42 protein-coding genes and 1 tRNA gene (2 of these 43 only partly in view) are annotated in these 57,671 nt (G+C 45.1%); 25 read left to right on the top strand and 18 right to left on the bottom strand.

Annotation, left to right across the window (positions count from 1 at the left end; all coding sequences use genetic code 11):
• The 3 genes from Q1A18_RS10150 to Q1A18_RS10140 form a co-directional block, all read right to left on the bottom strand.
• Window positions 1-754: the 5' portion of a hypothetical protein gene (locus tag Q1A18_RS10150; protein WP_299579122.1), read on the bottom strand. Its footprint begins 83 nt before the window's first position; only the first 754 of its 837 coding nucleotides appear in the window; it begins with the start codon at window positions 752-754; its stop codon lies beyond the left edge, outside the window.
• Complete coding sequence (locus Q1A18_RS10145) at window positions 741-1,493, bottom strand: hypothetical protein (RefSeq protein ID WP_299579120.1); 753 nt, start codon at window positions 1,491-1,493, stop codon at window positions 741-743. Before Q1A18_RS10145 ends, Q1A18_RS10150 begins: the two co-directional genes overlap by 14 nt.
• Before the next feature lie 89 nt (window positions 1,494-1,582).
• Window positions 1,583-2,011 carry a hypothetical protein gene (locus Q1A18_RS10140; protein ID WP_299579118.1) on the bottom strand — a complete coding sequence of 143 codons (429 nt, stop codon included), beginning with the start codon at window positions 2,009-2,011 and terminating at the stop codon, window positions 1,583-1,585.
• A gap of 396 nt (window positions 2,012-2,407) precedes the next feature.
• Here Q1A18_RS10140 and Q1A18_RS10135 point away from each other — a divergent pair, with 396 nt between their 5' ends.
• The 8 genes from Q1A18_RS10135 (at window position 2,408) to Q1A18_RS10100 (ending at window position 13,775) form a co-directional block, all read left to right on the top strand.
• On the top strand, window positions 2,408-3,961 hold the full coding sequence (locus Q1A18_RS10135) for a HAMP domain-containing sensor histidine kinase (RefSeq protein WP_299579116.1): 1,554 nt from the start codon (window positions 2,408-2,410) through the stop codon (window positions 3,959-3,961).
• A complete protein-coding gene (locus Q1A18_RS10130; protein ID WP_299579114.1) occupies window positions 3,939-4,619 on the top strand; it encodes a response regulator transcription factor in 681 nt (226 codons plus the stop codon). Before Q1A18_RS10135 ends, Q1A18_RS10130 begins: the two co-directional genes overlap by 23 nt.
• A 323-nt stretch (window positions 4,620-4,942) precedes the next feature.
• Window positions 4,943-5,320, top strand: a complete 378-nt coding sequence (locus Q1A18_RS10125; protein WP_299579112.1) for a hypothetical protein — start codon at window positions 4,943-4,945, stop codon at window positions 5,318-5,320.
• 66 nt (window positions 5,321-5,386) lie between these two features.
• On the top strand, window positions 5,387-6,451 hold the full coding sequence (locus Q1A18_RS10120) for a sugar-binding domain-containing protein (RefSeq protein WP_299579110.1): 1,065 nt from the start codon (window positions 5,387-5,389) through the stop codon (window positions 6,449-6,451).
• A gap of 11 nt (window positions 6,452-6,462) precedes the next feature.
• Window positions 6,463-7,446 carry a glycoside hydrolase gene (locus tag Q1A18_RS10115; protein WP_299579108.1) on the top strand — a complete coding sequence of 328 codons (984 nt, stop codon included), beginning with the start codon at window positions 6,463-6,465 and terminating at the stop codon, window positions 7,444-7,446.
• 255 nt (window positions 7,447-7,701) lie between these two features.
• Complete coding sequence (locus Q1A18_RS10110; protein ID WP_299579106.1) at window positions 7,702-8,613, top strand: sugar phosphate isomerase/epimerase; 912 nt, start codon at window positions 7,702-7,704, stop codon at window positions 8,611-8,613.
• Window positions 8,614-8,850: 237 nt separating this feature from the next.
• The gene (locus Q1A18_RS10105; RefSeq protein ID WP_299579104.1) at window positions 8,851-11,166 is read left to right on the top strand and encodes a glycoside hydrolase family 95 protein; all 2,316 of its coding nucleotides are present in this window, start codon (window positions 8,851-8,853) and stop codon (window positions 11,164-11,166) included.
• Window positions 11,167-11,372: 206 nt separating this feature from the next.
• Entirely contained in the window at window positions 11,373-13,775 is a 2,403-nt protein-coding gene (locus Q1A18_RS10100; RefSeq protein ID WP_299579102.1) for a GH92 family glycosyl hydrolase, read from the top strand.
• 126 nt (window positions 13,776-13,901) lie between these two features.
• Here Q1A18_RS10100 and Q1A18_RS10095 read toward each other — a convergent pair.
• Window positions 13,902-13,976 (bottom strand) — tRNA-Val (locus tag Q1A18_RS10095).
• A 343-nt stretch (window positions 13,977-14,319) separates the two neighbouring features.
• Here Q1A18_RS10095 and Q1A18_RS10090 point away from each other — a divergent pair.
• The 7 genes from Q1A18_RS10090 to Q1A18_RS10060 all read left to right on the top strand — a co-directional run bounded on the left by Q1A18_RS10090 (window position 14,320) and on the right by Q1A18_RS10060 (window position 24,284).
• A complete protein-coding gene (locus tag Q1A18_RS10090) occupies window positions 14,320-16,701 on the top strand; it encodes a LamG-like jellyroll fold domain-containing protein (RefSeq protein ID WP_299579100.1) in 2,382 nt (793 codons plus the stop codon).
• A gap of 216 nt (window positions 16,702-16,917) precedes the next feature.
• Complete coding sequence (locus Q1A18_RS10085) at window positions 16,918-18,450, top strand: SUMF1/EgtB/PvdO family nonheme iron enzyme (protein ID WP_299579098.1); 1,533 nt, start codon at window positions 16,918-16,920, stop codon at window positions 18,448-18,450.
• Between the two features lie 15 nt (window positions 18,451-18,465).
• Window positions 18,466-19,815 carry a Gfo/Idh/MocA family oxidoreductase gene (locus tag Q1A18_RS10080; RefSeq protein ID WP_299579096.1) on the top strand — a complete coding sequence of 450 codons (1,350 nt, stop codon included), beginning with the start codon at window positions 18,466-18,468 and terminating at the stop codon, window positions 19,813-19,815.
• 110 nt (window positions 19,816-19,925) lie between these two features.
• Window positions 19,926-20,852: a glycosyltransferase family 2 protein gene (locus tag Q1A18_RS10075; protein WP_299579094.1), complete on the top strand. Its 927-nt coding sequence runs from the start codon at window positions 19,926-19,928 to the stop codon at window positions 20,850-20,852.
• Window positions 20,853-20,854: 2 nt separating this feature from the next.
• Window positions 20,855-22,924 (top strand): tetratricopeptide repeat protein, encoded by a 2,070-nt coding sequence (locus Q1A18_RS10070; protein ID WP_299579092.1) that lies wholly within the window; start codon window positions 20,855-20,857, stop codon window positions 22,922-22,924.
• 110 nt (window positions 22,925-23,034) lie between these two features.
• On the top strand, window positions 23,035-23,286 hold the full coding sequence (locus Q1A18_RS10065; RefSeq protein ID WP_299579090.1) for an LPXTG cell wall anchor domain-containing protein: 252 nt from the start codon (window positions 23,035-23,037) through the stop codon (window positions 23,284-23,286).
• Between the two features lie 524 nt (window positions 23,287-23,810).
• Window positions 23,811-24,284 (top strand): hypothetical protein, encoded by a 474-nt coding sequence (locus Q1A18_RS10060; protein ID WP_299579088.1) that lies wholly within the window; start codon window positions 23,811-23,813, stop codon window positions 24,282-24,284.
• Window positions 24,285-24,345: 61 nt separating this feature from the next.
• On the opposite strand, the gene Q1A18_RS10055 is transcribed toward Q1A18_RS10060, so the two are convergent.
• The 3 genes from Q1A18_RS10055 to Q1A18_RS10045 are packed head-to-tail and all read right to left on the bottom strand — an operon-like array spanning window position 24,346 to window position 26,978.
• Window positions 24,346-25,302: a Gfo/Idh/MocA family oxidoreductase gene (locus tag Q1A18_RS10055; RefSeq protein ID WP_299579085.1), complete on the bottom strand. Its 957-nt coding sequence runs from the start codon at window positions 25,300-25,302 to the stop codon at window positions 24,346-24,348.
• Window positions 25,302-25,874: an acyltransferase gene (locus Q1A18_RS10050; protein WP_299579083.1), complete on the bottom strand. Its 573-nt coding sequence runs from the start codon at window positions 25,872-25,874 to the stop codon at window positions 25,302-25,304. Before Q1A18_RS10050 ends, Q1A18_RS10055 begins: the two co-directional genes overlap by 1 nt.
• Window positions 25,875-25,877: 3 nt before the next feature.
• A complete protein-coding gene (locus tag Q1A18_RS10045) occupies window positions 25,878-26,978 on the bottom strand; it encodes a DegT/DnrJ/EryC1/StrS family aminotransferase (protein WP_299579081.1) in 1,101 nt (366 codons plus the stop codon).
• Window positions 26,979-27,050: 72 nt separating this feature from the next.
• On the opposite strand from Q1A18_RS10045, the gene Q1A18_RS10040 reads away from it, so the two are divergent.
• The 3 genes from Q1A18_RS10040 to Q1A18_RS10030 are packed head-to-tail and all read left to right on the top strand — an operon-like array spanning window position 27,051 to window position 29,990.
• Complete coding sequence (locus tag Q1A18_RS10040) at window positions 27,051-28,328, top strand: glycosyltransferase family 4 protein (RefSeq protein WP_299579079.1); 1,278 nt, start codon at window positions 27,051-27,053, stop codon at window positions 28,326-28,328.
• The gene (locus tag Q1A18_RS10035) at window positions 28,325-29,479 is read left to right on the top strand and encodes a glycosyltransferase (RefSeq protein ID WP_299579077.1); all 1,155 of its coding nucleotides are present in this window, start codon (window positions 28,325-28,327) and stop codon (window positions 29,477-29,479) included. The genes Q1A18_RS10040 and Q1A18_RS10035 overlap by 4 nt, the downstream gene beginning before the upstream one ends.
• The gene (locus Q1A18_RS10030) at window positions 29,472-29,990 is read left to right on the top strand and encodes a methyltransferase domain-containing protein (protein ID WP_299579075.1); all 519 of its coding nucleotides are present in this window, start codon (window positions 29,472-29,474) and stop codon (window positions 29,988-29,990) included. The genes Q1A18_RS10035 and Q1A18_RS10030 overlap by 8 nt, the downstream gene beginning before the upstream one ends.
• A 25-nt stretch (window positions 29,991-30,015) precedes the next feature.
• On the opposite strand, the gene Q1A18_RS10025 is transcribed toward Q1A18_RS10030, so the two are convergent.
• Window positions 30,016-31,491, bottom strand: coding sequence for a polysaccharide biosynthesis C-terminal domain-containing protein (locus Q1A18_RS10025; RefSeq protein ID WP_299579073.1), 1,476 nt, complete (start codon window positions 31,489-31,491; stop codon window positions 30,016-30,018).
• A gap of 66 nt (window positions 31,492-31,557) precedes the next feature.
• Here Q1A18_RS10025 and Q1A18_RS10020 point away from each other — a divergent pair, with 66 nt between their 5' ends.
• The 7 genes from Q1A18_RS10020 (at window position 31,558) to Q1A18_RS09990 (ending at window position 39,439) form a co-directional block, all read left to right on the top strand.
• A complete protein-coding gene (locus Q1A18_RS10020) occupies window positions 31,558-34,074 on the top strand; it encodes a YfhO family protein (protein ID WP_299579071.1) in 2,517 nt (838 codons plus the stop codon).
• The gene (locus tag Q1A18_RS10015) at window positions 34,046-34,927 is read left to right on the top strand and encodes an ABC transporter permease (protein ID WP_299579069.1); all 882 of its coding nucleotides are present in this window, start codon (window positions 34,046-34,048) and stop codon (window positions 34,925-34,927) included. Before Q1A18_RS10020 ends, Q1A18_RS10015 begins: the two co-directional genes overlap by 29 nt.
• Window positions 34,928-35,046: 119 nt before the next feature.
• Window positions 35,047-35,301 carry a DUF3098 domain-containing protein gene (locus Q1A18_RS10010; RefSeq protein ID WP_299579066.1) on the top strand — a complete coding sequence of 85 codons (255 nt, stop codon included), beginning with the start codon at window positions 35,047-35,049 and terminating at the stop codon, window positions 35,299-35,301.
• A gap of 3 nt (window positions 35,302-35,304) precedes the next feature.
• Complete coding sequence (locus tag Q1A18_RS10005) at window positions 35,305-36,087, top strand: undecaprenyl-diphosphate phosphatase (protein ID WP_299579064.1); 783 nt, start codon at window positions 35,305-35,307, stop codon at window positions 36,085-36,087.
• A 46-nt stretch (window positions 36,088-36,133) separates the two neighbouring features.
• On the top strand, window positions 36,134-36,847 hold the full coding sequence (gene truB, locus Q1A18_RS10000) for a tRNA pseudouridine(55) synthase TruB (RefSeq protein ID WP_299579062.1): 714 nt from the start codon (window positions 36,134-36,136) through the stop codon (window positions 36,845-36,847).
• Window positions 36,848-36,897: 50 nt separating this feature from the next.
• Window positions 36,898-37,947 carry a tRNA preQ1(34) S-adenosylmethionine ribosyltransferase-isomerase QueA gene (queA, locus tag Q1A18_RS09995; RefSeq protein WP_299579060.1) on the top strand — a complete coding sequence of 350 codons (1,050 nt, stop codon included), beginning with the start codon at window positions 36,898-36,900 and terminating at the stop codon, window positions 37,945-37,947.
• A 151-nt stretch (window positions 37,948-38,098) separates the two neighbouring features.
• Window positions 38,099-39,439 (top strand): serine hydrolase, encoded by a 1,341-nt coding sequence (locus Q1A18_RS09990; protein ID WP_299579058.1) that lies wholly within the window; start codon window positions 38,099-38,101, stop codon window positions 39,437-39,439.
• A gap of 142 nt (window positions 39,440-39,581) precedes the next feature.
• Here the strand turns inward: Q1A18_RS09990 and Q1A18_RS09985 are convergent, their stop codons facing one another.
• From Q1A18_RS09985 to Q1A18_RS09940, 10 genes are all read right to left on the bottom strand, one after another.
• Window positions 39,582-42,335 (bottom strand): hypothetical protein, encoded by a 2,754-nt coding sequence (locus Q1A18_RS09985; RefSeq protein WP_299579056.1) that lies wholly within the window; start codon window positions 42,333-42,335, stop codon window positions 39,582-39,584.
• A 115-nt stretch (window positions 42,336-42,450) separates the two neighbouring features.
• Complete coding sequence (locus tag Q1A18_RS09980) at window positions 42,451-43,710, bottom strand: peptidase U32 family protein (RefSeq protein WP_299579054.1); 1,260 nt, start codon at window positions 43,708-43,710, stop codon at window positions 42,451-42,453.
• A gap of 128 nt (window positions 43,711-43,838) precedes the next feature.
• Window positions 43,839-51,374, bottom strand: a complete 7,536-nt coding sequence (gene sprA, locus Q1A18_RS09975) for a cell surface protein SprA (RefSeq protein ID WP_299579052.1) — start codon at window positions 51,372-51,374, stop codon at window positions 43,839-43,841.
• An 18-nt stretch (window positions 51,375-51,392) separates the two neighbouring features.
• On the bottom strand, window positions 51,393-51,977 hold the full coding sequence (ruvA, locus tag Q1A18_RS09970) for a Holliday junction branch migration protein RuvA (protein ID WP_299579051.1): 585 nt from the start codon (window positions 51,975-51,977) through the stop codon (window positions 51,393-51,395).
• Window positions 51,978-51,988: 11 nt separating this feature from the next.
• A complete protein-coding gene (pdxA, locus tag Q1A18_RS09965) occupies window positions 51,989-53,089 on the bottom strand; it encodes a 4-hydroxythreonine-4-phosphate dehydrogenase PdxA (RefSeq protein WP_299579050.1) in 1,101 nt (366 codons plus the stop codon).
• A gap of 104 nt (window positions 53,090-53,193) precedes the next feature.
• Window positions 53,194-53,727: a nitroreductase family protein gene (locus Q1A18_RS09960; protein WP_299579048.1), complete on the bottom strand. Its 534-nt coding sequence runs from the start codon at window positions 53,725-53,727 to the stop codon at window positions 53,194-53,196.
• A gap of 96 nt (window positions 53,728-53,823) precedes the next feature.
• On the bottom strand, window positions 53,824-54,324 hold the full coding sequence (locus Q1A18_RS09955; protein WP_299579046.1) for a hypothetical protein: 501 nt from the start codon (window positions 54,322-54,324) through the stop codon (window positions 53,824-53,826).
• A gap of 185 nt (window positions 54,325-54,509) precedes the next feature.
• A complete protein-coding gene (locus tag Q1A18_RS09950; RefSeq protein WP_299579044.1) occupies window positions 54,510-55,106 on the bottom strand; it encodes an outer membrane beta-barrel protein in 597 nt (198 codons plus the stop codon).
• A 70-nt stretch (window positions 55,107-55,176) separates the two neighbouring features.
• Window positions 55,177-55,749 (bottom strand): TetR/AcrR family transcriptional regulator, encoded by a 573-nt coding sequence (locus tag Q1A18_RS09945; RefSeq protein WP_299579042.1) that lies wholly within the window; start codon window positions 55,747-55,749, stop codon window positions 55,177-55,179.
• Window positions 55,750-55,862: 113 nt separating this feature from the next.
• Window positions 55,863-57,671, bottom strand: partial view of a PAS domain S-box protein gene (locus Q1A18_RS09940; RefSeq protein ID WP_299579040.1) — the 3' portion only. It continues 51 nt past the right edge of the window; only the last 1,809 of its 1,860 coding nucleotides appear in the window; its start codon lies beyond the right edge, outside the window; its stop codon occupies window positions 55,863-55,865.

Here is a 57,671-nt window from a genome sequence, read left to right as displayed (position 1 = left end):
CTTTGTCATCGTAGGTGTATTCATAAACATACACTTCGGTGGTGTTGTCGCGTGCGCTGTATACTTCCTGCGATTGAAAGAACCCATGATCATTGGTCACAAAATTCATTTGTACCTGTAGGGTATCGGAGTTACTTGCGGTGTAATTGTCCAGTTGGCCTGCCATGTTGTAGTTAAACCGGACATAGCCCCGGGGTTGTTCCCGGGAGTTGTACCATTGCATGGCTGTCTTTTGCCCCAGTTGATTGAGGGTGACCACGGCATAGTTGATTAAGGTATCGGTTTGGCCATGAAAGCGTTCCATTTTAAGCTCGGTTTCCGAAGGATGGCTGATCAGGACATAGTTCCGAACGGTATCCTTGCTGATCCAGCTGGCTTTGCTGACTTTTCCGTTGGTGCTTTCCACCGACCAATGTCCAAAGGAATGATCGTTTTCATCCAGGAAAACACTTTGTTTGACGTTGCCGTTCTCATCAAAATGGACTTCGATGTCATTGGTCCACTGAATCAGGCTGTCCCGGTCAGCCAGGCTGATGCGCTTTCCGGCGATGATACCACCATTTTCTTTTTGAGCCCAATAGTTTACTTCCCGGAACATCTGAACATGGCCATTCAGGGTTTCAGGAAAATAGAAATAGGGTGTAAAAATGCCAACAACTGTTTTTTCAGCCGGCTTCATTTCCTGCCTGGCGCAGGAAAATAACAGCATTACGATTAAGCTTAAACTGAGCAGTTGAAGTTTACTCCTTTTCATAGCTAAAGGCTTTTTTGTAATACACTTCACCCGATTTAACACTGGCAAGGCAGGCAATAAAACGCTTGTTTAGCGGCTTAAACACTTCGCCCAATTCATCCTGAAATTTCTTGTCCTGTTTATAGAAATCCTGCACATCTTTGCCATACGACCAGGCGATCAGGCTTGGCATTTCCATGCCAATACCGGGCTTGGCAATGTACCAAGGATCATCGTAGTTGTGTTCGGCAAGCAGTTTGTTGGCATCCCGAATAACAGCTTCAACCTCTTCCTGCTTCCCGGGAATGATCCGGAATTCCTGGAATTGCAGGTAGCCGGCTTCGGCTATTTCAGGTCTTGGATTTTCGGGTCGGAACGAAAGTTCGTATTGAGTGATCATTGTAAACGAGTTGTTTTTGGTTTTCGTTTTTCCAAAAGCAACGGCTTTTTCTTCGCCCCACTCGTCCATAATCATATCCCAGTGCTCTTCAATGACCGTAATGTCATCGAGTGAGTTGATGGGGTACCAGACTTCAAAGTCCAGGTCGCGTGTTGACCAAACATAAAAGTTAAAGGGAAAATCATGTTCTTTGGCTAAGGCAGCCAGTTCAATACTCATTTCCTGATACTCAAATAGGGCATCAGGCGTTACGGTTTCTACATAGCAGTACCAGAGTTGTTCTTTCTTGTTTTCCTGTGCGTAGGTAAGTAAGGAAACGAGCATCAAGGCAAGTAGCGGAAGGAAATAAATTTTTTTCATGAATGTTGAGATTTTTAAATAAGAATCAAGTCAAACGTTTTGTAAAGCAAGATTGAAGGTCTTTGCAGTTGTTTCAAGTGGACGATCGGTCAGAGCTCTTTGTAGGTGATGTAGCTGGTTGTCTTTAACACCAGGCTGGTGTATTCCTTCTGAAGTGCTTCGGCGGCTTCTTTGGAGCCTTGCTGGCTGATAAATTCTTTCCACCATTTTACTCCATCCGGCGAACGTCGCCATTCCATGTCGGCAGGCCCGTTTTTCATGGTCCAAATCAGCATCATGTTGTATTCTCCGGTCATAAACCAGTGCATTTCAGGTCCCGGAACCTGGGCGGCTGCTCCTGCAGCTTTGTATAGCGTGATGATTTCTTTGGCACGTTCGATGGTGCCGGGCTTAAAGTCGACAAGTACCACTTCTTGCCAGCTTACATTTTCAAACTTGACCGGTTTAACCTCTTCCTGAGCGAATAAACCGGAGGCGGTAACGAGTACCAAAACGAATAATAAATGAACTTTTTTCATACACCTTGTTTTTGTTATCATTATGTTTAAACTTTCCAGAGCGTAGGTTTACTTCGGGTTGATTTTGGTGTATGTAAAGGCAGCAGAAGATCTGCTTGGAAGTTGCTTTGCTTTTAGTAATAAGCAAGTTACGCCTTATTTAGACTAATTCAAAATAACTATGTTTAGCTAGCTGAGATGAATTGTTTTTGATGGTCTAAACGCTTGTTAATAAGGGAAAAACAGCTGCGAGTTTTTTTGAAATTATCAAGCATTCGTGCGTTATCGGTTTGTTGTTATGCGTTTCATGGAAGGCTGAGGATGTGAGACTTATTTAAAAGTCGGTGAAAAAGAAGGCTCGAAAACTGGTATTGATTTAATATCTTTATTGAGTTGCACGAAAAGCAAATGGTTATTATGGGTCGAACGCTTGCGAAAATAAGCCTTGTTTTGCTGCTGATTGTTGCCTTGCCAATGGGATTCTTTCTGGTTCGCGAGTTTTCAGCCTTGACCAAAAACGAACAGATGGTGGAGCGGGTTTTCAGCACCCAGCTCGAATCGATTTTATACTCTATTAACCAATATTCGGAAAACATTGTGGTGCAGTGGAGCCAGAGTCTGGATCAACCGATAGCTCCTGAAGATGAGCTGATGCAGGAGATAGTGGACAACCTTTTCCAGAACAATGCGGCGATTCGTGCGGTGCGTTTCCTGGATTTGAAAGCATCGCAAGAAGAGGCTGTTTACTTTAGCGATTCCGTTTTCAGCCTCAATGTTTGGCCCGAAAAGGCGGAGGTGGAGCAGCTTCAGACTTACCTTGAAGCCAATTACCAGCGCATTAAGGAAGCCCAGTGGCAGGATAATCTGTTGCTTTATTTTCTGCCTAAAAACAGAAGTGGGGAGCAGCTGTGCCAGCTGGTGGTTGATCCCCGGACTTTTATGGAGCAAAACCTGGGGCCCATGATTCAACAGGTGGCGCAGGACCTTTTTTATATTGCTATTTCCGATTCGCTGACGGGCTATGTGGTTTATGCCAATGAAGCAGAAATCGGGAACAGTCAGTCTTTGAAACAGGCAGCCATGTGGTACTTGCCTGAATATAAGCTTGGGATAAGGCTGAAGTCGAAGACCCTGGATGAATTGGCCTCCGAACGCAGCCAGCGTGATAATTATACCATGATGGCTATGGGGCTGTTGGTGGTGCTTGGTTTTGTATTTGTGCTGGTTAATATCCGGAAAGAGATGAAACTGGCAGCGATTAAAGCTGAGTTTGTGGCCAATGTGTCGCACGAAATACGAACCCCTTTGGCCTTAATTAGCATGTATGCCGAAACGCTTTTGCTGAAACGGGTAAAAACGGAAGAAAAGCAGGTAGAATACCTGACCACCATTCAACAGGAAAGCGTTCGCCTGACAGATATTGTCAATCGTATACTGAATTTTTCCCGCATTGAAAGGAACCGGATCAAATATCGTTTTGAAAGGGTTGATCTGAAGCAGGTGATTCCTGAAATGATTGCCTCGTTTGAATCTCACCTCTCTGCTGCCCAGGTGAATTGTTGTTTTGAAGCGTCGGATGATGATGCCTGGGTTGAAGCCGACCGGGAAGCGCTGAAAACGATGATGAACAACCTGCTGGACAATGCCATTAAATACAGCGATAAGGCTGAAAAAGAAGTTCGTGTTCGAGTGGTGAAAAGAGCCAAACAGGTTTGGGTGGAGGTTCAGGACAATGGGATTGGCATTTCATCCAAAAATCAAAAACACATTTTTGATCAGTTTTACCGGGTTACTGAAGGCGACCTGGCGCACCGGGCCAAAGGGTCGGGCTTGGGACTCAACTTGGTAAAACGGATGATGAAGGTGCATGGAGGCCAGGTTACGGTGCGCAGTAAGCTGGGAGAGGGGAGTACATTTATTTTAAAATTTCCGCTAAAAACAGAAAAGGATGTCCAAAATTCTAATCGTTGAAGATGAGCAGGCCATGTTGGTTGGCTTGCGCGATAATCTCGAGTTTGAGGGTTATGAGGTAGATACCGCCAACCGGGGCGACGATGGCCTGAAAAAACTGCAATCCGGCGCTTTCGATTTGGTCTTGCTGGATGTGATGCTGCCGGGGATGTCGGGCTTTGATGTGTGTAAAAAGGCGCGTGCCGCCGGCATGGATACGCCAATCATTCTGCTGACTGCCCGTGGTGAAGAGCTGGACAAGGTTCTGGGATTAGAACTGGGTGCCGACGATTATGTAACCAAGCCGTTTAGCCTGCGCGAATTACTGGCCCGTATCAAGGTGATCCTGCGGAGGGCAAACCCGGGGAATGCGTCAACAGCCGAATTTTTGGTTATCGGTAGTTTGCGGGTTTCTTTTGAGGCCTACGAAGCTTTTAATGGCAGCAACCAGCCTGTGAAAATGTCGCACAAAGAGTTTGAGATTCTGCATCACCTTCATCGTCATGCCGGCAAGATTGTAAGTCGGGATGAAATTCTCGATCATGTGTGGGGTATGGATTACCAACCTACTGCACGCACGGTGGATAATTTTATTGTTCGGCTTCGGAATAAGATTGATTCTCCGGACAGCCAACACATTATTACGGTACACGGCGTGGGTTATAAACTGGTGCTGTGAATGATGCAATCGTCTTTTTGACTATCCGATATTCGGATTGCTTGATTCTTAGAAAGTTCGTGCCTTCTCAGTCTTCTGTCTTTCAGTTTGATTCCTGATTCTTTGTTCTAGATTCTCGAGACTCATTACTCCCTTTGTTCTTTTCTCCTCAAATGGTCCATTGCAGCTAGCTCGATGGTCCACTCCCTGTGTTTTTTCTTGTTGGTGACATTTCTGTGACATCTTGTGGCATCGTATGACGCGTGTTTGACAGGCGGGTTACATCCGTGCACTTACTTTGTATCAGAAACAATTACAAGTAGTAACACTTAAAGCCCAAAGCAATGAAAACAAGAAGAACAATTCCGATGATGGTTGTCGCCTTGATGATGATGACCGGCCTGGCTTTTGCCGGGGAAACCGCAACAAACATGGCCAAAAAAGACCTGTACAATGAAATCTCTGATTGTTTTAAAGAAGAAATTAAGGACTGGAACAATTACTTCTACCAAAACAACATCAACCAGCTGGATGAAAAAGTTCAGGTGTGTTTTATCGTCAATGGCGATCAATCCTTGAGTCTGGTTCGGCTTCGAAGCGATGATGAAGCAGCGAAGGATTACGTGAAACACATTTTTAAAACCAGTGAACTGAAAGCGGACAAAGTGCTTGTGGGGAAAGCCTATGTCTTTAATCTTGCGGTGCGCTACAACACGAAGTAGCGAAAAGTATGCAGCATTTCGAATTGATTTTGTTTTTAAATATCTTGTACGCAACTTCACTCAATCATGGCTAACAAAACGTATATAATTTATCTGTTTATCCTGCTGGCTTTTAGTTCTTCGGAGCTGAAAGCTTCGGATTGGAAGATGCTGGTGGATTTAAAAGGGCGCTGGCAGTTTACGGTAGGCGATGATCCGGAGTGGGCCCGCCCGGAAACCGATACGCATGATTGGGATTTTATTGATGCCCCCAAAGCTTGGGAGCATTATTACGAAGGGTATAATGGATATGCCTGGTACCGGAAAAAGTTTGGATTGACCGAACTTCCAAAAACGAAAATGGTCCACCTGTTTTTAGGGTTTATTGATGATGTGGATGAAGTCTTTATAAACGGGCAAAAGGTTGGTCAAACCGGAGGCTTTTTCCCCAATTATGAAACGGCTTACGATAAAGAACGGCACTACCTGGTTCCGGTCTCCCTTTTGAGTAATTCTGAAAATACCATTGTCATTCGCGTGTATGATGAAGGGCGTGAAGGTGGAATATTGCGGGCCGATAAGTTTGGACTTTACTCTGATCTCGATCAGGATCGTATGGTTGTTGATTTGAGTGGGATGTGGAAGTTCAGCACGGATAACTTTGGCCAAATGAACAGTCCGCAAACCAGCGATGAGCAATGGAATGAAATTTATGTCCCTATGAACTGGGAAAGCCAGGGGTATGCTGATTATAACGGAACGGCTTGGTATCGAAAACGATTTGCCCTTCCTGAATCTCTGAAAGGAGAGGAGCTTTACCTAGTGTTGGGGAAGATTGATGATTATGATGAAGTTTATTTGAATGGGCATGAAATTGGGAGTGTCGAGGAGCTGGATGGCTATTCGCGCTTCCAGCGAAACAATGCCTGGTCGCTTTACCGCATTTATAAAATTCCTTCAAACTATTTAAGGAGTAAAAACCTGCTTTCGGTTCAGGTGGAGGATGTCTTCGAGTTTGGCGGGATTTACGAAGGGCCCGTTGGAATCATGAAAGCTGAGGATATTCAGGGGTTCCGTGAGCGAACGCGATGGCAGGAACAAAACAGTGGATGGAATTCTTTTTTTCAGGAATTGATTCGTTTATTTGATTAGCGATGAGGAAAATGCATTTCATACGGTGGTTGGGAAGCCTGATCCTGATTTTGGTGATGACTCCGTTGTGCTTGGCTTTTGAGCCAGACGAGATGAGCTTGCGTGGTTTGTGGAAATTCCGCATTGGCGACCAACGCGAGTGGGCTTCGTTGGACTATGATGATTCAGCCTGGGACAAAATCAGGGTGCCTGCCCGATGGGAAAATGAAGGTTTCCGAGGATACGATGGCTATGCCTGGTACCGAACCTCGGTGTTGATTGATCAATCGTTGGCGGATAAAAAAATGGTATTGGAGCTGGGCTACATCGACGATGTGGATGAAGTGTTTATCAACGGGGTTCGGGTGGGACAGACAGGCTCGTTTCCTCCTCATTTTTCAACAGCCTACAATGCCTTGCGTAAGTATCAGATTCCTGCTCATCTCATTCGTTTCGGCGAAGAAAACCTGATTGCCGTTCGGGTTTACGACAGTCAGCTTGAAGGAGGAATTGTTTCAGGAAACGTGCGAATTTACACCTCAGGTGTGCTTCCTCCATTTTTGATTGACTTGACGGGAAACTGGTTATTCAACAAAGGAAAAGCATTCAACGCAAACAATCATACCGATATTCTGGTCCCGGGAGCCTGGGAAAATCAGGGTTACAATAACTACAATGGCTATGCAGTTTACACGCGTAAAATTAAACTGCCGGCTGATGTTGTTGGGCAGCGTTTGGTATTGCTTGCCGGTAAAATTGACGATGCCGATCAGCTTTATTTGAATGGCCGGCTGATGGGACAAACAGGAGATTATGAACGTTGGTCGAACCGAGATTTCGATGGTGACTTCCGGAACTATTTTTTTCCGCCAGGAGCTTTTAAGTCCGACAAAGAAAACATTCTGGAAATCCGCGTTTACGATCGCACCGGCTTAGGCGGAATTTATGAAGGCCCGGTTGGGATTATGACCCAGGACCAGTTTCGAAAATACTGGAAATCAAAACGACGAAATTAGGCTTTACAATTCGTTTTTGACGATTGGATTTATCATTCAGAGAGCAGCCGGCTGTTGACAGCTTCCTGCTCTTTTTTGTGTCCAAGGATTCTGCTTGTGTGGGAAGCTGCGAAAGCTGGTCGAAATCCGGCATAACTGACGATCTTATTTGTGTCAGTTTATGGCGAGTTGTCGTGTATATAAATGATTTATTGTATATTTAGCCTTCGAGTAAAAAGACAACATTTAACCTATATCCAAACAAAAGAATAGATCATGACAAAGTTTAACAACAGAAGAGAATTTTTAAAGATTTCAGCGGCTGGAGCCCTTGGATTGACTGTTTTAGGACCACTCGCATGTGCTCCAAAAGCTGTTGACCGAAAAAGCTTCGGAGTGGGGCTGCAATTGTACACCATCCGTGATGCCATGGCTGCCGATGTGTTGGGTTCGCTGAAAAAAGTATCGGACCTGGGCTACAAGAATCTTGAGTTGGCCAGTTATTCTGATGGCAAGTTTTACGGCTATGCTCCGAAAGAATTCAAGAAAATCGTGAGCGACTTGGGAATGACAATTTTAAGTAGTCACACTCAGGTTGAGGCCGCCGGAATTACCGTTGATAATGCTCAAAAGATGGCTGATGACCATGCCGAGTTAGGCGTGAAATATTGTGTTCAGCCTTGGGTGAACGAAGAGGACCGCAACATTGAGACCTATAAGAAAATGGTAGGCGATTGGAATGAAGTTGGTAAAATCATGAAAGGCGTTGGTATCCAGTTTGGTTACCACAATCATAACTTCGAGTTTAAAAACATTGATGGTGTCGTGCCTTATTTCGATATTTTTATGCCTGAAATGGATCCGGAGTACATTACCATGGAGCTTGATTTGTTTTGGACCAACAAAGCCGGATACGATCCAGTGGACTTGTTTAACAAATATCCCGGAAGATTCCAGTTATTCCACATGAAAGACATGGGCAAGAAAGAAGCTCCGTTCTTTGATGTAAACAAAGACGATGTTACATCGGTTGGTGCCGGGGTTATTGATTTCAAATCGATTTTGGCAGCCAAAGATGTTGCCGGCATGAAATATATGTTTGTTGAAGATGATAATCAGGGGAACGGAAGGCCTTTTGAAGAGCTGGAAGTAAGTATCAAGAACCTGACAACAGATATTCTGGTGTAGCTAGCACAACAATTTTAAATAAGAATGAAACCCGGGGCTTTTTTGCTTCGGGTTTTTTTATGCTTGTTGGCAATCTTTACAAGGCTTCTCAGAATTCGAATTATTGGGATTGTTTGATTTTCAAAATGATGGGAATGAGCCTCGGAGAATAAACAAAATAATTAACTTTACGAAACAGGTATCCCAAATTGTGTTTGACACGCTTTCGAACCTGAATTGACCTAAACGAAATAAACTATGACTAATCGACTACGCTTAACAAGTTTCCTGCTTTTATTGCTGCTTGGCGCTTCCGTTTGGGCAGGCAACAATTCGTCACTCAAATTATGGTATAGCACTCCTGCTGAAAAATGGACCGATGCCTTACCTATTGGAAACGGTGGACTGGGTGCTATGATTTTTGGTGGTGTGGCACATGATCGCATTCAATTCAACGAAGAAACGCTTTGGCAAGGAGCCCCGCATAGTTATGCTCATCAGGGTGCCTGGAAGCATTTGGAAGAAATACGGCAATTGCTTTTTGACGGTAAGCAGAAAGAAGCCGAAGAGTTGGCGATGGCTGAATTTATGAGCGTGCCGCTCGGACAAATGGCCTACCAGGCTTTTGGTGATTTGTACCTGCACTTTCCGGAGCACACGGATTTTACGAATTATCATCGCGAGTTGGATTTGGAGCAGGCTGTACATCGGGTGACTTATCAAGCTGATGGCGTAAATTACACCCGGGAGTACCTGGCTTCCTATCCTGATCAAGCTATTGCCATTCAGCTTACGGCTGATCAGCCCAAGGCCTTGAATTTTGATTTGTCATTTGATGCCCTTCACGAGTCCAAAGAAATCAAAGCCGATGGAAACGAGCTTTCGCTGAAAGTACAGGTGAAAGATGGTGCTTTATATGGAATAGCCGGCTTGCGTGTTTTTTCCGATGGCTTGGTTGCTGCCGAAGGCAGTCAACTTCGAGTGGAAGATGCCAGTACGGCCACCATTTATCTGACTGCTGCAACAAATTATGTCAACTATAATGATGTCAGTGGAAAGCCGGTGCTAGATGTCCGGGAAAGGCTTTCCTGGTTGTCGAATCAAAAAATGGGAGACGTTCGTCAGGCACATCAGGCCGATTATCAGAAACTTTTTCAGCGGTTTAAGGTGAGCTTTGGAGCGAATGAGCGACAGCTTCTGCCTATAAACGAACGTATTGTCGCATTTAATAAGAATTCGGATGATCCTCAGTTGCTGGCTTTATACATTCAGTATGGGCGTTACCTGCTTATTGCGAGCAGTCGGCCGGGAACACAGCCAGCCAATTTGCAGGGGATCTGGAATCATCAGCTTGATCCGGCATGGGATAGCAAATGGACGGTCAACATCAATACGGAGATGAACTACTGGCCGGCCGAGCTGACCAACCTGGCCGAATGTCATCAGCCACTTTTCGATATGATTGCTGATTGCGCCGAAACAGGGAAGGAGGTTGCATGGGAGCATTACCAGGCACCGGGCTGGGTACTCCATCACAATACGGATATTTGGCGGGGCACAGCACCCATTAATCACTCGAACCATGGTATTTGGGTAACCGGAGGAGCCTGGCTGAGCAGGCATTTGTGGGAGCACTTCCTGTTCTCTCAGGATCGCGAGTTTTTAGCTCGTAAGGCTTATCCTATCATGAAAGGGGCTGCTGAGTTTTTTACTGATTTTCTGATTGAAGATCCTGTTACAGGCTATTTGATCAGTACGCCATCCAACTCACCGGAGATAGGTGGTTTGGTTGCTGGTCCGTCGATGGATCATCAAATCATCCGCGCCTTATTCCGTTCGTGCATCGAAGCTTCTTCTATTTTAGATACCGATCCGGATTTTGCCCGGAAATTAACTGACCTGCTGCCGAAAATTGCCCCCAATCAGATTGGACAATACGGTCAGCTGCAGGAATGGTTGACTGACCTGGATGATCCTAATAATAAACACCGGCATGTGTCTCATTTGTGGGCGGTTCATCCGGGCAATGAAATTAACTGGAAGGAAACTCCGGAGCTGATGCGAGCTGCGCGGCAATCGCTCATCTTCCGGGGAGATGAAGGAACCGGCTGGAGTTTGGCTTGGAAGATTAACTTTTGGGCTCGCTTTCTGGATGGAAACCATGCTTACGACATGGTGAAACTGCTTTTTCGTCCGGTAGACATTGATGGGGTGGCTTACTCGGGCGGTGGCGGTTCGTATGCTAACTTATTCGATGCCCATCCGCCCTTCCAGATTGATGGCAATTTTGGAGCCCCTGCAGGCATGATCGAGCTGTTGGTACAGAGCCATCTGGATGAAATATCGATTCTTCCGGCTTTGCCCGCTGCTTTGCCGGAAGGAAGCATCTCGGGTGTTTGCGCCCGCGGCGGTTTTGAGCTGGCTTTTAGCTGGCGTAAGGGTAAGCTGGAGAAATTGGAAGTTTGGTCAAAAGCCGGTAAGCCCTGCAAGTTGAAGTCAGGAGAATTGGAAGTGGAGTTACAAACCGACGTGGGGCAGAAATATACCTTCGATGGGAAATTGAACCAATTGTAGGCTGATAAGCCGCAGGCAGTTTCAAAATCAATCTGAAGAAGAGCTTGTTACTAGTTGTTTATTGCTTTGTTCGGGTTGGAACTGTTGAAGGAATTGCGATTTGGGTTAAGAAATCATCTGTTTTCATTGATATTTTGGTGGTACTTCTCAATAAATGAGGGCATTTTTAGGAAGATTGATTTCTCTGAAAATGATGAACATTTGAAATGAAGAATAAACTTATGACACTAAAAATGCGGCTAAATTTAAAATTGTTTCTTGTCTTTCTGGGAGTATCGGTTTTTACCTGTTTTGGGCAGGCAAAGGAGGACGAGTTGATTAAATACGTTGATCCCTTTATAGGCACACAGTTTTTTGGACACACGTTTCCGGGGCCATCGCTACCCTATGCCATGGTTCACCTTGGCCCGGATACCGGTACAGAAGGGTGGACGTATTGTGGCGGATATGTTTACGCTGACAACTCAATTATTGGTTTTAGCCATACCCATTGGAGTGGCGTAGGCATGGTTGATGGAGGTGATGTTCTGTTAATGCCTACCGTTGGGAATAAGCTTCAGCTGGTTCCGGGAACGGCAGAGGAGCCAGACGCGGGCTATCGTTCCCGCTTCGATCATTCGGATGAAAAGGCTTCCCCGGGCTATTATGCTGTTTTGTTAAAAGATTATGGAATAAAGGCCGAGTTAACCACGACCCGGCGGGTGGGTTTTCATCGATACCGCTTTCCGAAAGCTGATGATGCACGGGTAATTCTTGACTTGGGGCATCAAATTGGCGGGAATCAGGAAACGGATGTTTCTGAACTTCGAATCCTCGATAACCAGCGGATTGAAGGGGTGAAAGGATCAGGTGCTGGTAAGGTTTATTTTGTTGCTGAATTTAGTAAGCCATTTCAATATTATGGAACTTTTGATGCAAGCTATTCGACTCCTGAGTCAGGTGCTGGTTATTTCCCCTATAAAAGTGGGGAGCGGGGAGTAGATATAGGTGCTTTTGTCACATTTCAAACCAAAGATCAGGAGCAAGTTTTGGTGAAAGTTGCTCTTTCATATGTGAGTATTGACGGTGCCCGGAAAAATATGGAGGCAGAATTGCCCCACTGGGATTTCGATCTTGTAAAACAACAGGCAGAGGATGTGTGGAACAGTGAACTGTCGCGTGTTCAGCTTGAGGGAGCAACAGATGACCAGAAAACCATCTTTTATACGGCGATGTATCGTTCGTTGCTTGCCCAGTATATTTCGCAGGACGCGGACGGTAAATACATGGGGGCCTCCGGAGCGATAAAGGAGGCTAAAGGTTTTGATTTTTATGGCTCATTTTCCTGCTGGGATACGTATCGTTCGCAACACCCTCTTTTGACCTTAATTGCACCTGACCATGTCAATGATTTTATCAAATCCATTGAGGCAAAAATCCGTGATTATGGATGGCTGCCGGCTCAGCATTTTCAAAATGTTTTTGGACAGGGTATGGTAGGTGACCATTTGGTGCCGGTTATTGTTGATGCTTATCGGAAAGGATACCGGGATTATGATGTGGATTTCATTTACAATGCGATGCGTAAGAAGGCCCGTGAGTTTCCAGCTCCACCTGCCTTACGCGAGGACGCCCGATCCGGCCTCGAATACTTATTGAAGTTGGGCTATGTCCCGGTGGATAAAATTGAAGAGTCTGTACCCAAAACGCTGGAGTTTGCCTATGATGATTGGTGCATTGCTCAAATGGCAAAAGATTTGGGAAAGCTGGATGATTATCAGGATTTCATGAAAAGTGCAGCCAATTACAAGAACGTTTGGGATGAAAGCACACAATTTATGCGTCCACGAAAAAGCGACGGTTCCTGGCTGGAAGCGCTAAATGGTCGAGACCAGCATGTTGTATCTGAAGGGGACCACTCCTATTATGCCTACTTTGATCCCTTACTGGTTGGCCGACGTCCTAACCGTTATTACACCGAATCAAATGCCTGGCAATATCTCTGGTCGGTACAGCATGATGTCAATGGCTTGATTCAACTTTTTAGAGGGAAGGAAAATTTTGTAGATAAGCTGGATACCTTTTTTGAAATGAGTCCACTGATTAGTTTACCTAAATATGTTGGAGTGGTGGGTACCATTGGGCAGTATGTGCATGGCAACCAACCATCCCATCATGTTGCTTACTTGTATAATTACGCAGGACAGCCCTGGAAAACGCAGAAACGGGTTCGGCAGGTTGTGGAGCAATTGTACCGCACTGGCCCGGGAGGACTTTGCGGAAATGAGGACATGGGATCATTGTCGTCGTGGTACGTGTTAAGTTCACTTGGTTTTTATGCTGTAACTCCGGGGTCGCCAACTTACGTTATTGGAAGTCCGTTGTTTGGAGAAGTCCGGCTGAAGGTAGAGAACGGGAAAACCTTCACGGTAAAAGCAGTGAATAATTCGACTCAGAATAAATATATTCAATCGGCAATGCTGAATGGGAAGCCATTTTCTCGCACATGGATTTCACATGCGGAGATTATGGAGGGAGGAGTGCTTGAGTTTCAGATGGGACCAAAGCCTCAGCGAGGTTGGGGAACGGGCATTAGCGATGTGCCTCCCTCATTAAACGATAATCTGTAAGTGCAGCTTTTATTGTTTTTGGTTTGGTAAGGAAGAACAGGTGTTGATAGCTTGAGTTTCTGATTGCACAGCTATTGAATAAGGAATAAAAAAGACCAGCAAGTGATAAACTTACTGGTCTTTTTGTGGGCTGTACTGGATTCGAACCAGTGACCCCTACCCTGTCAAGGTAATGCTCTAAACCAACTGAGCTAACAGCCCTTTCGAATCACAAAAATAGAAAAATTATCATTCCGTTTTTAAATTATCAAAAAAATGGATTGATTTATGATACTTTACAATCCAATGCGATACCTATCGTGATGAATCAAGCCTTTTTATATCTTTGTTTGATTAAATTTGAATCGTACTTGTTTCTAAATTTATGAAAAGACAGCAACTGATAAGATATATCTTCCTATTCTATTCATTTTGGCTCGCCTCATGGCCTGTTAAGGCTGCTGAAGACGTTGTCTTTAAGCATTATGATGAAAGCATTTTTGTTATTTCTAACTTTTCTGGAACTGATGCTACTTTAAAAGAAACAAAATCTGTTCAACAGTTATTGAATTCAAACATTGGCGGATTTCGGTTTTACCTCGAATGGGAGCGACAGCAAAACCAGTTGATGCTTCGTAATTCGCGTGGACAGTCAACACCCTTTCTGGATCAGCTTATTTTGATTCGGAAGCACCTGGAGACCAAGCCGGATAAAATTTTAACTTTATTTCTGGATTTTAACGTGAATACCAATGAGTTGAGTCAAGTGGTTGAAGAGTCCGGGATCCTGCCCTATCTCTATATTCATGAGTCGGACAATGAATGGCCAACGCTCAGAAACATGGTGGAAACCGGTAAGCGGGTGGTTGTTTTTATGATGCAGCAACACCGGAACAGTCCTGATTGGCTACATTATGTTTGGGACTATGCTGTTGAACCTTATTTCTCTATTTTGGAAGCGCCTGATTTTATTGGTGAGTTTTTAAAAGGCGATCCCAAGAACAACCTGCTGATTTATAATGATTATAATTTCCCAAGGCGGGCAGGTCGTCCGGATGATTCGTTTTTCAATACAACCCAAAATCCTTACTTGATTGAACATGTGAAAAATGTTTGGAAAAGTACCGGGAAGACTCCCAACTTCATCATGTTGGACCGGTATCAGAGTTGGATTATTCAGGTGCTATATCAGTTGCGAAGCTTTCATACCATAAAGGGGACGGTGACCTTCAATGCCCAAACCCTGAATTATGTGAGTTGGGAAGGAACCAATAGTTTGACCAGTGGAAAATATTGCTTCCCGGTAGGTCCGGGTGAAACATTGACCTTAAGTCCTAAGAGTCCGGGATACCAGTTTAAGCCCGAAACGGTTGTTTTTGAAGAGCCGGAACAAAATAAACTACAGCATTTTGTGGCTGTACCATTGGATATTACTGAAGGACTGGAAGCTTACTATGGTTTCGAAAATGGAGCTATCGACTATAGCATCAATGGGGTTAATGGGAAAGATGTTGGCGTGCACTACAAAAATGATCCCTTGCGGGGGATGGTGGCTGTTTTTGAAAGTGAAAGTTTCATTGAATTGCCCAAAGCAGAAGATCTCAAACTGAGGGATCATGACTTTACTGTTTCGGCGTGGGTTAAGGTTGATGCTTATGATACGAATAATAAAGATATCAGTATCATTGGAACCAAGGGCAGTTCTTATCAGCAATCGATTCACTTGGTGTTGCGCAACCGGAAACCTTATTTCGGATTTTACTCCAATGACTTGGAAGGAAAAACCATCCTTGAAACAGGACGCTGGTATCACCTGGTGTGGCGATACAATAAATTGACCGGTGAACAAGCCATTTTTGTGGACGGAAAGTTGGATAGCCGTTCGTTGGGGCATCCTTCGTACAAAGGGCGCGAAAACATCTATTTAGGAATGGCTGGCTATGCTGCCAGTGCGCACATGAATGGGGAGATTGATGATCTGGTGATTTGGTCACGAACACTTGGCGAAGAAGAAATCTGGAGTTTGAGCAAAGATCTGGTTGATTTGGCGCAAAGCCGGAATGTATTTCTGCGTTATCCTTTGCTGTCAAAAATAGGTGTCATTTTTCTGGCCTTGGTCTTTCTGTTGCTTATCTACCTGAAGCTGCCGGCTCGTTTAGGGCGCAAGCGTTTGCTGCCTCCTGAAAAGCTGAAGGAACTGGACGATGAGCTTCATGATTACCCGGAAAAGAACTTCATACAACTTTTTGGCGATTTTCGAGTGGTGGATGCTGAAGGAACGGACATTACCGGACAATTCACGCCCAAAATTAAACAGCTGTTTTTGTTGGTTCTTGTTTATTCACAGCATAATCGGAAAGGAATTTCAACGAAGGAACTGTCTCGGATTCTTTGGCCTGATTTGAGTTATCAGAATGCTAAAAACAGCCGGGGCGTTACGATTCGTAAGTTGAGAATCATCTTGGAGCGAATGGATCAGGTTGAAGTGGTTTTTAATGTTGATCGCTGGACCATTCAATTCAGTAAGGCCGTTTATTGTGATTATGCAGAATGCCTGAAGTTGCTGAATGAAAATAAAGAAAAGGAGCCCGGCTTTTATCTGGATTTCTATAAGATTATTCGTGGTGGTGAAGTGTTTAAGGATGAATCGCATGATTGGCTGGATGACTACAAAGGCAATGTGGGGAATAATATTGTTGATAATCTGCTGAAGTTTATTCATTTGTTAGATCCACAGACTGATCATGAACTGATTTTAAAGCTGGCTGACCGGATTCTGGTTACTGACCCGATTAATGATCAGGCCCTGTCTTTTAAGCTTCGAGCACTGGTCATTCAGGATAACCTCAATACCGCCAAATACACCTATGAGAAGTTTGCTTCGCTTTATGAAGAACTTTATGGTGAAAAATTAGAGCTTACTTTTGACGATCTTCTCAAGGCCTAAGCTTAGCTTTTTTACAAGAGGGTTAATTTTTTTTGTTAATCTTCTACATTCCTTTTTATCAATATTTTATGATTTTGTGTTTTTGGGTGAAAATGTAAAATTAACCCATTTATTAACCCATCATTAACCACTGCCTAAGTCAGGGTTAAAGGGTGGGTAACTGTCTTCTTTTAGATTCAGGTCACTAATTTACCAAAAACTATAATTGAGACCTTGATGAAATTGAAGTTAGAAAGAATGTGGAGTGGCAAACGAATTTATGCAGGCTTCATATTCATTGGCATCATAGCTTGTGTAGTTGTTCTGAATTTAGGGAACAAAGCCATTGAATACACGGAGACGGATGATTATTGTATGTCTTGTCATGTGCATCCGCATGCAGAGCAGAGTTGGAAACTTTCTACCCATTATAATAATAGTGCCGGAGTTATTGTGCATTGTGTCGAGTGTCATTTACCTCCCAAAGGACATGGTCACCTGGCAGCCAAAGCAAAACATGGCTTTAAAGACGTTTATGGCATGTTGTTTAAAGACAGCGCTGACTACAAATGGGAAGAAAAACGAAAACTTGAGAATGCCCGGCATTTTGTTTATGAAGATGCCTGTTTGAAGTGTCACCAGAATTTATTTCCTACCACCTTGTCTCCGGAAGGAGATGATGCTCACCTATATTACTTGACAAGCAAGGAAGAGTTGCGCTGCATCAACTGTCACCTGCATGTGGGGCATCATGATCCGAATGCCAAGCACGAACACAACCTGAGTTTTGGGAAGCTTGCCGAAGCGAATACGGAAATTTACGAAGCGCCGACGCAGGTTGAATCCTTTGAAAGTTTTACGGAGAAAATCCCAGGAACCAGTGTATCCTTTGAAATGGTTGCTGTGCCTGGAGGCACTTTTCAGATGGGAAGTCCTGACGATGAGCCTCTGCGTGATTCGGACGAAGGACCTGTTTTTAATGCGCAAGTGTCGAACTTCTGGATGGGAAAAGTTGAAGTGAGTTGGGATGAATACCTGGCGTTTTTCAATGCGACATCCTCACAAGGTAGGAAAGAAGCCCTTGAGGTGGATGAAGAAGTGGATGGTATTACTGGCCCAACACCTCCATGGGGAGCACCGGACCAGGGCTGGGGAAGAGGATCCAAACCTGCGATTACCATGAGTTGGAAAGCGGCCAATACGTATTGTCGCTGGCTGAGTCAGGTTACCGGTAAGAAATATCGGCTCCCAACCGAAGCGGAATGGGAATATGCTTGTCGAGCAGGAAGTCAAACGCCGTATTTCTTTGAAGGCAGTCCGAAGGACTATTCAGCCACCGGTATTTTCAGAAAAATATTTTCACCCGATACCACCCTTATCAATACTTATGTGGCTTACGAGCTTAATAGCGATGGGCAAACCAAAGAGCCTAATTCGGTTCGTCCCAATGCGTTTGGACTGAAAAACCTTTCGGGTAATGTGGCGGAGTTCTGTCTGGATTTTTATGATCCGGCCATTTATAAGGAATATGCCAAGGAGAAGCTTGTGGTTGATCCGAGAGGACCTAAGAACGGACGCGAGCATGTGGTGCGTGGTGGATCGTTTAAGAGTGATGCGAAAGATGTGCGCAGTGCAGCGCGTGACTATACAAAAACAAAAGCGTGGTTGATGACTGACCCACAGATGCCTAAATCCATTTGGTGGTATTCGGATGTGGTGGAAGTTGGTTTCCGTGTTGTTTGTGAGGTAGAAGAATTAATTGAGCAATAAAATAAGATCAAAGTCATGACCAATAAATCAAAAAATATTAACCGACGCCGGTTTCTTGAGGCCACAGCATTTGCCGGAATTGGCGTGATTGGAGCCGGAGCCGTTTTATCATCCTGTAAGAATACGAAAGATGCTCAGGTTTTAGGCTTGCCACCTATTTTGAAAGCGGCTCCTGCCGGAAAAAAGCTGCGGGCTGGTTTGGTAGGTGCCGGAAATCGGGGAACCGGTGCGGCGATTAATTTTATTAGTGCCGGGCCTGATTTGGAAATTGTGGCGTTGGCTGATGTATTTCAGGATAAAATTGATGCTTGTCGTAAGCGTTTTGCTGGCTATAAACGCCCCATTAAGGAGGAGAACTGTTTTGTAGGCTTTGACGCATACCAGAAGCTGATGGCGCTGGAAGAGGTGGATGTGGTGTTGCTGGCAACACCTCCGCAATTTCGACCCGAGCATTTCAAGGAGGCCGTTAAGCAACAGAAGCACGTCTTTTTAGAGAAGCCAATGGCGGTTGATCCGGTTGGTATTCGCTCGGTAATTGCCACAGCAAAAAAAGCGGAAGCGATTGGAATGAATGTAGTTACCGGAACGCAGCGTCGTCACCAGGAAGATTATATTGAAACGTACAAGCAGGTGGCTAATGGAGCCATCGGAAAAATTACCTCGGCTAAAGCGTTTTGGAACCAGAATCATGTTTGGTTTCGCACGCGTGAGGAAGGCTGGGATGATATGACCTACATGCTTCGCAACTGGAATAACTTTTGCTGGTTGTGTGGCGATCATATTTTAGATACCCATGTTCACAACATTGATGTGATCAACTGGTTTGTGGGAAGACAGCCCGAAAGTGCGATTGGTTATGGTGGTCGTGCCCGACGTTTGACGGGGGATCAGTATGATTTTTTCAGCATTGACTTCGACTACGGAAACGGGCTTAGTTCACACAGTATGAGCCGACAGATTGATAATTGTGCGAATGGAACGGGGGAGATGATTGTTGGAACGGAAGGTTACACCAACTGTCAGAATACCATCTGGAACCTGGATGGGACGGTGAAATGGAAATTTGAATATCCGGAAGGAGAGGATGGGCAGCCCATGTCGAAGGTGAAAATTCCACCTTATGTACAGGAGCATATGCACTTGGTTCATGCCATTCGTACGGGCGAGTACGTGAATGAAGCGGAGCAAACAGCCATTTCAACTTTGACGGCTATTATGGGGCGGACAGCCGCTTATACCGGGCAGAAGGTAACTTGGGATGAGATTTTTAAATCGGATATGGATTTGGGACCAAAGGAGATGAAATTTGGTCCGGTAGAGATGGAATTTCCTGTTCCTGTGCCGGGAACAGCACACAAAGCTTGATAATACCTGAGCCAATTAAACCACTATTTACCAAAGACGGGGGAAGCTCCAGTTTCCTCCGTCTAACCTAAGGAAAGTGGAGTTAATGGTGTAAAACTAAAAAATAGCCTATGGTCTCTCTGGTCATTCCAATTTTCAATGAAGAAGAACTTATTGATGAGTTAGTTCCCCGGACAATTAAAGCGCTGGAGCAAATTCCGGACGACTTTGAGTTGATTTTGGTTGATGACGGAAGTGTGGACAGCAGTCTGCAGAAACTGGTCAATCATCAGCAAAAAGATCGTCGGATAAAAGTGATTCAACTGTCCAAAAACTTTGGTCATCAGGCCGCGTTCACTGCCGGGCTTGAAAATGCTTCGGGCGACTATGTGGCCATGATGGATGGTGATTTACAGGATCCTCCGGAGTTACTCTTGCAAATGTATCAGAAACTATCGCAGGATCAGTATGATATTGTGAATGGCCGACGGTTGGCGCGTAAGGGCAACCGGGCAAAAAATTGGATGACCGGCATTTTCCATCGTCTGTTTAAAGCCATGACTCATATGGAAGTGTTGGAGAATGCCGGCAACTTTTCAATGATGAACCGAAAAGCGCTGGCAGCTTTGTTGTCGATGGAAGAGCGGGTACGCTACTTGCCGGGATTGCGAAGTTTTGTTGGTTTTCAGCAGGGATTTGTTGATTATGTGCGGGAAGATCGCTTGCAGGGAGAGCCCAAAATGACCTTGGGGAAATTGTTTCTGCTGGCTGCCGATGCTATTTTTTCCTTCTCCAAATTCCCCATCCGGCTGTGCCTGACCTTAGGCTTGATAGGAACAGTGGTGTTTCTGCTGGCCGGCATCTATGTGCTGATTGCCAAATTTATGGGATTTGCCCTTTTGGGCTGGTCTTCCACGGTGCTTAGCATCTACTTCCTGGGATCTATTCAGTTGATTTTTCTGGGGGTGGTTGGCGAGTATGTTTACCGGATTTACAAAGAATCGCAGAAACGTCCCCTTTATTTCATTAAAACCATTTATTCTTCTGAAGAGCAATAAACATGCGCGAACGTCATCTGAAAATACTATTTTATATGTCGGCATTGATCATGCTGGTGAGCTTGTTGTTCATCAGTCGCGATGCTGGTATTTCAGGTGATGAAGAAGTGCACTATCTGCATTCGGAAGAGGTTTACGAATACTTTGCCACTTTGGGGAAAGACCGCGATGCGTTGAATACGCCTAAAACGCACTTGCAGTATTATGGGCAAACCCCCGACAATATGGCCACCATTCTGATTCACTGGCTGGGTATTGAAGAGGTGTATGCTTTTCGACATCTGTTCAGCAGTTTTATTGGTTGGCTGTGTATTTTGGTGGCTGGCTTGTTTGCCGTTTGGCTCAAAGGCTATCGCGCCGGAATTATTACCTTATTGCTGTTTGCTGTTTCGCCCCGTTTTTTGGGGCATCTACAAAATAATTTAAAAGACATTCCTTTTGCTCTGGCTTATATTGCCGGTGTATTTTTTACACTGAGATTAACCTATGCCAGTTTTAAGCCACGCTCTACGATTTCGATTTCACTTTTAATTGCGAGTATTGCTTTTTCCGTCAGTATCAGGGCAGGAGGAATCTTATTAGCCTTTTATCTGCTCTTCGCCGGGGTGCTTTTCTATTTGTTGGAGTACTTCGACCGAAGGCAGATAAAGTGGGCTGATGTTCAGCGGACGTTTTTGAAATTAGTGGTGTTTTCGGCTGCCGGCTATTTACTGGGGCTTTTGCTTTGGCCGTATGCTCTGCAAAATCCCATTGTAAACCCCTGGGAGTCGTATCAGGTTATGACTGATTTTCCCACCACGATTCGTCAGATTTTTGAAGGCGAATTCATTTGGTCTGATTTTAAACCGTGGTACTATTTGCCTAAATATTTGCTGATAACCATTCCTTTGGTTGTTTTTGGAGGGCTGATTTTGTTTGCGGTTTATGGCAAGTCCATCATTCGGGAGAAACATCGCCTGACTTATTTCTTTTTGATTTTTACTACCGGATTTCCGGTGCTATGGGTTTTGCTGTTAAATTCAAACCTGTATGGCGGATGGCGGCATTTTCAGTTTATTTATCCCGGGTTGGTCATTTTAGCAGCTGTTGGAATTCATGAGTTTTCGCTGCAGGTGAAGTTGAAGTGGGTAAAAGGAGCTGTTCTGTTTCTTTTTGTCCTTGCTTTGGTGCATCCCGTCCGGTTTATGGTAAAAGCGCATCCGTATTACTATTTATACTACAATCCGTTGGTAGGTGGCTTAAATGGCGCTTATGGCTATTATGAAACGGATTATTATTACCACTCGATGCGAAGTGGTGCGGAATGGTTGGGAGACTATTTGGATGAAAACAACCTGAAGGGGAGGGTGGTTGTGGGAAGTAATTTCCCGGTAGATTGGTATCTGAAGGATCACCCCAACTTGCAGTTCGACTATTTTCAATATCAATTCCGGAGTGATAAGAACTGGGATTATGCCATTGTGGGGAATAGCTACATCCGGCCGGAACAGTTGCGTAATGGTAATTTCCCGCCCGAAGGTACTATTCATGTGGTTGAGGTGGATGATGTGCCGGTTTGTGCTGTTGTCAAGCGCAAGACAAAAGCCTCGTATTTTGGGGTTGAAGCACTTCGGAACAAGGAATATGCTAAGGCCGGGAAGTTGTTTGGCGAAGCTTTGACTCACTATAAAAAAGACGAGCATATTTACTATCGATTAGGAAAAACCTTAAGTTTGCAGGGCAAAGATAAATCGGCTAAAGAACTGCTTGCAAAAGCATTGAATGTGAACTCGAATTACGAGCCTGCTTTGAAGTTAATGGGACAGTTGGCTTTCAAGGAGAATGACATGGTTGTAGCCAGCTATTATTTTGAGCACTTGCTGGAGGTTAATCCAAAGTATTTTAGTGCTTACGTGGAGCTCGCCAAGATATACGATCAGACTCAGCCAGAGAAAGCGCGTGAATTGCTCAAGACTTGCTTGAGAATCAATCCCCGGTACAAGCCTGCTATTCGGGCCTTGGCCGAAACATACCAGGAGTCGCATCCGGAGATTGTAGATAAATATTGGGAGTATCTTAATGATATGGATTAAAATAGATTGAAGAAAAGGGGTCGGTGGCGATCAGTCTACTTTTGATTGATCTGATAAATGAAATTGATTGACTGGCATCTGAAACGATAATAACTAAAAAGGGAAATAAAATGAAAAGACTACTATTGATTTTAGCTTTGGTCGGTATGATGGCCGTTGGAGCATTTAGTCCTGTGTCTGCACAGGAAGAGGAAGATTTATTTGAAATGGAGGATACTTTATCAATTGATGATATGGATCCTGTGTTTTACGAAGCCGAAGAAGAAGCCAATGGCGGAAGCTCAACAGCAGTTATTGCTATTGCTGCTGTGGTTGTAATCGGCGCCGGAGCTTACTTTGTGGCTAAAAAGAAGAAAAAGTAATTGCAAGGCTTGCCTATGCATGTCAAGCTCCATGATTCGTCATGGGGCTTTTTTTTGTCATTTTGAAACCAAATTGGGGCGAATGCGGGTGTATTGTCGATTTTGAACGCTCTAATAAACAATAAAGTTGCGAGTTTTTTATTACAATTCTTTTGGTGTTATTGAAAGTGCTGTTTTTGCTTTCAATTTGAAAGTTGCTTCTCGCTCTCCCTTGAAACCTGAAATTCATTCGGCACTTTTTCTTGATTATTGCTTGCGTTTTAGCTTTGTATCTCCCTTTATTTCAGAAAATATGCTCTAGAGCATGTTTTTGAAAACTATAAGATATTAGGCTTCTATTCTTGTTTCAATTCACTCTGTTTTCTATTTTTTGTAAATTTTGTGAATTGTAAATGAGTTTTTGCTTTCAATTTGAAAGTTGCTTCTTATTAACAAAAGTAAAACATGCGATTTGTCAGGATTTTGTGTGTGTGGGCTACCTATTTTTGCCAGTGTTAAACAATCACTATTTAAAACAATTTGTCATGAAAAGGAATAACAGAATTATCGGCTTCTTATTTGTTGCTTTGTTTGTATGTTCTTTAAGTGTAATGGCTAGCGGTAAATCAACTTTTGTTGATGATTATAAAATCTCATCTAAAGAAAACTTTGAACCATCAAAAACTTACCAGCAAAGCTGGGAGATTACTTACGGAGAGTCGAAAAGACCCGTTCAGGTTTTGTTGAGAGAGACTAAAAAAGGAGAAGAATATATCATTCGCACCAACTACTTCGAAGTGAAGTATGTAAATACTGAAAAAGGGTTTGGTGCACGTTCGATGAAAGCAGGCGAAATGCTTGTGCCTGAAAACTTGAATGCGCAGGTAATTGATTCAAACCGGTTGAATAGCCAGGAAATCATTTCCATGTCTCGAGTGGATCGGGAGAAGGCTTTGGGTTTGATTGCCGGATTTCTTCCCGAATTGGTAAATGACCAATACAAGAACATTTTGAACTAAGCCTCATTGAAATAATTAAACAGCAAAAATTTTAAGCCGCTTCCCCCCAGGAGCGGCTTTTTTAGTGCTTTAAAAAGGGATGAAAATCTCCGGTTAGTCCTTTAGGCTGGCTGTTGCGGATCTGGTGTCCCAATTCAATACAGGCTTTTGCATCGTCCAATCCATAGCCTTGTCCGTTTAAGATGTGCTGGTAGGTTTGGGTATGCAAATCAGTAAAGCCACCGCTGAATTCAATTTCTTTATTTCCAACTGTTATTGAACGGTAGGTTCGCAGGCCTTTGTCTTTGGCTGCTTGTGGAATGTCTTCGAAGTCGAGGCTGAGAAACCAGCGTACACGGGCTTTTTTGAGTTGAAGAAAACCGGCTGCTTTGTCCGCTTCAAGAACATGAACTGTACTTTGTTCCGCTTGCCCAAAAATCCACTGAAGCATATCGAAAAAATGGATTCCGATATTGGTGGTAATTCCGCCTGACTTGGAGACATCTCCTTTCCAGCTTTCGTAATACCACTTTCCGCGCGAGGTAATGTAAGTAAGATCAATATCAAAAACCTGATCAGCTGGTGCTTGATTGATTTTATCGCGTAAGGCAATGATTGCCGGGTGCAGCCTCAGTTGCAGGATATTGTATATTCTCTGATTGGTGTCTTTTTCCAACTGCTGTAAGGCATCCACATTCCAAGGGTTCAATACCAAGGGTTTTTCGCAAATGGCATCCGATCCGTTACGCAGGGCCATTCGGATGTGTGCATCGTGCAGGTAGTTGGGTGAACAGATTGATACATAATTAAGTGCCTGGCCGTTGCGCTGACGTTTATAAAGGTAGCGGTCAAAGCGTTCGGGTTCGGTGAAAAAATCAGCTTCGGGAAAATAACGATCCAGAATGCCAACGCTATCAAACCGATCCAGCGCGGCGCATAATTGTCCGTTGTTTTCTTTAATTGCATTGATGTGTCGCGGAGCAATGTATCCGGCAGCACCGATTAATCCAAAGGTTTTTGGTGTATTTATATATGTCATTACAGGGGGGATTTTAAACTGAGTTGTTCGTTTTTAAGTTGATAGTGTTCTCCGGTTTCCGGGCAGGTTAACTGCTCGTCCAGAACAGCTCCCGATCGGCTGACCCAGCCTTTCTGAACTGCCGGAACGCCTACCATGAGGGCGTAAGGCTTGACATTCTTGGTTACTACAGCTCCGGCTCCAATAAAGGCGTATTCGCCAATAGTAACTCCGCAAACGATGGTGGCATTGGCTCCAATTGAAACGCCTTTTTTTACACGGGTTTCCAAGTATTCGGTTTTCCGTTCGACAAATGACCGCGGGTTGATAACATTGGTGAATACGCAGCTGGGGCCGCAAAACACATCGTCTTCCAGGATGACAGAATCGTAAACACTTACATTGTTCTGAATTTTGACGCGATCGCCAATATGTGCTTTTCCGCCTACAAATACGTTTTGACCTAAAATGCAGTCTTCCCCAATCTGGGCTTGTGGCATAACATGGCAAAAATGCCAGATTTTAGTGCCTGAACCAATGTTGGCGCCTTGGTCGATAATGGCAGTTTCGTGTGAAAAGTAAGGTGTCGTCATGTTTTACTGATTTTCTTTGATGGCTTCAATTAAGGCTTGGGCAACGCATTCAATTTCTTCGCTTGTAATAAACCCATGAATAGGTAAGGAAAGAACGGTTTCAGCCAGTAACCCGGCCACTTCATATTTTTCATTTGTCAGTACATCATCGCGGAAAGCTTCTTGTTTTGGAAGAATAACCGGATAGTGCACGGCAGTTGGAATGTTTTTTTTAGCAAGCTTTTCGCGCACTTGGTCCCGATTTTCAATCATGACGGTAAACTGGGCCCAAACACTTTTACGTCCTTCTGCTTCTTTAGGGAGTAATACCTGACCTTCCAGCAGTTGGGCGTAGTGCATGGCAGCTTCCTGGCGGATGGCAATTTCCCGTTCGAAGTACTTTAGCTTTACCCGGAGGATGGCTGCCTGCAGGGTGTCTATTCGTCCGTTAATTCCGATGTGCTTGTGGATGTAGCGTTTTTCCTGACCGTGCGAGCGCAGTAGCTTCAACTTCATCGCCTTGGCTTCGTCGTTGGTGAAAATGGCACCTCCATCGCCGTAGCATCCCAATGGTTTGGCTGGGAAAAAGCTAGTGGTTGCCAAGTCGGTCAGCGAACCGGAACGTTTACCTTTATAGATGCCTCCAAACGATTGAGCTCCATCTTCAATCACCCAAAGATCGTATTTTCGGGCGATTGCATTGATCGTATCAAAGTCAGCGCATTGTCCGTAAAGCGAAACCGCAATAATTCCTTTGGTTCGAGTAGTGATTTTAGCCTCAATCTTTGCCGGGTCAATGTTAAAATCCAAGGGCGAAACATCGACAAAAACCGGGCGGGCTTTGTAAAAACTAACCATTGAGGCAGAGGCAATGAAGCTGAAAGCCGGGCAGATAATTTCATCGCCGGGCTGAATGTTTAAGGCCATGAGGGACAAAAGCAAAGCATCGGTGCCTGAGCTGCAGGCAACAGCATGCTTAACACCTGCAAATTCGGCCAGCTCTTTTTCAAGCAGCTGAATTTCCTGCCCGTTGATGAACGATGATGAGTCAATTACTCCTTGAATCGCAGCATCAATTTCGGGTTGGTAGGATTTATATTGTTTGTTGAGATCGTTGAATTGCATAGGATTCTGAATAGTTTTACAAAAATAATGGAATTCAGGTAAGATTATTACATTTGCTCAACAAAGTGATTCATGAAGAAAGTCCTCATTATAACATATTATTGGCCGCCAAGCGGAGGCGCGGGTGTTCAGCGCTGGCTGAAATTCACCAAGTATTTGTCTTCGTTTGGGGTTAAGCCCATTGTGCTCACCGTTGATCCCAGCCGTGCAAGTTACGCGCAGCGCGACGAAAGTCTGCTGAAGGAGGTGACGGATGAGGTGTTGGTTTATACAACGAAAACCGTTGAGCTGTATGATTTATACAGAAAGCTGATTGGAAAGGGAGAAATTCCTTATGGGGGTTTTTCGAACCAGCAGGAAGAGTCCTTTTTGCAGAAGATGGCCAAGGTGGTTCGTGGTAATTTTTTTATCCCCGATCCCCGAAAGGGCTGGAATCGTTTTGCTTATCAAAAGGCTGTTGAGCTAATTCGGGAACATCAGATTGATACCGTGATTACTACCAGTCCGCCACATTCAACGCAGCTGATTGGGCTAAAACTCAAAAAGAAACTTGGGATTCGTTGGGTGGCTGATCTGAGAGATCCATGGACTGATATTTATTATTACAACGAGCTTTACCGAAGCTCTTGGGCAAAAAAGCGGGATCGGGCAATGGAGTTGAACGTGCTTCAGGCGGCAGATCAGATTGTGACGGTAAGCAAAGCCTTGAAGCGGTTGTTTGATGGAAAACTTGGCGGTGGAGCTGGTTCTAAGCTAGCGGTGATTCCTAATGGCTACGATGAAGAGGACTTTGCCGTAAGCGTCCCGGTGACTGATGAGAAATTTGTGATAACTTATACCGGAACCATTTCAACAGCCTATGATATGGATGGCTTGCTGAAAGCGCTTCAGGAATTGGATGAGCAACAGCAGAAGAATATCTTATTTCGTCTGGTTGGCAATATGCCTCCAGCAATTGTGGATCGAATCCGGCGGGAACTTCCGTTGATTGAACTCGATTTGGTTGGCTATGTCGATCATGCCCGATCAGTCAGTTATTTGCTGAAATCGTCGATTCAGTTGCTGATCATTCCCAAAATCGAAAATAATAGAGGTATTGTTACAGGGAAATTTTATGAATACCTGGCCTCGGGAAAACCGGTGCTTGCTATCGGTCCGGTGGGGGGCGACTTGGAGGAAGTGATTCGGGAGACAGGCTGTGGTTTGTTGTTTGAGTACAGTGATTCGGAAGGCATAAAAAAAATGCTGATTGAAAACTTGCAAGGACGCTTTGAGATCAGTAGAGATCGGGCTACCAAATATTCAAGAAGGGAACTTACCCGAAAATTAGTACAGGAGATTGCTTTATGAAGATATTGATGTTGCTGGAAAATAATTTTCCACCGGATACCCGGGTTGAAAATGAGATTCATTCACTGCAGGAAGAAGGGCACGAAGTACATATCGCTTGTCTGAAAACAAAGGAAAATAGAAAGATAAATAGCTTTGGTTCAACGATTATTCATCGGTTTGAGATCAACGAGTTTGTGCGTAAGTCAAGTGTTGGAGCTTTAGCTTTCCCCTTCTATTTTAATTTTTGGAGCAAACGTGTTAATCGTTTGTTTGCTGATTATAAGTATGATGCTATTCATGTGCATGATTTGCCATTAGCGACCGTTGGTTTCAGAATTAAAAAGCGTTTTGGTGCACGGTTTATATTGGATTTGCATGAAAATTGGCCTGCTTTGCTGGAAATCTCAGAACATACTAAAACTTTTTTGGGCAAGTTACTGTTCTCGGTCAAGCAATGGAAAGCCTATGAAAAAAGATACCTTCTCCGGGCAGACGAGGTAGTTGTGGTAGTTGAAGAAGCCAAAGAGCGGGTTGTCGGTCTGGGGGTGGATGAATCAAAGGTGCATGTTGTTTCGAATACACAAAATTTGGAGGAGTTTGTCTTTGAATCGTATCCCAGGCCTGACTCTAAAATCCGATTTGTTTATGGTGGTGGTGTCACTTATCATCGTGGGTTGCAGTATGTGCTTCAGGCTGTATCGCTTGTAAAGTCTGAAAATTTTGAGATACGGATTGTTGGTACGGGGCGTTACTTAAGGAAATTAAGGGAGCTGGCCAGAGAGTTAAATATTGAAAACAAAATATGTTTCTATGGGTGGCGCGATCGACAGGAATTATTGAAATTGATTGCAGAGTCTGATGTGGCGCTTATACCTCATGTTAAGAGTGACCATACCGATACGACCATCCCTCATAAATTATTTCAGTACCTCTATACTGAGAAGCCGATTTTGGCGTCGAACTGTCAACCCATTGAGCGAATAATAAATGAGGCTTGTGGTGGATGGATTTATCCGTTTTCGGATATCGATCATTTAGCCGGAGTAATGCAGCAGATTATTGATGGAGGCTATGATTTAAAGTCATTTGCAAAGGGGCGTCCGTTGGTCGTTGAGAAATACAATTGGGATAAAGATAAACTCAAATTGCAAGCAATTTACCATGAATAAACTCAAATTATTTCGGTTTGAAAAAACGGAGGCTTTTCTCAATAAATACCTGTCCAAGGAACTTCGTGTTCTGGATTTAGGTACTCCCAATGAATTATCAGACTATTTGTCTTCGCGCGACTATCAAATTCAAAATGGGCATGGTTTCGACTTCGATTTAGAGCCTCAAAAAGTAAATGATTATGACTATGAGGTGCTTACCGCTTTTGAGGTGCTGGAGCATTTGGTTTCGCCTTTTTCCATCATGCAGCAAACAAAAGCCCAAAAATTGGTGGTCACTGTTCCGTTGAAACTTTGGTTTGCAAAAGCGTACCGAAATGCCTCTGATCCTTACGATCAACATTATCATGAGTTTGAGAGCTGGCAGCTGGACATGATGTTGGAGAAAGCCGGCTGGGAGATTAAGGCACGGGAAAAATGGGTACCCCCCTTTCAGTTCAATGGTGTGCGTTCGATTCTTAGAGCGCTGACGCCCCGGTTTTATGCTGTCTATGCTGAGCGAAAATCTTAACTTTTCTAGCAGGCTTCAGTTGAGATTAGCCAATCAGCATTTTAAAAAGTTTTTGAGCCAAATTCCGAAGATCGGGTGATACCGGAACCAGAAAGATAAAGGCTGCAGAGGTCAGTGTAATTATACCTCCTCGCAAAACCAAATCTACAATCAGTGCTTGCTGTGGGATCAGGCTTGTCAGAAAATAGAGGCCGGTGAAGAAGGCAGCAACAAACAGAAAATGAATGTTGAAGGGCTGCAGTTTGTATTTTTGGTACAGGAAGATAAATCGCATGAGGTTATTGGCAAACAAGGCTGCAGCTACCGCAATTCCAGCACCGGTAATGCCCCAAACTGGAATTAAAAGATAGAGCAGGGTAATAACCAGCAGTATCAGAATGACAATAAACACCAAGGCTACCCGGTAGTATTTCGAATAGGCAATCACTTGGGCATTGGCACCGGTAAGCATATCGAACAAATAGCCGAGTCCAATAAAAAAGATGACCCACTTGGACTGGATGTAGTCGTCACCCAAAATGGTCAGAATGTTATCGATGTTAGCCCAAATGCCCAGAAAGAGGAAGCCTCCAATAATCAGTTGGTTGATGCAGCTTTTGTAATAGATATCCTTGATCTGAGCCAGGTCGTTGCGTTGCCAGGCATCAGCAATCAGGGTGCCCGATATTTTAAGCAAGGGGCGGGAAGGGATCACGACCAGGGTTCCGAAGTAGAAGGCAATGGTGTACACGCCGGTGTTGGATAAATCAAGTAGTTGGTTGACGGCAATTTTGTCGATGTTGAAAACGAAAATGCCTCCCAGGCTGGCAAGGATGCTGTAAAAGGCAACACTTCTGATTTCTTTTTTTAATTCCGGGGTAATGCGCTGAGGTCGGGACTGGATATGGATTTCTCCTTTTCGCCATAAAAACAGCAAGAGAAGCAAGCCTTTTGCACAAACGGCAGCCGTGTATAACCAAATCAAGGCATTGAGGCTGATGAGGCCAACAGCATACAGAACAACGATGATGAACAACAATAGCCGCTGTATGAACTCTTGCAAAAATGTACCGGTGACCGCATCGTAAAGCATTCGGTTGTAGGCATCCAGGAATACAAAGGCCATGGAGAAAAAGGTAAGCGGAATAAGCAGGTGAACGTAATTGGCAAAAAGGGTCGATTTTTCCAGGTTGCTTTCAATAAGCAAGGGCTTAAATGAATAATAGGTTGCTAAGAAGAGGGCGAATCCGAGAATAAATACCAGTGAGCCCAGAAAAAGAAAACCGTTGTGCCCGGTGCCTGGATTTCGGAAATACGGAAACAGCCGCGAAGTTACACCTTGAAAGCCCAGAAGGAAGAATTGGCCGGTCAGGGCTGCGTAGGCTGCCAGCAGTCCGAAAAGCCCAACAAGCTCAGTAGTAAGGTATTCGGTGTATAGGTAGGTAGTGGTTACAAACCCAATGGCAACGCCTAAATACGACCAGATACTCCCCTTGATGGATTGTTTTATGATAATGCCCATTCGTGCCGGATTCAGTAATTATTTCCTTACTTTTGTTTCAATTTGAAACCAAATAAGCTTGAATTCATGATGACAAAGATAAAAGCCAATCGCAATATTTTCATTGGTTTTGGAATTATCCTCCTTTTTATTTTAATCTCGTTTACTTATTTCTCACCCCAGCTTGAAGGGAAGCAGCTTGATGCGCATGACTTAAGTACCTTTAGAGGGGGTGCCAAGGAGCTGAGCGACCATCGGGCAGAAACAGGCGAGGAAGCGCTTTGGACCAACAGTATGTTTGGAGGAATGCCCTCTTTCCTGCTATCTACTAAATATCCCGGAAACTTAATTGCGAAGGTGCAAAGTGCGATTGAAGTCGTACCCCGTCCGGCACGCTACCTGATTTTGATGTTTAGCTTGTTCTTTGTCCTGACGCTGCTTTTGAAGGTAAACCTTTGGGTAAGTGCAGTAGGTGCCATTGCTTACGGCATGTTTTCGTTCTTCTTTGTCATTATCGACTCGGGACACATGACCAAGGCTCATACCCTCACCTATATGGCGTTGGTGGTTGGAGGCGTCTTGCTGGCCTATAAGCGAAACGCTTTCTGGGGAAGTCTGTTGGCCGCTTTTTCGCTGTCGTGGATGCTGAGTGCCAATCATCCTCAGATGACCTATTATGCCGGAATAATGGTAATCATTATTGGCTTGACTTATCTGGTTGCCGCCATTAAAGAAAAAACATTGCCCGCTTTTCTGAAAGCCTCGGCCCTGCTTGTTGTTGCAGCACTGTTGGCTGTTGGAACCAACTTTTCGCGTTTGTCTACCACCTACGAATATGGGAAATACTCCATGCGTGGAGAGTCGGAGCTAACACCGCAGGACGACAACCAGACTTCGGGACTTGATAAGAGTTATATTCTGGATTATAGCTATGACTTAGGAGAAGCGATGACTGCTTTTATTCCGCGGTTTAAAGGGGGTGGAATGGCTGAGCCGCTGGGCGAAGAATCGGAAGTTTACCAGTTCTTTGCCAAAAATCAGGGGAAAGCGCAAGCCCGTCAAATCAGCCAAAACCTGCCTTTGTATTGGGGTACTCAGCCCATTTCCAGTGCTCCGTTTTACTATGGCGCCGTCCTTTGTTTCTTGTTTGTGCTGGGCTTGTTTGTGCTGAAAGGAAAAGATAAATGGTGGATTGTTGCCGTGGTGGTCGTTTCCTTCTTGTTGTCGCTGGGGAAAAATTTGGGTTTCCTCAGTCATTTTATGGTGGACTATTTTCCGTTCTACAACAAGTTTCGCGATGTTAAAAACATCATTGTCATCCAGCAATTTGCAATGGCTTTGATGGGAGTTCTGGCGGTGAAGGAGATTTACCTGAATCGTGAAAATCAAAAGGAATTACTGAATAAGCTAAAATATAGTTGGTTTATTGTGGGTGGTTTGGCTTTGGTGTTTGCGTTACTGCCCGGTTTAGCAGGCGATTTCCGTACGCCTTCAGATCTTCGGTTGGTGCAGGCAGGCTGGCCTGAGCAACTGATGGAAGCTTTGCGTGCCGACCGGCGAATGGTGTTGCGCACCGATGCTTTTAAAACCTTTCTTTTTGTTAGCATTGCAGCCGGTGTAATTTGGCTGTACCTCAAACAGAAAATTAAAGCGACCTATGCCTTATTAATCTGGGCCTTGTTGATTTTTGTTGACCTGTGGCCGGTGAATAAACGTTATCTGAACAACGACGATTTTGTTGCTGCCCGTAAAGCTGAAGTTCCGTTTACGCCAAGCGTAGCTGATCAGGAAATTCTGAAAGACAAAAGCCTGGAATACCGTGTGCTGAACCTTTCAGTTAGTCCGTTTAACGATGCTTCTACTTCGTATTTCCATCATTCTATTGGAGGTTATCACGGGGCCAAAATGAAGCGTTATCAGGAATTGATTGAATTTGAGATATCTCCGGAAATACAGACTCTTGGATCGCGCTTGCAGCAAGTGTCCACGCAGGCTGATATGGACGCTGTGTTTGACGGACTTGGTGTACTCAATATGCTCAATACAAAGTATGTGATTTATAATCCAAAGGCAGCTCCTTTGTTCAACGCGCAGGCTTTAGGCAATGCGTGGTTTGTAAAGGACATCAAGCTGGTGCAAAATGCGGATGAGGAAATAGCTGCACTTGAAGGTTTTGATCCCACAGCTGAGGCCATCGTTGATGAGCGCTTCTCCGATGCAATTAGCCTCGTGAGTTTCAGCCCCGGCAATCAGCCGGTTATTGAGTTGAAGGAGTACCAACCGAATTACCTGAAGTATGAAGCTACAGTTGGCGAGGGAACGCCCTTGGCGGTGTTTTCTGAAATTTACTATCCTAAAGGATGGAACGCCTACCTTGATGGTCAGTTGGTAGAGCACGTACGGGCCAATTATGTGTTGCGGGCTATGCCTGTTCCTCAAGGTATTCATGAAATTGAGTTTAAGTTTGAACCGCAGTCTTATGTTATTGGAAACAGAATATCACTGGCAAGCTCATTGATTCTTATTTTGGCCTTGTTGGCAGTTGGCTTTGTAGAAATTAAAAAGAAGACCAAAAATGAAGAAGAAACGTCCGGCGAGGCTTAAGCGCCGCTTAGTCAAATCTTATCTTACCTCGACAATTAGCATTACCCTGGTGCTGTTCCTGGTGGGTATGTTGTCCTTGCTCATTTTAAATGCCGAACGTTTGTCGGATTATGTGCGCGAGCATGTTGGTTTTACCTTGGTACTAAATGATGATGTGCGTGAAGCGGAGATTTTACGACTTCAGAAAATACTGAGTGCGACCAGTTATGTGAAAGCGACAAAATACGTTGATAAAGAAGAGGCCGCTGAGCAACTGACCCAAGAGCTGGGCGAAGACTTTGTCGGCTTTTTAGGTTTCAATCCCTTGTTTTCGTCTGTTGATGTGAAATTGCATGCCGCTTACATGCAGCAGGATAGTTTGTCTATTCTGGAGAATAATTTTCTGGCTTACCCTCAGGTTAAAGAAGTGTATTACCAACGCGATTTGGTGCGAATTATCAATGAAAATGTAAAACGTATCAGCTTTTTCCTGCTCATCTTTTCGGTTTTGTTGTTGTTTATTTTCTCCACCTTAATCAACAACACCATCCGAATAGCTATTTATTCACAGCGTTTCATTATTCATACCATGAAATTGGTGGGAGCTACCCGCTCGTTTATCCGCCGGCCCTTTATTCTGAAAAATGTTTTTTATGGCGTTTTGGGGGCGTTGCTCGCTAACCTGAGCATTGTTGGTTTGGTGTTTTCCTACCGGCAGGATTTTGAGGGTATACTGGATTCTCAGCAGCTCGATACCTTAGCCATAGTATTTTTGATTGTGCTGGGTTTTGGGGTGCTTATTTCGTGGTTGTCCACTTATTTTTCAGTAAATAAGTACCTTCGCATCCGTTACGATGAACTTTTTTATACTTAAGTTGTCTGTGGCTATTAGAAAAAATGGTATTTGTTAACTTCTTAAACAATAAAGTGAGGTTGCAGACCTATTATTAGAAATAGAATTTTTACTTTCGCAAAAGGAAAAAATAAGGACCTATGTTAAAGGAAAAAAAGGAAATGCAAAATCAGACTTTCGCCTTGGGGAAAGAAAATTATAAATTGCTTTTGATTGGCTTCGCCATCATTGTTATCGGTTTTATCTTAATGGTTGGTGGTAAAAGTGACGATCCTTCGGTATTCAATCCTGAAATTTTCAGTTTCAGAAGAATTACCCTGGCACCACTCATCGTCCTGTTTGGTTTCCTGTTTGAGATCTATGCCATAATGAAACGATCCAAAACGGGAAATTAATCAATGAATGTTTTTCAGGCTTTTTTATTGGGTATTATTCAAGGATTGACCGAATTTTTGCCCGTTAGTTCAAGTGGACATCTGGAAATTGGTCATCATTTATTAGGGGTAAAAGGTCATAACAACCTGTTATTTGCGGTAGTGGTTCATGGAGCCACGGTTTTGAGCACTTTGGTCGTTTTTCGCAAAGATATCTTGGCTCTTTGTAAGGGATTGTTTGCCTTTCAGTGGAATGACGAAACCCGTTATATTCTGATGCTCTTTTTATCGGCAGTTCCGGTGGCAGTTCTGGGCCTTTTTTTTCGTACCCAAATCGAAGAACTTTTTACGGGTAACCTTGTGTTTGTGGGGAGCATGCTGATTGCAACTGCCAGCTTACTCGCGTTTACGTATTTTGCAAAATCGAAGGGCAAGCCAATCGGCTGGCTCGATTCCCTAATTATTGGTGTTTCTCAGGCGATGGCTGTTATGCCGGGCATTTCTAGAAGCGGATCGACCATTGCGGTGGGTTTGTTGCTTGGTAAGAAAAAAGAGGACATGGCCCGTTTTTCCTTTCTAATGGTGCTTATTCCCATTATTAGTGCCAATTGTATTGATCTGTTTTCACATTCTTCAACAGAACCCGGCGAGGTTGGAGCTTTGCCCTTAGCCGTTGGTTTTGTGGCTGCTTTTATCTCCGGTTTGCTGGCATGCAAGTGGATGATTAAAATTGTAAAACAAGGCAAATTGATTTATTTCGCGGCTTATTGTCTGGTTATCGGGTTAATTGCTATCTTTGCGGGCTGAAAAACAGACTTCCAAGATCGGAAAAAACAAACTAAATCTTTTGTCAATGGGGGAGCAACCCAAAAATTTTGACTTCATCAAAGGTGAAGTATTGCTTTTTGATAAAGCCCTGGATTGGACTTCGTTTGATTTGGTGCAGAAAGTTCGTAACAACCTTTGCCGTGCCTTGAAAATTAAAAAGTTAAAGGTAGGGCATGCAGGAACATTGGATCCGAAGGCAACCGGACTCATGATTCTGTGTACCGGAAAAGCCACCAAGCAAATTGAAACTTTTCAGGCTGGAGAAAAAGAGTATCTGGCCACGTTAAAACTGGGCGCAACTACGCCTTCGTTTGATTTGGAAACCGAAGAAGACGCCCAGTTTGAAACCAGTCATATCACCAAAGAGCTGATTGATTCGATCATCGAGCACTTTGTTGGTGATGTGGAGCAGGTTCCGCCGGTGTTCAGTGCCGTAAAAATTGATGGACAACGGGCTTATACACATGCCCGAAAAGGCGAAGAGGTAAAAATGCGGTCACGAACAATTCACATCCGGGAGCTGGAAGTTTTGGATTTTTCAAATAACAAGTTGGAAATACGGGTCGTATGCAGTAAAGGAACCTACATTCGATCATTGGCCCGTGACATTGGGAAAGCGTTGAATAGCGGGGCTTACCTTGTTGGTTTGAAACGCACGAAAATTGGCGATTTCAAGCTGGAAGATGCCTTCTCAGTTGACGACTTCCTAAAAAATATTGACAAATTTGTAACTAATTGAAGATTGCCCCGTAAAAGGGGGTTCTGAATTATCGCATAAATTATTCATCTATGAAGTTATCTAAGTTCAAGTATAAACTGCCTGAAGAACAGATTGCCTTGCATCCGTCTGACAATCGAGACGAGTCGAAACTGATGGTTTTACATCGTGATACTCGTAAGATTGAGCACAAGTTATTTAAAGATATTACGGAATATTTTGACGACAAAGATGTCATGGTATTCAATGACACCAAGGTTTTTCCGGCGCGTTTATATGGAAACAAGGAGAAAACCGGTGCTGAGATTGAAGTATTCTTACTTCGGGAGCTGAACCGTGAACAACGGCTTTGGGATGTATTGGTTGATCCGGCTCGCAAAATCCGGATTGGTAATAAATTGTACTTTGGCGAAGACGATATGCTGGTAGCCGAGGTAATTGACAACACGACTTCTCGTGGGCGTACTTTACGTTTCCTGTTTGACGGGCCTTACGATGAATTCAAAAAAACACTTTACAGCCTGGGAGAAACGCCGCTTCCGAAATTTATTCAACGTCCAGTTGAAGCGGAAGATAAAGAGCGTTACCAGACGATTTTTGCCAAGCACGAAGGTGCTGTTGCTGCACCCACAGCCGGGTTGCACTTTAGTCGAGAATTGCTGAAACGTTTGGAAATTATTGGCGTTGACTTTAGCTATGTGACTTTGCATGTTGGCTTAGGAAACTTCCGAAGTGTTGACGTAGAGGATTTGACCAAGCATAAAATGGATTCAGAGCAAATTTGGATTCGGGAAGAAGCTTGTGATGTGGTGAATGATGCCAAAATGAACAAGCGGAATGTGTGTGCGGTGGGAACTACCGTGATGCGGACATTGGAAAGTTCGGTTTCTACGCAAGGGCATTTAAAACCTTTTGAAGGATGGACCAATAAATTTATCTTCCCTCCCTACGAATTTAGTGTAGCTAACCGGATGATTACTAACTTTCATCTGCCTATGTCAACCTTATTGATGATGGTGGCTGCCTTTGGAGGCTATGATTTTGTGATGGAAGCTTACCAAAAAGCAATCAAGGAAGGTTATCGCTTCGGAACGTATGGCGATGCCATGTTGATTCTGTAAACGATCAGACATAAAATATTTCCCGAAAGGCTGTCAAGTAATTGACGGCCTTTTGTTATTTAGGCCTCGGATTGTGGTATTTCCCTGTAGTCAATATTTTTGTACCTTGAAAACCATTACTATCCTGACTTTTAAATGAAAATTGCGGATTATGAAAAAACGAATTCTGCTGACCCTATTGGTAGTCATCCTTCTTGCTGCCGGATACTTTTTGAACTTGTTACTGCCTGTTGCCACGGGCTATGCTGCTAAAAACCTGGCTTCAGGTATTTTCCTTTCCGGACGAAGCCAGGAAGCACTGGAGGCAGAGGATCTGAACTTTTCTGTCATTGCCTATACCAACAATACGGTTGATTTTGAGAATCGTGAGGTGGTTAGTCGCTTGTTGTGGTGCAAATCGAAAGCAATTTATGTGGATGGTTATGGATGTACTTTGGTGGAAGATTTTTCAGAAGAAGAAATTAAAAATCGCTCATATAAAGCTTTAGAGCCTCTTCCTGCCCGACCGGATACTCTGCCTTGGCCCATTGGAGATTTGATGCCTGATAGCCTTCCGGAAGGCCTGAAACCGGACAGAATGAATCAGGTGGTTGAGCAGGCCATGTCGGATTCCTTACCTTTTAAGGGAAGTTTTGCCGTGATGGTAGTTTATAAAGGGCAAGTGGTTGCTGAAGCCTATCGGGATGACTTCTCAGCCAATACCCGTTTTTTGAGCTGGTCCATGGCCAAAAGTATGACCAATACGTTGGTTGGACTTCGGGTAAAAGATGGTGCGTTGGCTATTCATCAACCTTTGTCGGTAGAAGCGTGGCAAGCCGACGGGCGAAAGGCAATTACCCTGAATAACCTGCTGCAAATGAATAGTGGTCTGGCCTGGAATGAGGGGTATGGAGGTCTTTCAGATGTAACTGTTATGTTGCACAAGGTTGGCGATATGGGCCTATATGCGCAAGAGAAAGCTTACGAGTTTCCGGCTGATTCCGTTTGGGAGTATTCCTCCGGATCAACCAACTTGGTGTGTCGTGAGTTTCGCAAGTCTTTTTCCCATGAAGAAGACTATTTTGCCTTTCCACGTCAGCAGCTTTTCAATCCGTTGGGGATGACCAGTGCCGTATTTGAAGTAGATGCCTCGGGAACGTTTGTTGGCTCGTCGTACGTGTACGCCACCATGCGCGATTATGCCCGCTTTGGGCTGCTGTATTTAAACGATGGAAAATGGCTCGGACAGCAACTCCTGCCCGAAGGCTGGGGGGATTATACTACCGAAGTAGCCAAGGGGTCGGGCGGACGTTATGGCTCCTCTTTCTGGCTCAATCAGTCGGGTGAATTTCCGGATGCGCCGCGTGATTTGTTTTTGTGCCGGGGGCACGATGGCCAGTTTATCTGCATGATTCCTTCCAAAGAGTTGGTTGTGATTCGCACGGGCTACTCCAAGAAAGGCGAGTTCGACTTGAATCAATTGTTAAAAGGCGTGTTGGAGAGTTTGGAATAAGATCGGCTTCACAAATAGATAAATTGCAAAAATGCCTGCAGGCTATTTCAAAGCATGCAGGCATTTTTGCAATATCTTCTGCGTGATTAAGAATTAGCCAGCATTGAAGGGGAGTGTGCAGCTATTCCATATTGTGCCGAGCTTATTCTACCTGGTAATTGTAAAAGCTGTTGTCTTCGTTACCCACTACCAGGTTGAAATACGAATTACCGCGATTGAAATAGCCAATGGTAAAATCGGTATTACCATGTAGGGGGAACCCATCATACAGACTGCCATCGGCGTTTATCAGATAAACCCGGTTCTCGGCCCGGCAAACAACACCGATTTTACGGTCGTCATTGGCAAAGGTGTAATAGTTGGGTTTGCTCGATATTTTGCTGTTAAACTCTCGTTCAAAGATCTTCTTTCCTTGGTGGTTAAAAGCCCACAGCTCATTATCGTCAGCAAAAATAAAGTCTGTTTTTCCGTCGGCATTCAGGTCGGCGGCTTCAAAGAAATGGTTTTTGCCGAACTTCTGGGTCTTAATTAGCTCGTGAGTGCCATCGAAGTATTCTAAATGAACCTGCCCGTTAATATCCGTTGTGGCAATGGCTGCCTGCCCGGCTTGTATCAGGTAAAGGTCGTTTGCGGAATGTTCAAAGTTGTTGCTGGTTTTCACCCGTGTGTTGCCTCGCCGGTCCAAAATATAGGTTTTGTATTGGTCGGCGCAAACCAAATAATCCTTGCCACCTACACGGAAGTGTTTGACAGGAGTGGTCACGGGGCCGTCGGTTCCTGTAAAACCCCAGCCTTTGACCAGTTTTCCTTCATGGTTGTAAGCATAAACCTGCTTATTTTCGCAAGCAATGAAGAACCGGTAGTTGCGGTTGCTATCATAGTCGAAAACAGCAACCCCATTGGAGGCTGGAGATCTGAAGTTGATGGGATAGCGTGCCACATTATTGCCTTCCCGGTCAATGATGTGCAATTTATCTTTGGTATTGAATAAGTACTGGAGCTTCCCGTTTTTGTAGTAGTCTATCTGATAAATCTCACTCATTATCTTCCCCGGAAGTTGAACTTTCCAAAGGCTTACGCCTTCTTTGTTAATCAGGCAAAGCTGATGTTTGTTGTCTTGAATAATGACTTCTTTGTTGGCCTGATCGTTGTGGTTGGTCACCAGCTGAGGTTTAATGGCTACGGTGGAATCCAGTTTGCTTTGCCACACGGTTTGCGGTTCCTCTTTCAGAACCGGATCATATTTCAAGTACAAGTTATTCAGGAATTGGCCCGAGTTTTCCGAGAGCTGCCAGCTTAGTGCGTGAAACTTCCGGATAGATTGTTCGTTTGTGTTCAGCAATTGCGCGGGCTTTTCGTTCAAATAGTAATTCCCCAGGTAAAAGGCTTTTGAGAAATTGAGGTAGCTGTTCAGCGTAGAACGGCTGGCCAGCTGCTCGCTAAATTTCTGAAATTGGATATCATTTTGAAGTGTCTCAGAAAGCACCAGATTGTGAAGATAATGTTTCAATGCGGCGCTGTTGTCGGCAAAAATCAGGTAGTTGTCGTAGAAGCTCAGGAAGCGGCTTTCAGTGCCTGAAAAAACTTCGCCAAAAAGGAGTTCCGGCAGGTTGGCAAATGGAAACTCGTAAATTGTAAAGGAACTCGCGTTTTGAATTTCATACTGGCTTTGCATTTCCTGCAAGCTGGTTTTGTTGGCTTTGGCATAATTCTCGAGCACTGGAAGCAGTTTTTCTCGGGCAAGCGACTGTCCTTTTACCTCGGCAATAAAAAAGCGGTTGTTGGCCGGATCGTTCTGAGTAACTGTTCCAAAGGCCAGCGCAAATTCATTTTTGGCAATCTCGGTAAACAAGGTTTGGAAAGGAACTTTGCTGTAGCGTTCAAGCTTTTTTAGCTGGGTTTCGCGGGCATAGAACAGACCTTGTTTTTTGAGGTATTCTTCGTAGTTGCTGTAAAATGCACTCAGGTCGTCAAGGGCCAGATTGATGAACAGGCTGGTGTTGGCCGAAAGGGCTTTGGTAATGTCTGTTCGAATGGGTTTTTGGCCGCGAAATACCGACAAGTAGTTGTGGTTGTTCGGGTTGGAGAAGCTGAAGCCGTTCAGCAACAGGTTGGTATTTTTGATGTTTACGTCCAGCTCGGTCCAGTCGGAAAAACTGCCAAACAGGTTCAGTTGTTTGCGGAAGTCGCGTGGCACCAGGCCGGAAACTAAACCGGGAAAACGATCATGCTGAATGTACAGGTTAAAGTCTGAGTTGGAGCTGACCGTCGCGTACAAGTCTTGCAACTGTTGGTTGTTGGTCAGATTTTCCACCGTCATTTGCCGGATGGCTTCTTCCACAAACAGGGCATAACGGCTAAACAGCATCACCCCGTCTTTAAAAGCAAAGCTGAAGGTTGTTCCGCCGTTTTTCAGCTGGTAAATTTCTTCCTCATCGTATTCACGCGAGCTGATCTTTCCGTTTTGAGCAGCTGGCAGGTTGTTGAAGTAATTCAGGATCGTGGCTTTCTCTTTGCGGTCGTTTAAGCTGGCTACAAACAGGCAACCAACATTGTTCTTTCCTTCCGCATTAAAAGCTACCAGCACCGACTTGTCGGCCAGAACTTTACGAAAAGGAGCACTGGATTCAAACTGGCTCTTCAACACCTTAACATCTGCAAAAAAGGTCTCCAATTCGCTAACCTGTTGCAGCTCGGCAACTAAAGGGTTTTGCGAATCCATTTTATCAAGCAAAGCATCCAGTTCTGGAATCTCAACAATCAAGGGCGTTTTAACTGGGATAGCACGAAAAGAAGAGTTGTTGTCGTAGCTCTTCGACTGCTCCTCCATCAAAAAGAAGGCAGCAGCAGCTATCAAGACAAAAATGAGCAGAATCGGTATGATGAGCTTGCGCATAATCTGATTTTTTTATCAAAAATAACAAGAAAGTCAGGCAGCGGCGAAATATTTTGGCCTTGAATTTCGGATGACTTATTAACCAGTCATTCTTAATTTCATTGCCCGGGCGGTTTTATTTTCGCTGATGAACTTCACTGGCTGGAACTATTTTGTATAATTTATCGGAACGACGAATGGTTTGACCCAGCTTAATGGAGAACCGCTCGCCACGTTTGGTTTCTTCAACAGGTTTTAAATCAACACGTATTTCTTCCACGGTAGCTTCTACCACGCCGGTGGTTGGGCCGGTAATCAGAATTTCATCGCCCACCTGAAGTTTGCCGGCTTCCATTTTAAATTCGGCCACACCCAGTTTGGAGAAATAGTTCATGCCCTTGCCCAAATACAATTTACGCTTGGTGGCCACCGAACCGTAGTTCTTGCTCCACTCGCCCAGGCGTTGCCCCAGGTAGTAGCCATCCCAGAAACCACGGTTGAAAACCGTTTTCAGGCATTCGTCCCATGCGCTGATCTTCTCATCGGTAAATTCGTTGTTGAAGTAGGCGTCAACAGCCTCGCGGTAGCATTCCACCACTGTTTTAACATATTCGGGAGAACGTGCCCGCCCTTCAATCTTCAGGACCGAAACGCCGGCATCGAGCAATTTATTTAGAAAGTGAATGGTTTTTAAGTCTTTGGGCGACATGATGTATTCATTGTCAACCTCAAGTTCGGCACCGGTTTCCTTGTCGGTTACGGTGTAGGCCCGGCGACAGGTTTGCATGCAGCTTCCACGGTTGGCCGATGAATTCATCTCCTGCAGGCTTAGGTAACATTTGCCTGAAACAGCCATGCACAAGGCTCCGTGGACAAACATTTCAATTTGAATGAGTTTACCTGCCGGTCCGGTGATGTTTTGTTCTTTTATTTGTTTGCTGATTTCCCAAACACGTCCGAGGTTCATCTCACGTGCCAGCACCACCACATCGGCATATTGTGCGTAGAACTTTACCGCTTCAATGTTGGTGATGTTCACCTGGGTAGAAATGTGCACTTCTACTCCTACACTGTGGGCATAGGCAATGGCAGCAATGTCGCTGGCAATGATGGCGGTAATGCCAGCTTCCTTGGCGGCATCAATAATTTCGTGCAGCTTGTCCAGCTCATTGTCAAACACAATGATGTTGACCGTAAGGTAAGTCTTAACCCCATGCTTGGTGGCGATGTCCACAATCTTCCTGAGGTCTTCCAAGGTGAAGTTGTTGGATGAACGGGAACGCATGTTGAGTTTTTCAACCCCAAAATAAACCGATCCAGCTCCTCCCTGAATGGCTGCGGCCAATGATTCGTAGGAACCTACCGGCGCCATAATTTCTATATCTCTTCTTTCCATCCCGGTTGCTTAATTGATGGGGGCAAAAGTACTAAAAATATACTTCAGAAGCAGGGGATTCAAGTGAGTGCCTGAAATTATTGAATGACCATGTAATCACTCTTCCCATGAGCCTTTCTGACTTTCCCCTACTGCGCCAAGGTGAAGCGGAAGCTCAGCCCAAAGTTGGTGTTGGAGGTTGGGAATGACAAGGAGGTAAAGGGCTTGTTGATGACCTTGTCGAAATAGACGCGCATTTGGAACCGGTCGCTGAGCATGTAGTCGGCGGTGGTTTTAATGGTAATGGCGTTTTGTCCGGCTGTTAGCTGGTTGGTTGCCTCTACCAGTTTGCGAATCAGGGTTTTGTTTTTGCGGAACGACACGTCGGCCCGGATATTCAGGTCGTTGGAATAGGCCTTTTGCGAACGCTTGGTTTTGATGATTAAGTCCATGCGCTCGAACCGGTAGCCCAGTCCAAAGGTGTACTCGTTGGTCAGCACTTCGGTGAGCTGGTTGTTGGCAAAGTTAAGCGCCAGGTTGCGGCTCCGGCTCACTTCGGCACGGGTAGTCATATCATTCAGCCAGGTAACATCCATGTTAATCAGCGGGCTGAACTGTTCGTTGATGCTCACCACGTTAATGTCGTATCGGCCAATGAAATTGCCGCTCAATTCGTTCAACACATAGCTAAAGCCATCATTGTACACCTGGTCATTATAGCTCAGGTTGGTAATGAATGAACCCACATTGTAGCTGGAGCGGTAAGCATGGTTGATGTTGAGTGTTTTGAGCACTTTATTCAAGCCTTCAATTTTGGTCACCAGGCCATCATAGGTCACCCGCCAGTTGGGGCGCATGTGTTTGATGGAAGGGAACGGATCGAGTGACACTTTGCTCGGATCCTGACCAGTGTAGGCGGCAATAAAAGCCGGAATCAATACCTGCTGCGAGGTAGGTCCGTAGCCCGCCGGATAGCCTTCGGCAATGGTATGCGGCGCCTCGGGGCTGTAGCCCACAGCCGGGTTGGCAATGCGCTGACCGGCCAAACGCCAGGCAATGGTTCGGCGGTAGTCCATCATTTCCTGAAAAGGAGCTGATTCCTGAATTTCGGCTTCGCCAATTTTGCTGAAAGCAGTACTCCAGGTGTTGATGGACATGGAGAAGTTGCCTTGCAGGGTTCTGCTGTTGGAACTGAAACTTCCGGATGTATGGTCGTAGGAATAGTATTCCTGCATGTTTTCTGAATACGAACGGTTGGCCGTCAGGTCGATGCGCAGAAAGGGAATAGGCTCCACGTTGGCACGAATGCTGAAGGTTTCGTTGTGGTTCATCCGGTACGGCGCATTCAGGGTGGTATCATTGGTGTACCAGCCTTTGCTGATGGCTTTGCGGGCAAAATCATCATCCTGCCAGCCAAAAAGGAAAGGGAATCCGGGCGCATTGCTGCTGCCAATGTTGCCAAAGGTTACCGGGTCGGGTGTGTAATTACCGGCACCAAAGAAGGCGGGCTCGGGCAGGAATCCTGGCATAATGGTTCCATCGGAACTGGAATACGAGACGGAAATGTTTTTAACACTCATGAGTGTGCGCGCTGTGTATTGCGCTATTTTCAGCATCACGCCATCGCCTACTTCCCGTTTTCCGCTTACGCGAACCATCACCTGACTGGTGTTATCCGGAACGGTTACGGTCACCCGGTTTTCGTTAACCACCACCACTTCTCCTTCTACCTGGCCTCCTGTGGGGTTGACCAAAGTAACCTGTACATCTTCTGTTTTCAGCTTGTGGTTAATTACCTTGGCCGTGTTGGCTTTCAGGTTGGTGCGGGCACTTTCGTAGGTGACAATCTTGTATCTTGGATCTTCCTGCTTGCCTCTGGAGCGCGTTGCGGCCTGAGCGCGGCTGCGCGAGCTTCGTGCCGAGCGCGTGCTGGAGCCAAACTTCTGGTTCACTTCTTTCAGAAACGACACTTTGTTGTACAGGTTAAGCATGTTTACCTGTCCGTTCAGCTGGGCCACCCGGGCATTTTCGGCCGTATTCCCCAGTCGGGTTGACTCGTCGGTAATGGGGCCCGCATACCAGTCGTACTGCGCCTGGTAGCGTCCGGTTGCGCTTACCCAGTTCAGGAATGGAATTTTGTTGAGCGGTGCCACATACGAAGCGTTAAACGTATGATGGTATAAAATGGGGCGTCCCAGGTTGAGCAGGTTGGTGATGATGGAGTCTCGTTTTAACTCATAATCATCATCGCGCCGGTTAATGCGCCCGGCCGGCTCATCAATGCGGGCGGTTCCCTGCGAGGAGAAATCCAGTTTCAGCGACCGGGTCAGGTTGAAGTTTAGGTCGAAGTACCTGTTCCAAAGAAATTCCTTGTCGAAGGTGCGGGGAATAATCATATTCGGATTGGTCAGGTTACGGGCCTGCACTTCTTTGTAATGCCGGTAAAGGTCCGTGCGGTACGACAACTGGGTAGGCATGGGGTAGAAGTTAAAATCCCGAACCAGCTGAAGGGCTCTCCCTTTCAGGAAATTTACTTTTTTGAAAGGCTCCACCAACTTCGGACGATTGTTGAAATTGTAGCTAAACATCCCCCGGTAGTTTTTTTCCAGGCTGTATTCGGTATTCACGTTCCGTTTCTTCATCTCGTTGTAAGCATAGGTTACCGAGAAGTTGGTCGGATCATACAGGCGGGGCTTGCCGGACTTACTCATCTTGTCAACCTTCACGTTCGTGAAGTTAATGCTCTTGCGGCTGACATAGTCCTGAGCGATCTGTTTCAGCGAGTCGCGTTCCGACCGGGAATCAAGCTGATCGACAGCATCCTTCATTTCAATATCCGGATCCAGCGGATTGTATTTGGGATTGCTGATGCTTTTGGAAACTCCCACATACAGCGGAATGCGGACTTTGGCTTTTTCGGGGAAAAACTTGCCTAGCTCGAAGTTGGATGAAATGTCGTATTCCACCAAGTCGTCCAGGGCACGCTCGTTCATGGTTTGATCAATGCTTCCGAAACCGGAAGAACGGGTGCGTCCGGCCACCACCACGGATCCCAGGTCGGCCAGTCGGGCTGAAACCCGGGCATTGGCAGCCCATCCACCTTCTTCATCAAAGTCGGTTAAGCGGAGCTCATTGGCCCATACCTCTACCGATTTGGGGCCGGGGTTGAGGTTGCCCTGCTGTTTATGACGGACTCCCATTAGGATGACACCTACCTCAGCCAGGTTGGGCGTTCCTTTTACCTTCACAATATTTTTGTTGTTGTTCCATCCCTGGTGCGAAGTCTCGTAAACATCGGAAATATTGACAGAGGCTCCGGCTTGGCGAGACAAGGCATTCCGGGCCATTTTGGCTTCGGTAAACAGGTCGAGCGGAATGTCAATCCGGTTTTCATCGGGCCAAACCAGGTAACGCTGGCTTTCAATGTCGCCATTGTAGAAGCCGGGTTCGGTCAGTTTTAGCGGAACTTCATACTCGTAATAGTTGTTTTCGTCGGTTCCCAACCGGATGAAGTAATGCAGCTGATCGTCGTTAAGCGGATAGCCATCAATTTCTTCGGCATGCAGCTCCAGTTTAAGGCGACGATAACGCCTGAAGTCCATGCCCAATGTTTTGTAGGCAGCCCGCACATCGCCCATTTGCAGGTCGATGACTTTCAGTACCAGCGACTGTTCGTTAAGCTGCAGTAGCTGTGGGTTTGCCGGGTCAATCACCCGGTCGATTCCCGGTGGAAGAATGTAGTTTACAGGCTCTCTGCGGCTGTTTTCTTCAATGTTGACTGCTGATATTTCAAATTCGGTTTGCGGGCTTGGAGGCACGCTTGTTTCATCAATTTCATCGGTAAACCGTCGCCAGTCGGCTCGTACCAGGTCCATGGTTGCAAAACGCAGAATGGTGGTGTCCTGAAAGCCTTTAAGGAATACCCGCATGAAGCGAATGGAGCGGAATTCGTCCATGTCAATCTTGTTTTCAAAAGCACTGACAGGGACTTTAAACTGGTACCAGTTAACTTCCTGAACACCTCCGCTGGGGCCTTCACTTTGGCCCACCCGAATATCGGTAATGAAGTTTTGGCCCAGTTGCATGTCCTCGGGGCGAATGCTGATACGGTACTGGAAATAGCGTTCGTATTCGTTCAGGGTATTGTCGTTATTAATGTCTTCAATATCGGGCATGGTGGAGGCCGTTGTGGGGTAAGACTCAGGCGACATCTCCGAGGTGGGAGAGTTGCCATCCGGCCCGTTGTAATTCTTGTACCGTGTTAGAATACTAGCCTGTTCCGCATCAAAATCAGATCCGCGATAGTAATGATAGTTGTCACTGGCCGGGTCATTCAGGGCTTCGGTTAAAGCGGTTTGAGCCAGGATGCCTTCCAGTGCCTGTAGGTAGCTTTGGAAAAACGAGCGTTCGTCATCATCGTTTAAGCCATCAAAACCGATATCCTGAAATTGGCGCGAAACCGGATCATTGGCAAAAGCATTTACGATAGATTGTTTGGTGGAGACGCGTCCCCAAACAGTGGTGTCTACATCCTGCAGCTCGGCAGTTTCAGGCAGGCCATTTTCAAAGGATTTGCGTGAATCCTTCAACAGGTCTTCCGAAATATCTCCAAGGTTGAAATACAGGTCACCTCCCTCAGCTGCAACTCCGTTTTGCTTGTCGTACACGAAAGGATCCATCATCCAGAATTCGATGTATTCGATGTTGGCAGCTTCAAAATCAGTCGTTTCAATTTTACGCATGATTCCAGCCCAGCGCGACTCCGGGTTGTTGAGTTTACCGTCTGAGTTAACCCCCGCAGAGTAGGCTGATGGCGCCGTGTCGAAGTTGTAAGGCCCTTTTTCGTTGGGGTAATAGGCCAGGTCAAGCACCGGAATGTTGGTGGGTGTTCCGGTGGGTGTTTCTTTATCCGGAAAAATTTCTTTTAAAAAGACCTCGCGTACAAAGTGATTGCGCTGTTGGTTGCGGTCGCCTTTGATGTGCGAAGGGGTTTGTGAGGTGTTGCGCAAAAACAGCGGGTCAATGATGTACCAGGCCAGTTTGGCGCGGTTGTATCCGTAGGCCAGGTCGTCGTTCAGGTTTCCTTCGGGAAACAGGTCTTCCTGCTTTTGTGGAGTACTGGCCAACACCCATGCCTGCCGTGCTTTGAGGTTGATGGATGTTTTGGTCGCTTCAAAGTCATCAATGTAAACAGTTCCTTCTTTGTCGATTACCTTTGAGTGCCCGGGGATTAGCTGGGCAAACTCTGCCTCCATGGAAATGGATGACGGTTCTTTGGTTTCAATAAAAGGCAGTTTGTCTACCAGCGTGGTCAGCAGGTTAGACTCGGTATTGTAGTTCACATCCAGTCCCCAGATGGTGTTGGAAATCGGATCTTCGCCATAGGTGACTTTTTGTGTCAGTGGGCGTTCGTTCATGTGCAGCACAGTTGCCCCCAGGTTGAAATTGTCGGAGAAGGCATAGTTGGCGTGGGTTCCTACCAGTGTTTTGCGCTGTACGCTAAACAAGTCTTCACTTTCGGTGCTGATGCGAATGGGCGTTCCGGATTCCAGCAGACCGGCATTGATGATCTTTACGCGCCCCAGGGTGTAGTCAACGGTGTAGTCGATGTACTCCTGCAGCTCGTGTCCGCCGGCAGTTACTTTAACCGAGCCTTGTGCTACGTTCATTCTCTCCAGGGCAATTTCAGAGCTGGAAGAGCCTTCGTAGCTTCCTTTCAGAATAAATTTGTTGTGTTTGGTATCTTGTTCGGCATAGGTTTTTGTCGAGTCGTAAAGCGAACGGTAAGCATACTTTTCAGCCAGGGCAGGGTCAGAGATGGAATCGGCCAGGTGGCTTCCAAACGGCTCCAGCACCGGGAAAATGATTCGCCCGCTGGATGAAAGAACGGTGATGCCTTCAATGTAGTCAAACACACCATCTGATCCCGGATCGAGTTGTGTATTCAGGTTGTCAACATTCAATACATTCAGCAGGATGTGTCCTTCCAGGTTGGTTTCGGGAAGGTAGTTGATGTCGGTTCCCGAGTCGTTTTGGTAGAGCACATCAAGAATGAAGTTTTCCTTGGACAGCTGGTAGGCATTCAGGCTGTAAATGTTTTTCATCATCAGCTTCCAGGTCGGGTAGCGGGGTGACAAGTTGGTGCCTTTCAATAGCTTCATAACAAGGGTCTGCGGTGCCTCAATGCCATCGGTTGAGAATTCACCCACCTGGTAAGTTTTGCCGTTGGCCGTGTAGTTGTAGGCTACCATCAGAACTTCATCCGTATTTAGCGAAGAGTTCAGCGAAACGTAGCCCAGGTTTTCATGGACAGTATATTCCGAAGGGCTCAGCTTCCGGGCTTGTTCTACTTTCTCAAAATCCTGACCACCTTTAAAGTTGAAGGCATCCAGGCTTTGCATGGTTTTATTGATCAGGTTGGCTTCGCGGATGTCGCTGTAGCTGGTTACAATTTCGGTGTACAGGTTGTTGGCCTCGTTAAACGGATAAATGTTTTCCGGATAGGGCCTTGTTGTCGTTTCCTGAAAGCCGGGAACTGTGTTGTAAATATTTTTCTGATGTTCGCCCAGGTCCATAAAAGCCAGTATGTTCCGGGATTCATTGGTTTGATTGGATTTATTGGTTACCCAGACTTCAATTTTATTAATGGTGATGGAGGACCGGACAACGGGTAGCTTGGCCAGGGCTTCGTTATACGTATCACGAAAGTACTGCGCCAGGAAAAAGTGGCGGTTGGCATCGTAGTCCAGTACTTCAATTTCAAACGTTGATTTTTGGGCTCCTCCTTCTGTTTCAATGACCTGCGTTTCGCCTTTGTTTTGAGAGAAAATGGTGGTCAGGTTCAGTTTTCCAAACTGCATTTCGGTTTTCACCCCAAACAGGTTGGTTCCGCCAGTGATCAGCGATCCGTTGAGGGGTAGCGACACGTTACCGGCTTCGACTTTTTTGAGAATTTCATCTTCATCGCCGGTATAGTCGATGTTCATCTTGTTTTCATAGTCGAAAGTCGCCTCGGTGTTGTAATTGACCCGCATTTTCATCTTTTCGCCAATGCTTCCCATGACGTTCATCTGGATCTTTTGGTCGAAGTCGAAGGTTGGAGTTTTGCGCAGGCGCTCGGGAATTGCCGGGTTTTCAATGGCATTCATCTGGTAGCCAAAGCTTACTTCAACATAACCTTGCGGACGGATGTCAATGCTGTTGCCTCCAAAAATCCGGTTGAAGGCTTCGCCACCAACAGTCAGGCTGGGAATAACCGAACCCTGAGTTTCCATGTCAAGCTGGTTGCCTCGGGTACGCCAGTAGTTGCGAATCGAATTTTTAAAGTCGTAATCGACAAACTCCTGGAGGGTCATGGTTTTTGGGAGCCGGTAATTCAGGTTCCCAATCTTCTCATAGAAAATGTACTCACCGGTTTCCGGGTCATACTCCATTTCGGTGTTGATGTTGGACGGGCGGCTTAAAAAGAGCTCGGAACTGTCTTTGCTGTCCGGAAATTCAAAAACCGGCTCATCCTCAAAAGGGTAAGGAAGGGTGCCGGTTGTGTCAATTTCCAACGAATCGGTAATAATGGCATTGCTGGTCTTTGTCTGTCCGTTGGTAGGGGGTGGAGACAATATCCAGCCCATGCTCAGTACTCCCGGAAAAACAACTGTTGCAAGGATATTTGTTAAGCTCTTTTTCAATGCCAGTCTTTTTCAACGTTACAGCCCCTTTAAGGCTCTTTTTATGGTGTCTTCGACGGTCAGATCAGGATTGGCTTTCAGAAGTTTGTCCAGTTCTTTTTCAATATTCTTCTTGGCAAATCCCAGCATTACTAATGCTGATAACGCTTCATCGCGGATTGTATTGTCTGCTTTTGAGATTAAAATTTGGTCGCTGGCTGCTGTTTTTCCAATCTTATCTTTCAGATCAATAATGACCCGCTGTGCTGTTTTTGCACCAATGCCCTTTATACTTTTCAGTAAGTTAACGTTTTCACCCAGAATAGCCTGGCGGATTTCTTCAGCTGTTAGCGATGATAGCATCATCATGGCGGTGTTGGACCCAATGCCATTGACCGAAATCAGCAAACGAAAGAGTTCGCGTTCACCTGCTTCTGCAAATCCGTACAGCAGGTGAGCATCTTCACGAACGGTTTGGTGCAGAAAGAGCTTGGTATGCTCTTTCCCGTTGATGAGCGAATAAGTATTGAGCGAAATTTGAATAAAATAACCAATGGAACCGGCTTCAATGATCGCGTTGGCGGGAGTCAGTCCGGTTATTTTTCCCTGAATGTATTCGTACATAATGCTGTGCTTTAAATTTCAGGTTCGTCAGCGCTTTGCAAATCAATGTTTTCATCAACCTGGTTGGGGTTGATCTCAAACTTTCTCAACGGATTTTTATTGATTTCTTTATAAAGTTCGCGGCTTTTGTGCACATCAATAGCCAGGTAAAGCGCTTGTCTGAATGAGTCGGGGGAAGCTTTATCTTCTCCGGCAATATCAAAAGCGGTACCGTGGGCGGGCGAGGTGCGGATAAATGGTAGTCCGGCGGTGTAGTTTACACCTTTGTCGAAAGATGCCAGTTTGAAAGGGGTTAAGCCCTGATCGTGGTACATCGCCAAAATCGCATCGAACTTGACATAGTCGCCCGATCCGAAGAAACCGTCGCTCGGATAAGGGCCAAGGGCTAAAATACCTTCTTTTTTCGCTTGTTCAATGGCCGGAATGATGATGTCTTTTTCTTCAGTTCCCAACAGTCCGCCATCACCAGCATGCGGATTTAGTCCTAGTACGGCAATGCGAGGTTTTTTAATGCTGAAATCTTTTTCGAGCGAACTGTCCATGATGCGCAGTTTGCTGAGAATCGCTTCCTTGGTGATTAAAGAGGAGACTTTGGCCAGCGGCACGTGGGTAGTAACCACTCCAATTTTCATCATCTCGCTCACCATGAGCATCAGGTAGTTTTCGGCCCCAAACTGTTCGGCTAAAAACTCGGTGTGACCTGGAAAATGGAACTTGTCTGATTGAATGTTGTCTTTGTTGATGGGGGCTGTAATAAGCGCATCAATTTCACCGGCTTTCAGGTCGCTGACGGCTCGTTCCAGCGCCATGTAGGAAGCTTCTCCGGCAATTCCGGATGACTTTCCTAATTCCACACGGATGTTATCGTCAATACAGTTGATGATGTTGGCACGTCGCGGATCGGCTTCACGGGCCGACTGAATGTTGTTGAAGTTGAAGTTGGTTAAATTCAATGCCTTACGATGGTAGGCGGCCACCTTGGGCGAGCCATAAACCACGGGAGTACACATTTCGAGGATACGTGCATCCAACAGGGTTTTCATAATTACTTCGTAGCCAATTCCGTTGATGTCACCTTGTGATATTCCGATTCTTATTTTGTTTCTGCTCATTTTATCAGTCTCTTATGGTGTGTGGAAATCTTGAAAATCTCTTGTTCACAGCTGTTTTCTGTGAAAGGCAAAGTTAATTCTTTATCTGAACTTTATCAAAAAGATTAGGGCTTGCCTGGGGTGAATTGATTATGATGAATTTTATGGTATTCCAGTTCCTCAGACGGTTTTCCCTGGCGGGTTTGCGCGGGATTTCCAATGGCGATGATGCTCAACACCCGAAAGTTTTCGGGCAGTTGAAACAAGTGTTGGATGTATTGCTCAGCGGTTTGTTCCTGGTTGTGCTGGCGCTTGCGAACTTGCACCCAGCAGCTGCCCAAATCGAGTGATTGTGCCGTAAGTTGAAGCAAAATACTGGCAATGGAGCAGTCTTCAACCCACACATCTCCTTTGTTTTCATCAGCCAGAACGATTACGGCCAAAGGAGCCTTTTCTAAAAAGGCAGCTCCGTGCGGTTTGCATTGGCTGAGTTGTTGGATCAGCTTGGGATCATCAATGAAGATAAACTCCCAAGGATTGCCGTTTTTGGATGACGGAGAACGTAAAACCGCTTCCTGCAATTGTTCTAGTTTTTTCGGAGCGACTGGCTCGCTCGTAAATTTTCGAATGCTCCTTCGTGAGCGAAGTAATTCAATCATGTGTCTGTTATTTATGTCTGCTAGACGGTTGCTGAGCGTTTTCTTTCGAGGTAAAGAATCTCAGGCTTGGTAAAAATAAGAAAGCATGGCTGAAATTTAGATAAGAATGGAGAAAATAATTAACAAAAGTAACAACATGAAAAGGATAAGCTGGTTGCGTACAAACAATCCGAGCAGGATAAGCAGTTCGAGTTCATCGGTGTCGGCCGAGTAAATTTCAATTTGTCCTTTGTCTTTTGAAAGCAACTCGTAGCTTTGGAAGATGATGATTTCCTGGCCATTAAACTTCCAGGCCCATCTGGATTGCCAAAAATTTTTGATCTCCAGTTCAAAGCGTTTTCCGTTGATGACAACATCACTTTTAGGGTGGAAAAGATTGATCATGATGGAAGCCAAAGGAGCACGATTGTTGGTGTCCGAAATTTCCAGTTTCGACAGGAAAAAGTCGCGATTCAAAATAAAGCGTTTCCCTTTCATGGTGGCCAAGGCTTCGGAGCTAAACATATTTTTCCACTCAATCAGACCGATTTGTTCGTTGTTTCGGGTCAGGTGCAATTGGTTCTTAAAGATCCCTTTTGTCCAATAAAGCTTTTCCATAGTTTGTAAAGATTGCCAATTGCAAGGTAGAAAATTTAGCGCAAAGATGGTAGGGGTTTATGTCGAATTAGGCGGGCGTATTTTTGTTTTTGGTAAGGAAGGTTAGTGTTAACACTTAACCATAAAGGCCATTGTTAGAGTAAAAATACCAATGGCCTCATGGTCGAATTGAGGGGGTGAAGGGCTTAAAATAGAAACCCCATATTTAAGGAAAGAGCTTTGTTTTGGAAATCCTTTTCCGCATGGTATACTTCGGAAATTCCCATATCGTAGTTCAAGCTGATTTGGATGTCATGGCTTGAAACAGGAAGACTTACTCCAAGCTCAAAGGCCCAGCCAAAATCGGTTGGTTTGACTTCGTCTTTCAGGTCTGTTGTTGTTCCGGCTTGTTCTTGTTCTGCTTTCAGGCGAGTTGCCAGGTAGGGGCCCGTTGCGAAGAAGATTCGGGAGTTATTTTCTTCAACCAAAACCGAGGAAAACGATGCTTTAACCGGAAGTTGAAGGTAATTTATCCGGTAGGTTTCATCGGTATCGTTCCAATAGCCTCCTTTTTGAACGAACAATAAGCTACTTTTTACAGCAAACCAGTTGTTGGTGTGGTAATTGGCCAGTATTCCTGTGTTCAGGTTAGCTAGTCGGTTTCCGTTTTTACAAATGTTTCCGAGATCAGATTGGGTTGCAGCTCCAATTCCCAGCTGTACACCCAACTCAAATTGGCTAAATGCCTGCACTGAGCTTATTAAAAGCGTGGTCAGCAGGATGAGTGTTTTTACTTGTTTCATTTTTTTCTGTGTTTAATTGTTAATTGATTCGACGAAATACGTCAAATCGTCGAATTGAAGACAAAAAAATTTAAATGCTTATTCCATGAAATAGAATGTAAAGCAAGTCGTTTAAACGTTCTTCTATGTCAACTTGCTCATCGGTAAGAAAATAGGGTTCTTCCAGGCCGCGCAGCGCAATGACAATCGCCCGGGCTGTAAGGTTGATGTTCAGTTTCCGAAACTGGCCTTCTTCTATGCCCTTTTCCAGAATTTGGGCAATGGCAGCTTGCTCTTTTTCGTCGTGCTTTTTCCGTATTTGCTCGATGAATTCAATCTTGCTTAAGAAATCATTTTTCAACGCATCGTAATAATTTACGAAATCGCGAAACCCTTTCATGCGTCCCAGTACGTAGGCCGAAAGTTTTTCCCGGGCGGTATTTTGTTCGCGTACTGATTGCTCAATTTTTGAAAAAAGAATGCCGGCTTCCTGCTCCACAACAGCCTGAAAAACTTCTTCTTTGCTTTTGAAGTAGTAATAGAGTGAGCTTTTCCCTTTGCGGGCAGCTACAGCAATTTCATCCATGGTCGTTTTCCGGAAACCATATTTGGCGAAGGTTTCACGGGCTACTTCAATAATGCTATTTCGTACTTTTTCGTTCAAAGGGCTGTTTTTCGACTAATTCGGTTCAAAAGTACAAATATTTTTGAAAAATGAATTCTATTGCGGAAGAATATTGACAGTTCTTGATGTTGGAAGGATGGGGAAGTTTCTGATTAGCTGGGGTTGGGGATGGTGAATTGGAAGCGGCTGCCTTTACCAGGTTCACTTTCAACCGTGATTTTTCCTTGGTGTTTTTCCACAAATTCTTTGCAAAGAATCAATCCCAGACCTGTTCCCATTTCATTAACCGTGCCGGGTGTCGAAAAGCTTTCCTCAAGCCGAAAGAGCTTTTGCAAAGCATCGGGCTCCATGCCAATCCCGTTATCGGCTACCGTAATTGTAACTTCTTTAGCGTTTTGCTGAGCCGAAATGGTTACCTGCCCTCCCGGCTTGGTGAATTTTATGGCATTTGTAATCAGGTTGCGTAGGATGGTCGAAATCATGTAATGGTCGGCATAGACCGGGGCTTTTAGGGGTAGGTCTTTCACCAGTGAAATCGATTTTTGCTCGGCAACATCGCTCAGCAGCAGGGTGGCTTCTTCAATCAGCGATACACAATCTGTTTGTTCGGGATTGTACTGGGTACGGCCAGTTTGTGAGCGAGACCACTCCAACAGGTTAAGGAGCAAATCCATGGCATTTTGTGCCGATTGCTGAATGATTTGAACGTACTTTCCAATTCCGGTAAAATTTTGGATCTCAACTTTGTCTGCCAATAAGCTGGAGAAGCCAATGATGCTGTTGAACGGACTTTTTAAGTCGTGGGCAATGATGGAGAACAATTTGTCTTTGGTGGCATTCAGTTCCCGCAGACGGATTTCATTGTCCTGAAGCACCTGTTGTGCCTGTTTGTGCTGACTGATGTCGCGAATAAAGCTTTGGTAAGTTCCATCATCCATGGCTCTGGAGCTCATTTCGACTGCAATGCAGTTGCCGTTTTTCTGTTTGAGTTCCCGTTCAATTTTTAAGCTTTCACCTGATTTGAGTCGATCATATCTTAAAGGGTTTTGGTTCAGCTGGCTGGAAGCGAACAGGTCTTTCATGTTCATTTGCAGGAGTTCTTTTTGGGAATAGCCGGTAAGCTCACAGGCTTTATCATTAACGATAATAAAGTCGCCTTTGCTGTTGCCCTGGAAAAATGCATCGGGTGCCATTTCCAGAAGATGACGGTAATTGGCCTCACTTTTTTGGATGGCTTCTTCCTGCTTTTTGCGGTCGGTAATATCCTGAATAATGCCGAAGATAATGCCTTTCTCCCGGTCGTAAGTGGCGGTGGAATGAATGTGTTTAATTTGTCCTGTGTCGGCAGCTTTTATCTTAAATTCAACCTTGTAAGGCTTGCTTTGGTGCAGCAAGTTTTTTAGGGCTTGGTCCAGTTCTGTACGGTATTCTGGCAGGGGAAACTCTTTGATGGTTTGATAGTTGAAATGGTCGCGGTCGACACCATAAATTTTCATTGCACCTCTGGATCCAAGGATCGACATGTCATCCAGGTGAAGCTCCCAATTTCCTGACTTGGAGGCTATTTCTGCTTGCCTTAGACGTGCCTCGCTCAGTGAGACATTTTTATACGGGTGTTTTCGCTGTTTGCTATTGTTGATGATCAGGTGCAATAGAAGTCTGTCTTCAAATTCAATGGTGTTGATGTACAGTTCGGTTTTTTGCACGATCCCTTTTCCCGTGGTTTGCAGGCATTCAAAATAGCCAAACTTTTGTTGGCGGGCCTGATCCAAAAGGGATTCGATTTCAGCAGTTGATTTTGTGCCGAAGTCCTGAATCTTCATGCTGAGGAGTTCTAGCTTCGAGATAGCATAGAAATTTATTGCCTGCCGGTTGGCATGGATAATGTCACCCGATTCTGCATCAATGATCAGGTTGGGAGCCTTGTGGTCATCAAACAGTTTCCGGAAAAGTTTTCCGTT

It is taken from the genome of uncultured Sunxiuqinia sp. (assembly GCF_947495665.1).
Lineage (GTDB): Bacteria > Bacteroidota > Bacteroidia > Bacteroidales > Prolixibacteraceae > Sunxiuqinia > Sunxiuqinia rutila.
This window is presented reverse-complemented; position numbering and strand designations above follow the sequence as displayed.

What these genes read in the sequence shown, in the direction of transcription:
- Q1A18_RS10145 (WP_299579120.1), bottom strand. Translation starts at nt 1,493, where the DNA reads ATGAAAAAAATTTATTTCCTTCCGCTACTTGCCTTGATGCTCGTTTCC.
- Q1A18_RS10140 (WP_299579118.1), bottom strand. Translation starts at nt 2,011, where the DNA reads ATGAAAAAAGTTCATTTATTATTCGTTTTGGTACTCGTTACCGCCTCC.
- Q1A18_RS10135 (WP_299579116.1), top strand. Translation starts at nt 2,408, where the DNA reads ATGGGTCGAACGCTTGCGAAAATAAGCCTTGTTTTGCTGCTGATTGTT.
- Q1A18_RS10130 (WP_299579114.1), top strand. Translation starts at nt 3,939, where the DNA reads ATGTCCAAAATTCTAATCGTTGAAGATGAGCAGGCCATGTTGGTTGGC.
- Q1A18_RS10125 (WP_299579112.1), top strand. Translation starts at nt 4,943, where the DNA reads ATGAAAACAAGAAGAACAATTCCGATGATGGTTGTCGCCTTGATGATG.
- Q1A18_RS10120 (WP_299579110.1), top strand. Translation starts at nt 5,387, where the DNA reads ATGGCTAACAAAACGTATATAATTTATCTGTTTATCCTGCTGGCTTTT.
- Q1A18_RS10115 (WP_299579108.1), top strand. Translation starts at nt 6,463, where the DNA reads ATGCATTTCATACGGTGGTTGGGAAGCCTGATCCTGATTTTGGTGATG.
- Q1A18_RS10110 (WP_299579106.1), top strand. Translation starts at nt 7,702, where the DNA reads ATGACAAAGTTTAACAACAGAAGAGAATTTTTAAAGATTTCAGCGGCT.
- Q1A18_RS10105 (WP_299579104.1), top strand. Translation starts at nt 8,851, where the DNA reads ATGACTAATCGACTACGCTTAACAAGTTTCCTGCTTTTATTGCTGCTT.
- Q1A18_RS10100 (WP_299579102.1), top strand. Translation starts at nt 11,373, where the DNA reads ATGAAGAATAAACTTATGACACTAAAAATGCGGCTAAATTTAAAATTG.
- Q1A18_RS10085 (WP_299579098.1), top strand. Translation starts at nt 16,918, where the DNA reads ATGAAATTGAAGTTAGAAAGAATGTGGAGTGGCAAACGAATTTATGCA.
- Q1A18_RS10080 (WP_299579096.1), top strand. Translation starts at nt 18,466, where the DNA reads ATGACCAATAAATCAAAAAATATTAACCGACGCCGGTTTCTTGAGGCC.
- Q1A18_RS10075 (WP_299579094.1), top strand. Translation starts at nt 19,926, where the DNA reads ATGGTCTCTCTGGTCATTCCAATTTTCAATGAAGAAGAACTTATTGAT.
- Q1A18_RS10070 (WP_299579092.1), top strand. Translation starts at nt 20,855, where the DNA reads ATGCGCGAACGTCATCTGAAAATACTATTTTATATGTCGGCATTGATC.
- Q1A18_RS10065 (WP_299579090.1), top strand. Translation starts at nt 23,035, where the DNA reads ATGAAAAGACTACTATTGATTTTAGCTTTGGTCGGTATGATGGCCGTT.
- Q1A18_RS10060 (WP_299579088.1), top strand. Translation starts at nt 23,811, where the DNA reads ATGAAAAGGAATAACAGAATTATCGGCTTCTTATTTGTTGCTTTGTTT.
- Q1A18_RS10055 (WP_299579085.1), bottom strand. Translation starts at nt 25,302, where the DNA reads ATGACATATATAAATACACCAAAAACCTTTGGATTAATCGGTGCTGCC.
- Q1A18_RS10050 (WP_299579083.1), bottom strand. Translation starts at nt 25,874, where the DNA reads ATGACGACACCTTACTTTTCACACGAAACTGCCATTATCGACCAAGGC.
- Q1A18_RS10045 (WP_299579081.1), bottom strand. Translation starts at nt 26,978, where the DNA reads ATGCAATTCAACGATCTCAACAAACAATATAAATCCTACCAACCCGAA.
- Q1A18_RS10040 (WP_299579079.1), top strand. Translation starts at nt 27,051, where the DNA reads ATGAAGAAAGTCCTCATTATAACATATTATTGGCCGCCAAGCGGAGGC.
- Q1A18_RS10035 (WP_299579077.1), top strand. Translation starts at nt 28,325, where the DNA reads ATGAAGATATTGATGTTGCTGGAAAATAATTTTCCACCGGATACCCGG.
- Q1A18_RS10030 (WP_299579075.1), top strand. Translation starts at nt 29,472, where the DNA reads ATGAATAAACTCAAATTATTTCGGTTTGAAAAAACGGAGGCTTTTCTC.
- Q1A18_RS10025 (WP_299579073.1), bottom strand. Translation starts at nt 31,491, where the DNA reads ATGGGCATTATCATAAAACAATCCATCAAGGGGAGTATCTGGTCGTAT.
- Q1A18_RS10020 (WP_299579071.1), top strand. Translation starts at nt 31,558, where the DNA reads ATGATGACAAAGATAAAAGCCAATCGCAATATTTTCATTGGTTTTGGA.
- Q1A18_RS10015 (WP_299579069.1), top strand. Translation starts at nt 34,046, where the DNA reads ATGAAGAAGAAACGTCCGGCGAGGCTTAAGCGCCGCTTAGTCAAATCT.
- Q1A18_RS10010 (WP_299579066.1), top strand. Translation starts at nt 35,047, where the DNA reads ATGTTAAAGGAAAAAAAGGAAATGCAAAATCAGACTTTCGCCTTGGGG.
- Q1A18_RS10005 (WP_299579064.1), top strand. Translation starts at nt 35,305, where the DNA reads ATGAATGTTTTTCAGGCTTTTTTATTGGGTATTATTCAAGGATTGACC.
- truB (WP_299579062.1), top strand. Translation starts at nt 36,134, where the DNA reads ATGGGGGAGCAACCCAAAAATTTTGACTTCATCAAAGGTGAAGTATTG.
- queA (WP_299579060.1), top strand. Translation starts at nt 36,898, where the DNA reads ATGAAGTTATCTAAGTTCAAGTATAAACTGCCTGAAGAACAGATTGCC.
- Q1A18_RS09990 (WP_299579058.1), top strand. Translation starts at nt 38,099, where the DNA reads ATGAAAAAACGAATTCTGCTGACCCTATTGGTAGTCATCCTTCTTGCT.
- Q1A18_RS09985 (WP_299579056.1), bottom strand. Translation starts at nt 42,335, where the DNA reads ATGCGCAAGCTCATCATACCGATTCTGCTCATTTTTGTCTTGATAGCT.
- Q1A18_RS09980 (WP_299579054.1), bottom strand. Translation starts at nt 43,710, where the DNA reads ATGGAAAGAAGAGATATAGAAATTATGGCGCCGGTAGGTTCCTACGAA.
- ruvA (WP_299579051.1), bottom strand. Translation starts at nt 51,977, where the DNA reads ATGTACGAATACATTCAGGGAAAAATAACCGGACTGACTCCCGCCAAC.
- pdxA (WP_299579050.1), bottom strand. Translation starts at nt 53,089, where the DNA reads ATGAGCAGAAACAAAATAAGAATCGGAATATCACAAGGTGACATCAAC.
- Q1A18_RS09960 (WP_299579048.1), bottom strand. Translation starts at nt 53,727, where the DNA reads ATGATTGAATTACTTCGCTCACGAAGGAGCATTCGAAAATTTACGAGC.
- Q1A18_RS09955 (WP_299579046.1), bottom strand. Translation starts at nt 54,324, where the DNA reads ATGGAAAAGCTTTATTGGACAAAAGGGATCTTTAAGAACCAATTGCAC.
- Q1A18_RS09950 (WP_299579044.1), bottom strand. Translation starts at nt 55,106, where the DNA reads ATGAAACAAGTAAAAACACTCATCCTGCTGACCACGCTTTTAATAAGC.